Below are 55470 nucleotides of genomic sequence, written 5' to 3' on the forward strand. Positions count from 1 at the left end.
TCACGAGCACACCTGGGTTGAGATTCTCTGGACCGTCGTCCCCTTCCTGATCCTCGTGGCCATGGCCATCCCGGCCACCAAGACCCTGATCGAAATCTACGACGCCAGTGAGTCGGACATCGACATCCAGGTCACCGGCTACCAGTGGAAGTGGCACTACAAGTACCTGGGCCAGGACGTGGAGTTCTTCAGCAACCTGGCCACCCCCGCCGACCAGATCCACAACAAGGCGCCCAAGGACGAGCACTACCTGCTCGAAGTCGACCAGCCGCTGGTGCTGCCGGTGGGGGCCAAGGTGCGCTTCCTGGTCACCGCCGCCGATGTCATCCATTCCTGGTGGGTACCTGCCTTCGCGGTCAAGCGCGACGCCATCCCCGGCTTCGTCAACGAGGCTTGGACCCGCATCGAGAAACCCGGCATCTACCGTGGCCAGTGCACCGAGCTGTGCGGCAAGGACCACGGTTTCATGCCGGTGGTGGTGGAGGTGAAGTCCAAGGCTGACTACGAGACCTGGCTGGGCGAGCGCAAGGCCGAGGCGGCCAAGCTCAAGGAGCTGACCAGCAAGGACTGGACCCTGCAGGAGCTGGTCGAACGCGGCGACAAGGTCTACCACACCACTTGCGTGGCCTGTCACCAGGCCGAAGGCCAGGGCCTGCCGCCGATGTTCCCGGCGCTCAAGGGTTCGAAGATCGCCACCGGGCCGAAGGAAGGCCACCTGAGCATTGTCTTTCACGGTAAGCCCGGCACGGCCATGGCCGCATTCGGCAAGCAACTCTCGGAAGTCGACATCGCCGCCGTGGTCACCTACGAGCGCAACGCCTGGGGCAACAACAAGGGCGACATGGTCACGCCGAAGGACGTGCTGGCGCTCAAGCAGGCGGAAAGCAAATGAACCGGTGCCTTAGGGTTGCAGGAGACAGGACATGAGTGCAGTGATCGACGACCACGCCCACGGTCATGAACACGCCCACGGCCCGGCCAAGGGCCTGATGCGCTGGGTGCTGACCACCAACCACAAGGACATCGGCACGATGTACCTGTGGTTCGCCTTCACCATGTTCCTGCTCGGCGGCTCGTTCGCCATGGTGATCCGCGCCGAGCTGTTCCAGCCCGGGCTGCAGATCGTCGAGCCGGCGTTCTTCAACCAGATGACCACCATGCACGGGCTGATCATGGTGTTCGGCGCGGTGATGCCGGCGTTCGTCGGGCTGGCCAACTGGATGATCCCGCTGATGATCGGCGCCCCGGACATGGCCCTGCCGCGAATGAACAACTTCAGCTTCTGGCTGCTGCCGGCGGCGTTCCTGCTGCTGGTCTCGACCCTGTTCAGCCCTGGCGGCGGGCCCAACTTCGGCTGGACCTTCTACGCGCCGCTGTCGACCACCTACGCCCCGGCCAGCGTCACCTTCTTCATCTTTGCCATCCACCTGATGGGCATCAGCTCGATCATGGGCGCGATCAACGTGATCGCCACCATCCTCAACCTGCGCGCCCCGGGCATGACCCTGATGAAGATGCCGCTGTTCGTCTGGACCTGGCTGATCACCGCGTTCCTGCTGATCGCGGTGATGCCGGTGCTGGCCGGCGTGGTGACCATGATGCTGATGGACATCCACTTCGGCACCAGCTTCTTCAGTGCCGCCGGTGGTGGTGACCCGGTGCTGTTCCAGCATGTGTTCTGGTTCTTCGGCCACCCCGAGGTGTACATCATGATCCTGCCCGCCTTCGGCGCGGTCAGCTCGATCATCCCGGCGTTCTCGCGCAAGCCGCTGTTCGGCTACACCTCGATGGTCTACGCCACCGGCGCGATCGCCTTCCTGTCGTTCATCGTCTGGGCCCACCACATGTTCGTGGTCGGTATCCCGGTGGTGGGCGAGCTGTTCTTCATGTACGCCACCATGCTGATCGCCGTGCCCACCGGGGTGAAGGTGTTCAACTGGGTCAGCACCATGTGGGAGGGCTCGCTGACCTTCGAGACGCCGATGCTGTTCGCCATCGCCTTCGTCATCCTGTTCACCATCGGTGGCTTCTCCGGGTTGATGCTGGCCATCGCCCCGGCGGACTTCCAGTACCACGACACTTACTTCGTGGTCGCCCACTTCCACTACGTGCTGGTGCCCGGGGCGATCTTCGGTATCTTCGCCTCGGCCTACTACTGGCTGCCGAAATGGACCGGGCACATGTATGACGAAACCCTCGGCAAGCTGCACTTCTGGTTGTCGTTCATCGGCATGAACATGGCCTTCTTCCCCATGCACTTCGTCGGTCTGGCCGGCATGCCACGGCGGATCCCCGACTACAACCTGCAATTTGCCGACTTCAACATGGTCTCGTCGATCGGCGCCTTCATGTTCGGTGCCACGCAGATCTTCTTCCTGTTCATTGTCATCAAGTGCATCCGCGGCGGTGCGCCGGCAGCGGCCAAGCCCTGGGACGGTGCCGAGGGGCTGGAGTGGTCGATTCCGTCGCCGGCGCCTTATCACACCTTCCAGACCCCTCCGGAAGTGAAGTAGGAGCCTGCCCATGGACGGCCTGTCGCTCAAACGCCTGGTCACCCGCCTGCTGATGCTGACCGTGGTGATGTTCGCCTTCGGCTTTGCCCTGGTGCCGATCTACGACGTGATGTGCAAGGCCTTTGGCATCAACGGCAAGACCGGTGGGCAGTACGAGGGCAGCCAGGTGAGTGACCCGTCGCGCTCGGTGCGGGTGCAGTTCATGTCGACCAACGCCGGTGACATGAGCTGGGAGTTCCACTCCACCGCCGACCAGCTCGAGGTCAACCCGGGGGCGGTGAACCAGATGATCTTCATCGCCCGCAACCCGACCGACAAACCCATGAGCGCCCAGGCCATCCCCAGCATCACCCCGGCCGAGGCCGCGGCGTATTTCCACAAGACCGAGTGCTTCTGTTTCACCCAGCAGGTGCTGCAGCCGGGCGAGCGCATCGAGATGCCGGTGCGTTTCATCGTCGACCGCGACCTGCCGGAGGCGGTGAAGCACCTGACCCTGGCCTACACCCTGTTCGACATCACCGCTCGCCACCCCCCGGTCGCCCATGTCGCGACCGAGGCCGCCCGTTGAGGGAAGGAGATCAACCATGGCAAGCCACGAGCATTACTACGTCCCGGCGCAGAGCAAGTGGCCGATCATCGCCACGATCGGCATGTTCATTACCGTGTTCGGCCTGGGGACCTGGTTCAACGACCTCAAGGCCGGGCACCCGGAATCCCACGGGCCGCTGATCTTCTTCGTCGGCGGGCTGTTCCTGGCGTACATGTTGTTCGGCTGGTTCGGCGCGGTGGTCAAGGAGAGCCATGCGGGGCTGTACAGCTCGCAGATGGACCGCTCGTTCCGCTGGGGCATGAGCTGGTTCATCTTTTCCGAGGTGATGTTCTTCCTGGCGTTCTTCGGGGCGCTGTTCTATGTGCGGGTGCTGGCAGGGCCATGGCTGGGGGGCGAGGGGCACAAGGGCGTGGCGCACATGCTCTGGCCTAACTTCGAGTTTGTCTGGCCACTGCTGCACACGCCTGACCCGAAACTGTTCCCGCCGCCCAAGGAGGTGATCGATCCGTGGCACCTGCCGCTGATCAACACCATCCTGCTGGTGAGTTCCAGCGTGACCGTGACCATCGCCCACCACGCCTTGCGCAAGGGGCATCGCGGCCCGCTGAAACTGTGGCTGGGGCTGACGATTCTGCTGGGGCTGTCGTTCCTGGCGTTGCAGGCCTACGAGTACCACGAGGCCTACACCAAGCTGGGGCTGACGCTGGGGTCTGGGGTCTATGGCGCGACGTTCTTCATGCTCACGGGCTTCCACGGCGCGCATGTGACGTTGGGCACGATAATCCTGTTCGTGATGTTCTGCCGGGTGCTGCGGGGGCACTTCAACCCGGAGAAGCACTTCGGGTTCGAGGCGGCGAGTTGGTACTGGCACTTCGTCGATGTGGTGTGGGTGGGGTTGTTCATCTTTGTTTATGTGCTGTAGGCGCGGCTTCAGCCGCGAAGCAGGCACCTTGGCGTGTGGCACCCGCTTTGCGGGTGATCGCGGCTGAAGCCGCTCCTACAGGAGGGCGGCGGTGATTTTAGAAGGGGGCGTGCGACACCAGTTGGCCGCTGATGAAGCCCCAGGCGACCAGCCCGATGGTCAGGGCTGCCAGGGTGACACGCACGGTCAGGGCCTTGAGCAGGCGGGTCGAATGGTCGTCGTCCTTGACCAGGAATACCAGGCCACTGAACAGGCTGGCGACCGTGGCCAGCAGCATCAGGACTATCGCGGCCTTGAGCATGGCGCTACTCCGGGGGATGTGGTGATGCGGACAAGTATAGCGGTTGCCCCGACGAGGCCTCGATGAGGCCGTTCCGTCCGGGCTGGATCCCGACCCTGGTGGTGCTCGCGCTGCTGCCGGGGCTGATCGCGCTTGGCTGCTGGCAACTGCGCCGCGCCGACGAAAAGCGCGCCCTGCTCGATACCTACACCGAACGCCAGATCGAGGCGCCGGTGGCTGCCGCGCAGCTACGCCAGTTGCCGGATCCTGCCTTCTACCCGGTGCACCTCTACGGCAGTTTCGACGCCGAGCACAGCCTGCTGCTGGATAACCAGATGCGCGATGGCAAACCCGGCGTCGAGCTGTTGCAGCCGTTCCACGACCAGGCCAGCGGGCAGTGGCTGCTGGTCAATCGCGGCTGGCTGCCCTGGCCGGATCGCCGTGTGCCGGTGCGCTTCGACACCCCCGATCAGCCGCTGGCGCTGGAAGCCTTGGTGTATGTCGCGCCCGGCAAGACGTTCCAGCTCCACCCCGACTCGACCGAAGGCCGCTGGCCGCATCTGCTCACCGCCATCGACCCGACTGCGCTGTGGCAACAACTGGGACGGGAAGGTTTCGCCCATGAACTGCGCCTGCAACCGGGCCCAGCTAGTTATCGGCTGGACTGGCCGGTAGTCGCCATGGGCCCCGAGAAGCACCTGGGCTACGCCGTGCAGTGGTTCGCCCTGGCCACGGCATTGCTGCTGCTCTACCTCTATTTCGGCTGGCATCACAACGACAAGGAGAACCGCCATGGCCGCCGCCACGAGTCCATTGCACGCACCTGAAGGCCGCAAGGCCCGCGGGCGCCTGCAGTTGCTGCTGATCCTGTTCGTCGTGCTCGGGCCGATGATCCTCGCCACCAGCATGTACAAGCTGCAGTTCTGGGTACCGGACGGGCGCAGCTACCACGGCGTGATGATCGGCAACGGCCTGGGCCGCGCCGATATCGGCATCGACGCCCAGGACGAGCGCTGGCAACTGCTGGTCAGTGCCCCCGAGGCCTGCGCCGAAGACTGCCGGCAGTTGGTGTACCTGGCCCGGCAGATCCAGGTTGGCCTGGGGCGCGACGCCAGCCGCGCCAGCCATGCCCTGGCCTCGGCCCGGCCGTTGGAGGGCGATTACCAAGGCGTGCTCGACCGCGAGTACCCGCAGCTGCAGCGCTATCCGCTGGACGCCGAGCGTTACCGGCAAAAGGTGAGTGAACCGGGGCCGCAACTGTGGATCGTCGACCCCCACGGCAACCTGGTGCTGCGCTACGACGCCAAGGTCAACGGCAAGCAAGTGCTGGACGATCTGCGCCACCTGCTCAAGCTGTCCAACATCGGCTAGGAGGCCGCCATGGCCAGACCCGGATTCCGCCTCGCTGTGTTCGCCACCCTGTTGGCGTTGCTGGTCGTGCTGCTCGGTGCCTATACCCGCCTGACCCACGCTGGCCTCGGCTGCCCGGACTGGCCGGGCTGCTACGGCTTCATCAGCGTGCCCAAGACCGATGCGCAGCTGGCCCATGCCGAGCTGCACTTCCCCGAGCACCCGGTCGAGGAAGCCAAGGGTTGGGCGGAGATGGTCCATCGCTATTTCGCCGGGACCCTGGCGATGGTGATCGCCCTGCTCGCCTTCCACGCCGTGCGCCGGCATGCCCGCGATGGCCAGCCTTATCGCTTGCCGCTGCTATTGCTGGGGGTCGTGCTGGCCCAGGCGGCGTTCGGCATGTGGACGGTGACCTTGAAACTCTGGCCCCAGGTAGTCACGGCGCACTTGCTCGGGGGCTTCACCACGGTCAGCTTGCTTTTCCTGCTATCCCTGCGTCTATCCCGGGCCTTTGCGCCCTTGCCGAAACTGCCCCTGAGCCTACGCCGTATCGCTGCGTTGGCACTGCTGGTGGTGATCGGCCAGATCGCCTTGGGCGGCTGGGTCAGTTCCAACTATGCGGCGGTGGCCTGTATCGACTTGCCCACCTGCCACGGTCAATGGTGGCCGGCGGCGGACTTCAGCAACGGTTTCCACCTCACCCAGCACGTCGGCCCCAACTACCTGGGCGGGCAGCTGGATAGCGATGCGCGCACGGCAATCCATATCAGCCATCGTCTCGGTGCCTTGTTGGTCACGCTGGTGCTGCTGATGCTCAGCTGGAAGCTGCATCGCAATGGCCTGACCGGCTTGGCGCGCCTGGTACTGCTGGCGCTGGCGCTGCAAATCGGGCTGGGCGTGAGCAACGTGTTGCTGCACCTGCCGCTGGCCGTGGCCGTGGCCCACAACGCTGGCGGCATCCTGCTGCTGCTGAGCATGGTGCTGGTGAACTACCGCATCCGCGTGGCCGACAAAGTACGTGTCGGTCTTGGCTGGCGTCTCACCCCGGTGAGCAACGTCGGGCTCTCCCATCACATGAGGAATGATTCGTGGCGACGCTTCTGAGCACGGAACGCCCGCGCACCGGCTGGCGCGACTACATGGAGTTGACCAAGCCCAAGGTGGTGGTGCTGATGCTGATCACCTCGCTGGTGGGCATGTTTCTCGCCACCCGCGCCGGCGTCGCCTGGAGCGTGCTGCTGTTCGGCAACCTGGGGATCGGCCTGTGCGCCGGGGGCGCGGCGGTGGTCAACCACGTGGTGGACCGGCGCATCGACGCGCTGATGGCCCGCACCCACAAACGCCCGCTAGCCCAGGGCCGGGTCGCGCCGCTACCGGCCCTGGCCTTCGCCTTGCTGTTGGCAGTGATGGGCCTGGCATTGCTGCTGGCGTTCACCAATACCCTCACCGCCTGGCTGACCCTGGCTTCGCTATTGGGTTATGCGGTGCTCTACACCGGCTTTCTCAAGCGCGCGACGCCGCAGAACATCGTGATCGGCGGCCTGGCCGGCGCGGCCCCGCCGTTGCTGGGTTGGGTGGCGGTGAGCGGGCATGTGAGCGCCGAGCCGCTGTTGCTGGTGCTGATCATTTTCGCCTGGACCCCGCCGCACTTCTGGGCCCTGGCCATCCACCGCAAGGCCGAGTACGAAAAAGCCGATATTCCCATGCTGCCGGTGACCCATGGCGAGCATTACACCGCGCTGCATATCCTGCTCTACACCCTGATTCTGCTGGCTGTCAGCCTGTTGCCCTATGCCATCCACATGAGTGGCCCGCTTTACCTGGCCTGTGCCCTGGCCCTGGGCCTGCGCTTCCTGCATTGGGCCTGGGTGTTGTACCGTGGCACCCGGCCGCACGCGGCGATCAAGACGTTCAAGTACTCTATCGGCTATCTGTTCGCCCTGTTCATCGCGCTGCTCGTTGACCACTACCTGTTGCTGAACCTATGACCCGAACCCAGAAAACCGTCTTCATCCTCGTTGCCCTGGTCGCGCTGATCATGGGCCTGACCGTCAACAAGGTGCTCAGCGACCGCGGTCAGCTGAACCCCACCGAACTGATCGACGCCGGCATCATCCTGTTGCCACAAAGCCGCACGGTGCCAGACGTGAAGATGACCGACCAGAACGGTCAGCCCGTCGCGCTGGACCAGCTCAAGGGCAAATGGTCGTTACTGTTCTTCGGCTACACCTACTGCCCGGACATCTGCCCGACCACCCTCGCCCAGCTTCGCCAGGTGAAGAGCGAGCTGCCCAAGGAGGCCATCGAGCGCCTGCAGGTGGTGTTGGTGAGCGTGGACCCGCACCGTGACACGCCGAACCAGCTCAAGCAGTACCTGGGCTATTTCGACAAGGATTTCGTCGGGGTGGCGGGGTCGATCGAGGACACGCAGAAGCTGGCCAATGCCCTGAGCATTCCGTTCATTCCGGCTGATACCAGCAAGCCGGGGTATACCGTGGACCACAGCGGCAACCTGGCGGTGGTCGGGCCGGATGGGCGCCAGCGCGGGTTCATTCGTGCGCCGTTCAACAACCAGAAGCTGGTGGCGCAGTTGCCGGGGCTGGTCGAACGGGATTGACCAGGGATTGGTGTTCGATCATTGGGCCTGCTGCGCAGGCCATCGCGACGCAAGGCCGCTCCCACAGGTACAGCGCCAGGCTTGAGTTGGCACCGAACCTGTGGGAGCGGCCTTGTGTAGCGATGGGCCGCAAAGCGGCCCCGGGGACATCAGATTAGAACGCCGGAATCACCGCGCCCTTGTACTTCTCGGTGATGAACTGCTTCACCTCAGGCGAGTGCAGGGCCGCGGCCAGCTTCTTCATGGCATCCGCGTCCTTGTTGTCCGGGCGGGCAACCAGGATGTTCACGTAAGGCGAGTCGCTGCCTTCGATGACCAGCGCGTCCTTCTCCGGGTTCAGCTTGGCTTCCAGCGCATAGTTGGTGTTGATCAGCGCCAGGTCGACCTGGGTCAGCACACGCGGGATGGTGGCCGCTTCCAGCTCGCGGAACTTCAACTTCTTGTCGTTGCCGGTGATGTCCTTCACGGTCGACAGGATGTTCTTGTTGTCCTTGAGCTTGATCACGCCGGCCTTGTCCAGCAGCAGCAGGGCGCGGCCGCCGTTGGTGGCGTCGTTGGGGATGACCACGGTGGCGCCGTCAGCCAGCTCGTCGAGCTTCTTCAGCTTGGTGGAGTAGGCGCCCAGCGGCTCCAGGTGCACGCCGGTGACGCTGACCAGCTGGGTGCCCTTGGCCTTGTTGAACTCGTCCAGGTACGGCTGGTGCTGGAAGAAGTTGGCGTCCAGGCGTTTTTCCGCAACCTGCACGTTCGGCTGGATGTAGTCGGTGAATTCCTTGACCTTCAGTTCCACGCCCTCTTTGGCCAGCTGTGGCTGGACGAACTTGAGGATCTCGGCGTGCGGCACCGGGGTGGCGGCGACGGTCAGGGTTTCGGCGTGGGCCGAGAAGGCCGCGACGGCGGCGACAACAGCAAGCAGCTTCTTCATTGATCACTCCTTGTGAGGGCCGCGACGGCCCCCGAACGGGTCGGCCAGGCCGACCCCATTGGGGTTACTTACGGGAAAAGTGCACGACCAGCTTGTCGCCGACGCTCTGCAGCACCTGCACCAGCACTAGCAGCAATACCACGGTGACCACCATCACGTCGGTCTGGAAACGCTGGTAGCCAAAGCGGATGGCCAGGTCGCCCAGGCCGCCCGCGCCCACCACGCCGGCCATGGCGGTGTAGGAAACCAGGGTGATGGCGGTGACGGTGATCGCTGCAAAGATGCCCGGACGGGCCTCGGGCAGCAAGGCGTTGGTGATGATCTGGCGGGTGGTGGCGCCCATCGACTGGGTGGCTTCGATGATGCCGCGGTCCACTTCGCGCAGGGCGGTCTCCACCAGGCGGGCGAAGAACGGCGTGGCACCCACCACCAGCGGCGGGATGGCGCCGGCGACACCCAGCGAGGTGCCGGTGATCAGCACGGTGATCGGGATCATCACGATCAGCAGGATGATGAACGGCAGCGAGCGCAGGATGTTCACCACCAGCGACAGCAACGCGTAAACGCCCTTCTGCTCGAACATCTGCCGTGGCCCGCAGAGGAACAGCAGCACGCCCAGCGGCAGGCCCAGCAGCACGGTGAAGAACAGCGAGCCGAACAGCATGATCATGGTGTCGACGGTGGCCAGCCAGATTTCGGCCCAGTCGACGTTGGCGAAGAAATTCAGGGCGTCCATCAACGCAGTACCTCCATATGTACGTCAGCTGCCTTGAAGCGGGCGAACGCCGCTTCCATGTCACCGCCGATCAGGGCAAGGGTGAGCTGGCCATAGGGGACATCCTTGATGCGGTCGATACGCCCGGCGAGGATGCTGTAGTCCACGCCGGTTTCGCGGGCCACGGTGCCCAGCAGCGGCGCGTAGGTGGCGTCGCCCTGGAAAGTCAGGCGCACGATGCGGCCCGGCACGTGGGCGAAGTCGTCGCGTTGCTCGCCTTCGTCGACCTGTTCGTCTTCCTGGACAAAACGCTTGGTGGTCGGGTGCTCGGGGTGCAGGAACACCTCGGCGACCGGCCCCTGCTCGACGATCTTCCCGGCGTCCATTACCGCCACGCGGTCGCAGACCCGGCGGATCACGTCCATCTCATGGGTGATCAGCACGATGGTCAGCTTCAGCTCGCGGTTGATCTCGGCCAGCAGTTGCAGCACCGAGGCGGTGGTCTGCGGGTCGAGGGCACTGGTGGCTTCGTCGCACAGCAGGATCTTGGGATTGGTGGACAGCGCGCGGGCAATGCCGACGCGCTGCTTCTGCCCGCCCGACAGCTGTGCCGGGTACTTCCTGGCGTGGTCCTGCAGGCCGACGCGGGCCAGCAGTTCGGTGACACGCTTGTCGATTTCACCGCGCGACAGCTCGCCGGCCAGCACCAGCGGCAGGGCGACGTTGTCGGCGACGGTCTTCGAGGCCAGCAGATTGAAGTGCTGGAAGATCATCCCGACCTGCTGGCGGAAGCGGCGCAGCTGGTTGGCGTCGAAGGCGGTGACGTCTTCGCCATCGACGATGATCTTGCCGCCGCTCGGGGCCTCGAGGCGGTTGATCAGGCGCAGCATGGTGCTCTTGCCGGCACCGGAGTGGCCGATTAGGCCGAACACCTGGCCATCTTCGATGGTCAGGCTGGTCGGGTTCAGGGCCGGAATATCCCTACCGTCGACACGGTAGGTTTTATGGACATTTTGAAACTCGATCACTGAGCGAACCTTGTGGGGCGCATGGAATGTGGGCCAGCGGTTAGCCGGGGTCGCGCATTTTAGCCTTTTCCAATAGCCGTTCTTATCATTTATTTCTGATTCGTCCAATCAGTTGGGTATAACGCGACGATTGGTGCGCCTGATCGAACGCAATCGCGGGCTTGCCCCGCGATTGATCACTGCTGATGGGGGACCAGCACCACCTGAGCTGGCAGCGAGCGCTGGATCTCATGCTTTTGCTGCAGCGCGAAGCCGCTGTCGAGTTTGCGCACGCGCTTCTCCAGCAGCGTCTTGAGCCACGGGGCGTCTTGGGTACGGGGTACCTGGAACACCACCTCGCACTGGTAATTGACCACGTCCAAGGCGATGTCATCGAGCTGGCGACGCAGGGCGCGGCTGTCGGTGGTCTTTAGCGCTACCACGGTGTTCGGCGCGGTCGGGTCGATCAAGCGGGCTCGCGGTTGCTTCTCCGCGGCCTTGAGCGCGGCCTCGGCCTTTTCCAGTTCAGCCTTGCGGGCATTGGCCATGGCATCGCCACCGGTCAGCGCCGGGGCTTTTGGCATCAGCGCGCGGGCACGGGCCAGCGCGGTGGCGGCGGCATTGACGTCGCCCTTCTGCAGGACGATCTGGCTACGGCGTAGATACGCTTCAGCCAGTTGCCGCTGGTGGGGCTCCAGGCGCGCATCGTCAGGCGACTGCGCCTGCAACGCGGCGAGCTGGTCCTCGGCGGTGGCCAGCTCGTTGGCGGCGATGGTTTGCTCCAGCTGCTGCCAGGCATCCGGTTGGACAGGCGCCACCGGCTGTTCGGCAGGCTTGCTGGAGCAGGCGGCCAGGAACAGGGAAAACGCGGCAACAAGCAGATAACGTGAGGCGAACGGCTTCATTCCTGCGACTCTCTATTTGCGCAAAAAGCGAGCAAGTCTACACCCAGGTGCGCACGCTCGAAAACAGGCCATACAGACCTTGTGCCCACGGAAAGGTTGCGTGTGCCCCCTGAATTTTCAGCGTTTGGGCAACGCCAGGCTCAGCAAGAATAGCACCGCCGCGCAGACCACGATCGACGGCCCGGCTGGTGTGTCCTTGAACCACGACATGGCCAGGCCACCGCACACTGCGGTGACCCCCAGCAGGCTGGCGCCCAAGGCCATCTGCTCGGGCGAGCGGGCGTGGCGTTGTGCCGCGGCGGCCGGGATGATCAGCAGCGAGGTGATCAGCAGCACGCCGACGATCTTCATCGCCACCGCGATCACCACGGCGATCAGCAGCATCAGCGCCAGGCGCAGCCCGGCCACCGGCAGGCCTTCGACCATCGCCAGTTCCTCGTGCACCGTGACTGCCAGCAGGGGGCGCCAGAGTGCGGCCAGCAGCACCAGCACCAACGCGCTGCCGCCGAGGATCCAGGCAAGGTCGGTGGTGCTGATCGCCAGCAGGTCGCCGAACAGGTAGGCCATCAGGTCGATGCGTACATCGTGCATGAAGCTCAGCACCACCAGGCCCAGCGACAGGGTGCTGGGGGCGAGGATGCCGAGCAGCGTGTCGGAGGCCAGCGGCTGGCGCTGCTGCAAGGTCACCAGCAGGATCGCCAACAACAGGCAGCCGACGGTCACCGCCAGCGCCGGGCTGACGTCCAGGGCGAAGCCCAGGGCCACGCCGAGCAGTGCGGCATGCGAGAGGGTGTCGCCGAAATAGGCCATGCGCCGCCAGACCACGAACGAACCCAGCGGGCCGGCGACAAGGGCCAGCGACAGGCCGGCAAGCAGGGCGTAGAGAAGAAAATCAGCCATGCTTGCAGTGCTCTCCGTGGACATGGGCGCCGGGGGCGATCACCGAGCCGTGCAGGTCGTGGCTGTGATCGTGATGGTGGTGGTAGACGGCCAGGCTCTTGGCGTTCTGGCCGAACAGTTCGACGAAGGCCGGGTCGTTGCTGACCTGCTCCGGGTGGCCCGAGCAGCAGACGTGACGGTTGAGGCAGACCACCTGGTCGGTGGCGCTCATCACCAGGTGCAGGTCGTGGGAGACCATCAGCACGCCGCAACCATGGCGGTCGCGCAGGCGGGTGATGAGGTTGTACAGCTCGGTCTGGCCGACCACGTCGACCCCTTGCACCGGCTCGTCGAGCACCAACAGCTCCGGCTCGCGCAACAGCGCGCGGGCCAGCAGCACGCGCTGCATCTCGCCGCCGGAAATGGTCTGGATCGGGCTGTCGATCACCTGTTCGGCGCCGACCTCCTGCAATGCCGACAAGGCTGCCGCGCGGTCTACGCCGGGCACCAGGCGCAGGAAGCGCAGCACCGACAGCGGCAGCGTGGCGTCAACCTGGATCTTCTGCGGCATGTAGCCGATGCGCAGCTTCGGCTTGCGCCATACCTTGCCGCGATGCGGTTTTAGCAGGCCGAGCACGGCGCGTACCAGGGTGGTCTTGCCGGCGCCGTTGGGGCCGATCAGGGTGACGATCTGGCCGGGCGCGACGGCCAGGTCGATGCTGTCGAGCACCGCTTCACCGGCAAAGCTGACCCCGACCTGCTCGAGGCGGATCAGTGCGTCGCTCATGCCTTGCCCCGGCAGTTGCCGCACAGGCCGACCACTTCCACGGTCTGCGTTTCGACGGCGAAGCCGACAGCCTTGGCGCTGTCGACGATGGCATTGCTGATGCTGTCCTGCTCCAGTTCGATGGCCACGTGGCATTCACGGCAGATCAGGAACTGGCCCTGGTGCGCGTGTTCGGGGTGGCTGCAGCCGATGAAGGCGTTGAGCGAGGCGATGCGGTGCACCAGGCCGTTTTCCAGCAGGAAGTCCAGGGCGCGATAGACGGTGGGTGGCGCGGCGCGGCGGCCGTCCTGCTCGCTGAGCACGGCGAGGATGTCGTAGGCGCCCAACGGCTTGTGGCTCTGCCACACCAGCTCCAGCACACGGCGGCGCAGGGCGGTCAGGCGCAGGCCCTGACGGTTGCACAGCGCGTCGGCCTCGGCCAGCGCGCTGTGGACGCAATGGGAATGATCGTGGGGGCGGTGGGCCAGCGGCGTGATGGACATGGGCAGCGACGGTTCAGGATGGAGACGTTATTATGTTACCTGTTTCTGACGACCCGAGTATCCACCGTGTCCCGATTCCTTGTCCTCTTTGTCGCTTTCATCGCCTGCTCGGCCCAGGCCGACGTGCGCGTACTGACCAGCATCAAGCCCCTGCAACAGATTGCTGCGGCCGTCCAGGACGGTGCCGGCAGCCCTGACGTGCTGTTGCCGCCGGGCGCGTCCCCACACAACTACGCGTTGCGCCCGTCCGACGTGCGCAAGGTCGGCGATGCCGACCTGCTGTACTGGATCGGCCCGGACATGGAAGGTTTCCTGCCCCGCGTGCTGGCCAGCCGCGGCAAGCCCAGCGTGGCGGTGCAGTCGCTTCCAGGCCTGCAGTTGCGCCACTTTGGCGAGGACAGCCATTCCCACGAAGAAGACCACGACGACCATGACCATGACCACCGCCCGGGCAGCCTCGATGCGCACCTGTGGCTGTCGTCGGCCAATGCCCGGGTGATCGCGGCGAAGATGGCCGCCGACCTGGCGGCAGCCGACCCGGCCAATGCCGCGCGTTATCAAGGCAACCTGAAACTGTTCATCGAGCGGATGGACGCCCTGGATGGGCGGATCAAGCAGCGTGTGGCAGGGATCGCCGGCAAACCGTACTTCGTGTTCCATGAAGCCTTCGACTACTTCGAGGCCGCCTACGGCCTGAAGCACACCGGTGTATTCAGTGTGGCGTCGGAAGTGCAGCCGGGGGCGCAGCATGTGGCCGCGATGCGCAAGCGCCTGCAGGAAGTGGGCAAGACCTGTGTGTTCAGCGAGCCACCTCTGCGGCCACGCCTGGCCGAGACGCTGACGGCGGGGTTACCGGTGCGTCTGGCGGAGCTGGATGCGCTGGGTGGGACTGATACGGTGGATGCCCAGGGCTATGAACGGTTGCTGGAGAAGCTGGGCAGCGACCTGACGGGTTGCCTGGAACAACTGTAGGAGCGGCTTCAGCCGCGAAGCAGGCGCCACGGTGTATGGCACCCGCTTCGCGGGTGATCGCGGCTAAAGCCGCTCCTACAGGTTTTTGTAATCGCCCGTTAGAGCGCGAACGGCAGCTTCAACGCCACCTGCTGGCGCTGCACCAAGCGCACCTCGAACTCGCTCGGGTCGTGGATCATCACATCCATCCCGGCAAACGCCTGCGCCGCGATCAGCCGCGACAGCCAGAAGCGCACGCAAGCCACCCGCAGCATCACCGGCCACAGCTCGGCTTCGGCCGCGGTGAATGGCCGCAACGCCGCGTAAGCACCCAGCAGCGCCTGGGCCCGTGGCAGGTCGATGCCACCCTGTTCGTCCAGGCACCAGTCGTTCACGGTGATGGCCACGTCATACAGCATCGGCCCGGAACAGGCGTTGTAGAAATCGATCACGCCGGTCAGGTGGGTGCCTTCGAACATCACGTTGTCACGGAACAGGTCGGCGTGCAGGTTGGCCTTGGGCAGGGCCAGGATCTGCGCCTTGTGCGCGGTGATCTCATCCAGTGCCGGCTTCAACAGCTCGGCTTGCGCGCTGTTCAGGCCGGACAGCAACTCAATGCCAGATGCCAGCATCCAGTCCAGGCCGCGGTCGGTACGGCGCTCGATGATGCGCTCGCGGGTGGCCAGGTGGATGTGCGCCAGCAGCTCGCCAACCTGCGCGCAGTGCTGGTTGTTCGGTGCCTTTATGTGCTTGCCGGACAACCGTGGCTGCAACAGCGCCGGTTTGCCGCACAGCTCGCGCAGGCCGTTGCCGTCGCGGTCGCGCACGGCGTAGGGCACCGGCATGTCGGCCTCATGCAGTACATCGAGCAGCTCGATGAAGAACGGCATGTCTTCGGCCGGCCCGCGCTCGATCAGTGTGAGGACGAACTCCCCTTGCTCCAGGCTGACGAAGAAATTGCTGTTCTCGGTACCGGCGGCAATGCCCTGGAAGTCGAGCAGACGGCCCAGCTCGTACGGCGCCAGAAAGGTTTCCAGCTCAGGCCGGGACACAGGGGTGAAGACTGACATGTTGAGAAATTGCCCATGCGGGCACTTCCGCCGGGAAGTGCCTGGTTGATGTGAACGGTACCCGCTACTTCCACTCGAAGATTTTCCAGGAGGGGATCAGCATGTCTGGCTGGTCTGAGCGAATGAAGTTGGCGTCAGTGCCATCGGCGCGTACCAGGAAATAAGGTTTACCACCTTTAGGGGTGACCTTGATCGCATACAGGAAGCCATTCTGCCGGTATTCCTGGATGGTTTTGTCGCCTTCCGTGCGAATGGTCACATCGGGATCTGCCGATGGGGCGTCGTCCGCCGCCAGGGTGACGGCTGGCAGGGTGGCCAGCAGACCGAGCAGTAACAGGCGATTGGGTGTACGCATGATAACCTAGTCCTTTTGTCGTCATTGATCCGGCTATTCTAGCTCCGGACCCGCCGAAAAGGTTGATTCTCCTCATGAGCCAAGCGCCCCTCGTCCTGGTGGACGGTTCCTCCTACCTCTACCGCGCCTTCCACGCGCTGCCACCGCTGACTACTTCCAAAGGCCTGCCGACGGGCGCGGTCAAGGGTGTGCTGAACATGCTCAAGAGCCTGCGTAAGCAGTACCCGGACAGCCTGTTCGCGGTGGTCTTCGACGCCAAGGGCGGCACCTTCCGCGACGCCATGTTCGCCGAGTACAAGGCCAACCGCCCGAGCATGCCCGACGACCTGCGGGTGCAGGTCGAGCCGCTGCACGCCAGCGTGCGCGCGCTGGGTTACCCGCTGTTGTGCGTCGAGGGCGTGGAGGCGGACGATGTGATCGGCACCCTGGCCCGCAGCAGCGCGGCGGCGGGCCGCCCGGTGATCATCTCGACTGGCGACAAGGACATGGCCCAACTGGTGGACGGCCACGTCACGCTGGTCAACACCATGACCGGCAGTGTGCTGGACGTTGCCGGCGTGCACGAGAAGTTCGGCGTGGGTCCCGAGCACATCATCGATTTCCTCGCCCTGATGGGCGACAAAGTCGACAACATCCCCGGCGTGCCGGGCGTTGGCGAGAAGACCGCCGTGGGCCTGCTGACCGGAATCGGTGGCGGCCTGAGCGACCTGTACCAGAACCTCGACAAGGTCCCGGCCCTGGCCATTCGTGGCGCCAAGACCCTGCCGGCCAAGCTCGAGGAGCACCGCGACGCGGCCTTCCTCTCCTATGAGCTGGCCACCATCAAGTGTGATGTGGAACTGGATGTCGAGGTCGACGCGCTGGTCTGCGGCGAGCCGGATCGTGAAGCGCTGCTGGCCTTGTACACCGAGATGGAGTTCAAGAGCTGGGTCGCCGAAGTGCAACGAAGCGCGCCCCGCACGGGTGACAGCGACGCTGCTGTTGCAGCTCAAGAGGCACCTGAAGCCAAGGTCGAACCCAAGTACGAGACCATCCTCGACCAGGCGCGTTTCGATGCCTGGCTGGAAAAGCTGCGACAGGCGCCGCTGTTCGCCTTCGACACCGAAACCACTGGCCTTGATGCCCAACAGGCCAGCATCGTCGGCCTGTCGTTCGCCGTCGAGCCCAACGAAGCCGCCTATGTACCGCTGGCCCACGACTACGAAGGTGCCCCGGCCCAGCTGGACCGCGAAGCCGTGCTGCTGGCACTCAAACCCCTGCTGGAAGACCCGGCCAAGGGCAAGATCGGCCAGAACGCCAAGTACGACATCAATATCCTGGCCAACGGCAGCCCGGCGATCCTGATGCGCGGCGTGGCCTACGACACCATGCTCGAGTCCTACGTGCTCGACTCCACCGCCACCCGCCACGACATGGACAGCCTGGCGCAGAAGTACCTGGACCACACCACCATCGGGTTCGAGGACATCGCGGGCAAGGGCGCCAAGCAACTGACCTTCAACCAGATCCCGCTGGAGAAGGCCGGCCCCTACGCCGCCGAGGATGCCGACGTCACCCTGCGCCTGCACCACGCGTTGCAAGCGCGCCTGGCGAATACCCCCAGCGTGCTGCCGGTGCTGATGGACATCGAGATGCCGCTGGTGCCGGTGCTGGCCAAGATTGAACGCCAAGGAGCACTGGTTGATGCCGCGCTGCTCGGCGTGCAGAGCGGTGAGCTGGGCGCGAAGCTGGTCGAGCTGGAGCGCGAGGCGTATGCCTTGGCCGGCGAGGAGTTCAATCTGGGCTCGCCCAAGCAGCTGGGCGCGATCCTCTACGACAAACTGGGCATGCCGGTGCTGAGCAAGACGGCCAAGGGCCAGCCCTCAACCGCCGAGGCGGTGCTCGATGACCTGGCCGAGCAGGGCTACCCGCTGCCCAAGGTGCTGATGCAATACCGCAGCCTGAGCAAGCTCAAGAGCACCTACACCGACAAGCTGCCGGGGCAGATCAACCCTCGCACCGGGCGTATCCACACCTCCTACCAGCAAGCAGTCGCCGCCACCGGGCGGTTGTCGTCCAGCGACCCGAACCTGCAGAACATCCCGGTGCGTACCGCCGAAGGCCGGCGTATCCGCCAGGCCTTCGTCGCCAGTCCCGGCTACAAGCTGCTGGCGGCGGACTATTCGCAGATCGAGCTGCGCATCATGGCCCACCTGGCCAAGGACGAAGGCCTGCTGCATGCCTTCCGCAACGATCTGGACGTGCACCGCGCCACCGCCGCCGAAGTGTTCGGCGTGGCTCTGGCGGACGTCACCACCGACCAGCGCCGCAGCGCCAAGGCGATCAACTTCGGCCTGATCTACGGCATGAGCGCGTTCGGCCTGGCCAAGCAGATCGGCGTCGACCGCAAGCAGTCCCAGGATTACATCGACCGTTATTTCGCCCGCTATCCCGGCGTGTTGGCCTACATGGAGCGCACCCGCGCCCAGGCCGCCGAGCAAGGCTTCGTCGAGACCCTGTTCGGCCGCCGCCTGTACCTGCCGGACATCAACGCCAAGAACCCGGCCCTGCGCAAAGGCGCCGAGCGCACCGCGATCAACGCCCCGATGCAGGGCACCGCGGCGGACATCATCAAGCGCGCCATGGTGGCGGTGGACAACTGGCTGACCGACAGCAAACTGGATGCGCGGGTGATCCTGCAGGTGCACGACGAACTGGTGCTGGAAGTGCGTGAGGATCTGGTCGAGCAGGTGAAAGATGAAATTCGCGGTTACATGAGCGGTGCCGCGGAACTCGATGTGCCGCTGCTGGTGGAAGTGGGCGTTGGCTCGAATTGGGACGAAGCTCACTAAACGCGGTGTGAAAGCTGTGTAGGATCTGCGGCGTAGTGTCGCGGATCCTTACCGGCCTCAGGCCATTAGATCCGGGGTTTCATGAAACTATCGCAAATAGTTTCGAGGGGCTCGGAACTAAATCGGTGAAGCGCTACTCAGAGGTACTGAATGGCTGGTGAAGCCTTTCGATGCTCCTATGTTGTGTTAAGTGTTGGCAGATATCTGGACCCCGCCCTAGCGGTCCGGACTTGAACCCCGAACTTCCCCCTCCCCATATGAAGTCCGGGGTTTTTTTTGCCCGGAATTCAGGGGTGACATCGATCTTTGTAGGAGCGGCTTCAGCCGCGATCACCCGCAGCGCGGGTGCCACGTTCCGAGGTGCCTGTTTCGCGGCTGAAGCCGCTCCTACAGGTTCCATGACGATTCAAGCCACCGGTTTGTCTTCCAACTCCATCCAGTCCGCCAGCACGCGGTAGGCTTCTTCCAGCCCCAGACGCTTGGGCGCCGAGAACAGCTGGATGGTCGTGCTATCGCCCCAGCCCTTGCGAATCTCCGACTGCACCTTGAGCAGGGTGTTCTTGCCCGCGCCGTGGGTCAGCTTGTCGGCCTTGGTCAGCAGGATGTGCATGGGCATGCCGCTGGCCCGGGCCCAATCGAGCATCATCTTGTCGAAGTCGGTCATCGGGTGGCGCACATCCATCATCAGGATTACCCCGCGCAGGCACTCGCGGCTGCCGAGGTAGGCCTCCAGGTGCTTCTGCCAGTGTTGCTTGAGCGGGATCGGCACTTTTGCATAACCGTAACCCGGCAGGTCGACCAAACGCCGTTCATCGTCCAGACTGAAGAAATTCAGCAGCTGGGTGCGGCCGGGGGTCTTCGAGGTGCGTGCCAGGCTGGCGTGGGTCAGGGTGTTGAGGGCGCTGGACTTGCCGGCGTTGGAGCGGCCGGCGAAAGCCACCTCGTAACCCTGGTCTTCCGGGCATTGTTCGACCTTGGCGGCGCTGAGGGCGAATGTGGCTTTCTGGCAGAGGCCGAGGATGGGGTTCTTGACTTGCATGGGATATCCGATGTGGGTGTTGCCCAGCTCTGGAACGGTTGGCCCAGGCGCGGCAAGCGGTGTCGTTTCCGTTTGGATGGCGGAAGTATATAATGCCCCAGTTTTTGTGTGCTCATTCTCCCAGCGAAGGTGTATGAGCATGGGGTGTCGAACAATAGCTCGCGCAACAGAACGCAGCGCGGCCCCCAACCCTGTCAGGTCGTTCCGCATGGCGAAATGGCTACTAGCTGTCGGTTTGTTCCTACCGTTTTTCAGCGCACAGGCTACACAGGATCCCGAGGCGTTGTACAACCGCAGCTGTGCGGCCTGTCACGCCGGACAGTTGCCACAGGCACCCAGGCAGGGTGACCGGGCAGCCTGGGAGCCACGGCTGGCGCAAGGCATGGAGCAACTGGTGGTACATGTTACACAGGGTTTCAAGGCTATGCCGCCGCGTGGATTGTGCATGGACTGCAGTGCCGAGGACTACCGATTGGTCATCCTTTGGATGAGCGGCAGTCCCGATACATAACATTTCACCCTTAGCCGTGTTGGATTAGCTGATGAACAAACTATTCGTGAGTCTGCTGTTGACCATGGGGGTCGCAGGTGCGGCAAGTGCTGCGGAACCCATCAAAGGCGATGCTGCTGCCGGTCAGGCCAAAACCGCTGTCTGTGGGGCCTGCCACAACCCTGACGGCAACAGCCTGGCACCGAACTTCCCCAAACTCGCCGGCCAAGGCGAGCGGTATCTGGAAAAGCAGCTGCACGACATCAAGTCCGGCAAGCGCACCGTGCTGGAGATGACCGGCATGCTGGCGAACTTCAGTGACCAGGACCTGGCCGATATCGCCGCCTACTTCTCCAGCCAGAAAGGCAGCGTCGGCGCCGCCGACCCGAAACTGGTCGAACGTGGCCGCGCCCTGTTCAATGGCGGCGACCTCGAGAAGGGCATGCCGGCCTGTACCGGTTGCCATTCTCCCAACGGTGCGGGCATCGCCTTGGCCGGCTTCCCGCATCTGGGCGGCCAGCACGCGCAGTATGTCGGCAAGCAGCTGACCGACTTCCGTGAAGGCAACCGCACCAACGACGGCGATGCCATGACCATGCGCACCATCGCCGGCAAGCTGAGCAACAAGGATATCGAAGCCCTGTCCAGTTACATCCAGGGCCTGCACTGATCCTGTAGGTCCGGGCGTTAACATTCGGTTAATGCTTCAGCGCTAAAGATGAAAAGGGCAGCCTAGGCTGCCCTTTTTTCTATCCGTAGCCGTTACACTACAGAACTCGAGCCCTTCCCGGCCTGTCCTACACAGGTCGCGTCGAGGCGACCAAAGACTGCTCAGGAGTAAAGCATGCGTAAACTGATTCTCAGCGCTGCGCTGGTCGCCGCCAGCGTATTCGGTATGGCCGCCGTACAGGCCGCAGAGCCTGCAACCGCCGGCAAGGAATATATCGAGCTGAGCAACCCCGTCCCGGTATCCGTGCCAGGCAAGATCGAAGTCGTCGAGCTGTTCTGGTACGGCTGCCCACACTGCTACCACTTCGAACCGACCATCAACCCTTGGGCTGAGAAGCTGCCGAAGGACGTCAACTTCAAGCGCGTCCCTGCCATGTTCGGCGGCCCGTGGGATAAACACGGTCAGATGTTCCTGACGCTGGAAGCCATGGGTGTCGAGCACAACGTCCACAACGCCGTTTTCGACGCCATCCAGAACAAGCGCATGAAGCTGATGGAGCCTGAGGAAATGGCCGACTTCCTGGCCACCCAGGGCGTGGACAAGGACAAGTTCCTGGCCACCTACAACTCCTTCGCTATCCAGGGCCAGGTCAAGCAGGCCAAGGAGCTCGCCAAGAAGTACGAAATCACCGGTGTGCCAAGCCTGGTGGTCAACGGCAAGTACCGCTTCGACCTGGGTACCGCAGGTGGTCCGGAAGGCGTGCTGAACGTCGCCGACCAGCTGATCGCCAAGGAGCGCGCCGCTAAGTAAGCGGCGACCGCCATGGGCCGGATCCGCTCTACACGTGGTATCGGCCTGCACCAGCCGCAGGTCAACGAGCGTCACCTGCAGGCCCCTGGCCTGCCGGAGGACGGTCGCCTGCGGCTGCTGAGCTTCAATATCCAGGTCGGCATCAGCACCGAGCGTTACCGCCACTACCTGACACGCAGCTGGCAGCACCTGCTGCCGCACGCTGGCCGCTCCGGCAACTTGCAGAAAATTGGCGACCTGCTCAGCGATTTCGACCTGGTGGCCCTGCAGGAAGCCGACGGCGGCAGCCTGCGCTCGGGCTACGTCAATCAAGTCGAGCACCTGGCGCAACTGGGGGCCTTCCCCTACTGGTACCAGCAGCTCAACCGCAACCTCGGGCGTTTCGCCCAGCACAGCAACGGCGTGCTCAGCCGCCTCAAGCCCCAGCAACTGGAAGACCATCCCCTGCCCGGCCCGGCCGGTCGCGGGGCGATCCTGGTGCGTTTCGGCGAGGGCGAGGATGCGCTGATCGTGGTGATGATGCACCTGGCATTGGGCGCCAAGACCCGTGCCCGGCAGCTGGCCTACATTCGCGAGCTGATCGGCGGTTACCGGCACCAGGTTCTCATGGGTGACATGAACACCCACGCCACCGACCTGCTCGATCACTCGCCGCTGCGCGACCTGGGCTTGATCGCACCCCAGGTCGAAGCCACCTTCCCCAGCTGGCGCCCGCAACGCTGCCTGGACCATATCCTGCTCAGCCCGAGCCTGACGCTGGAGCGCGTCGAGGTGCTGGCGCAGCCAATTTCCGATCACCTGCCCGTCGCCGTCGAGATCCGATTGCCTGAAGCCTTGACTGTGGATACGCTGCCGGTCCTGAGCTAGCGCCTGCAGCACTCAAGTCTTCGGTCTGTTCGCCGAAATCGAGTCATTACAGGACTAGATGCGATCACCGGATGCGGATCCTGGCATGACCGAAGAAGCCGAGCGCTGGAAAGAAAAATACCTTAAAAGCATCGAACAGCAGGAAAAGCTCGAACGGCGCTGGGCCGCTCGTCTCGACTTGCTGCGTCGTGGCCTGGTGCGCAGCACCCTGGCGGCCGAAGGTAGCGACAAGATCGTTGACCAGTGCATGAAGGAAATGCGCGAGGTCATCCGCAGCGACAATATGGACGCCGGGCTTGCCGGGCTGATCCCACGCCTGGAAAAGGCCGTGCTCGACTCCGAGCAACGCCGTGAAACGCGCATGACCCAGGTCAGCGACGCGCTGACTGCGCTGGTGACTCAATTGCAGACGCTGCCCCTGCCTGGGGAAGTGGCGCGCCCGCTGAAGAAGCTGGCGAAGAAACTGGATGGCGGCGTCAGCCAGTCCCGTGAACTGCCTCCGCTGCTGGGCGAGCTCAGCGGCTTGCAGGGGCGCGCCCTCAACGCGGTGCAAAAGCCTGACGAGGAAGCCAGGCCGGGGTTTCTCCAGCGCCTGTTCGGCGGGCGTGACGAGCCTCAGGCCGAGATGGCCACGACGGCTGTCGCAGTGACGTCTCCGGCGCTCGCACCGGTCCCTGCCGAGGCTCCCGCGGTACAACCCACCCTGCCTCAGGATGCGGACGAACTGCATGCCCTGAACGTTGTGCCTGCGCCTGCGGTGGAGGAAGAGCCCGAACCTGAGCCGGACATCGAGCTACCAGGCCCCGCGCTGGTCGAAACCGTCGCGGTGATTCCTGTCGCGCCTGCGCCTGTGCCGGAGCCTGAGCCCGCCCCGGTAGTCGAGGAAGCACCAGCGCCCGAACTTGCCAGTGTCGAGCCCGAGGAGCAACCCGCCGAAGACGTCGAGCCGGCACAACTCCCTGCGCTCGCGGATATCATCGAGGGAGAAGACGGCCCCTACGCCCTCCCCGATGCGGTCGAGCCCCCGTACAGTCAGGTGGCGGCCCATATCGAGCAGACCCTGATCGGCCTGCTCGACGACCTCAGCCTGCCCGAGCGCCACAAGGCCCAGGCCCTGGAGATGCGCGAACGCGTTGCCCGCGGCCTTAACTGGTACGAGTTGATCCCGGTGCTGGACGACCTGGCCGTGCTCATGCTGGCCATTACCGACAGCGGCCAGCACGAGTTCGAAGCCTATCTGCAGCAACTCAACGAGCGCCTGGAAACCTTCCAGAGCCACCTGCACGAAGCCAGTGCCGGCCACGCCGACAACAGCTCCGCCGCCCGTGAGCTGGACAACCAGTTGCGCGAGCAGGTCGATGGCCTGCAGAGCAGTGTCCAGGGCGCCGCCGACGTGGACAGCCTCAAGCACATCCTGGAGAACCGTCTCGAGGGTTTGCTGGTGACCATGGATGAACACCAGCATGAGCGTGACCGTCGTGAACAGGAGCTGGCTGGCCGTCTGCAAGGGTTGGCCGAGCGGGTGGCGAGCATGGAGCAGGAAGCCCTCGGCTACCGCGAGCACCTCGAGGAGCAGCGGCAGAAGGCGATGATCGATCCCCTCACGGGCCTGCCCAACCGCGCCGCCTGGTCGGAGCGGGTCGAGCATGAAGTGCTCGACTGGCAGGAGAACGGCGGGCACCTGGCCATGGCCATTCTCGACCTCGACCACTTCAAGCGCATCAACGACGGTTATGGCCACCTGGCCGGCGACAAGGTGCTGAAGATCGTCGCCGACCAGTTGCGCAAGCGTCTGCGCGGCCGCGACTTCATCGCCCGTTTCGGCGGCGAGGAGTTCGTCCTGCTGTTGCCGCAGACTTCGCCTCCCGCGGCGGTGCAGGTCGCCGAGACGCTGCGCGCGGCGATCGAAGCCTGCCCGTTCCACTTCAAGGGCGAGCGCGTGGTGATTACCGCGTCCATTGGTATCAGCGCCTTCCGCTCCGGTGAGCGTGGCGACCAAGTGCTCAAGCGCGCGGATGATGCACTGTATCGGGCCAAGGACAAAGGACGAAACCGCATCGAACAGGGGTAGCCGGACTGCGGGGGTGCGTAACAAGGCGTTGCGCATTCACAGCGATATCCCTCCCTTAGCACGTTATACTGTAGCGCTGTTGTCGCTTACCCTGACGTGCGTCCTGCAATGAAAAAACTCATCACCGCCCTGCTTCTACTCACCCTTGCTGGTTGCTCCAGTGGCCTGCGCATCGATCGCAGTCACCCTTCGGCCAACCAGGACAGCCGTATCCAGTTCGTCGTCCTGCATTACACCAATGCGTCGCTGGAGCGCTCCCTCGCCCTGCTTACCCATGGCGAAGTCAGCAGCCACTACCTGATCGGCGACGGGCCGGCCACGGTTTATCAACTGGTGGATGAAAACCGCCGGGCCTGGCACGCCGGCGACAGCCAGTGGCAGGGGCGTACCTGGCTCAATTCCAGCTCCATTGGCATCGAAATCGTCAACCAGGGCTACACCGACACGCCGAACGGTCGGGTCTGGCACCCCTACAGCGAGGCGCAGGTCCAGTCGTTGATTGCCTTGCTCAAGGACATCGTCAAGCGCAACAACATCGACCCCCGGCACATCATCGGGCACAGCGACATCGCGCCGCTGCGCAAGCTTGACCCAGGCCCACTGTTCCCTTGGAAGCGCCTGGCCGACGCCGGCCTTGGGGTCTGGCCGGAGGCTGGCGCGGTGGCGCGGCAGCAGGCGTATTTCGAGGTCAACCCACCCAGCATCGGCTGGTACCAGCAGCAGCTGGTGCGCTTCGGCTATGCCATCGAGCAGACCGGCACCCTGGATGTGTCGACCCGCCATGTGATCGCGGCGTTCCAGATGCGCTTCCGCCCGCAGCGCTTCGACGGCATGCCGGACGCCCAGACCGCCGCGATGCTGCAGGTGCTCAACCGCAAGCGGTGACCCCGCCTCGAGGGGCTGCCCCCTCGAGTGGCGCGCCAAACGGCCAGGCCGATCGTCCATTCCGTTGCTATACCTTTGGTAATCAACCGGATGCCGCGCATGTCTGCCCTGATCGCTTCGATGCGCCAATTTTTTTACCATCCGTGGCTGCTTGCCGTGATCGCGGCACTGGCCAGCGCCGCCCTGTTGCTGGCCGCCAGCGTCGGCCTGACCCTGCAACAGATGAAGCAAAGCGAAATCGAACAGATGAACGCGCGGGGTGAGCGTTTCCTGGATCGCCTGGAACAAGTGTTCGGCCAGTTGCGTGAGGGGGTCGACCAGCTCGAGGGGCAGAACCTGCGCGGCTGCGGCCCGGCGATGCTCGAGCAATTGCAGCAGGTGGCACTGAAGTCGCGCTTCATCTATGAGGCGGCTTATGTGGATGGCCGGGACAGCTGTTCCAGCCGGGGGGTGGATCGACAGGTCGATTCGCTGCGCAGGCCGGATATCCGCGGGCCCACCTACAGCTATTGGCTGAACACCACCACCGAACCCAATGACAACCTTGCCGCGCTCATGCTTGGGCGCGGCAGGTTCCTGGTGTCCACTTCCCGGGGCCACCTTTCCGATGTGGTCGACCTGCCTCCCGGTGGCAGCCTGCTGGTGGTACTCGACCGTGGCAACCGCGCGATCCCGGTGCTGGGCCCGGAACAGCGCTGGCCGCCGACCGCTGACTGGCCACCGTCCTTGCACAAATCGTTGCTCGAATTGCCCGACCGCCTGGTCTACCTCATGTCGACCAAGTCGCCGGACTACCAACTGGTGCTGATCGCCCCTCGGGCCAGCATGCCGCTCAGGCTCAACGGTCTGCTCTGGCTGCTGTTTCCGGGCAGCGTGGTGCTGGCCGGGTGTATCGGCTGGTTGGTGTTGCAGTTGATCCAGCAGCGCCGCTCGATGAGTTCGGAGCTGCAACAGGCCCTGCGCCGGGGCGAGTTGCAGGTGCTCTATCAGCCGATCTTCGAATTGGACAGCCGCCGCTGCGTCGGTGCCGAGGCGCTGGTGCGCTGGCGGCGCCCGGACGGTAGCCTGACCAGCCCCGAGCTGTTCATCCCATTGGCGGAGAACACCGGGCAGATCCGCGAGATCACCGATTTCGTGCTGCAGCGGGTGTTGGAGCAGCTCGGCCAGTTGCTACGCGCCAATTCCTGGCTGTATATCTCGGTCAACCTGGCGGCCTGCGATGTCATGGAGCCGCGCATCGGTCGCGTGGCCCAGCGACTGCTGGCCCAGCACCGGGTGGCCGCCAGCCAGATCGCTTTCGAGGTCACCGAGCGCGGCCTTATCGATGTGGTTGTCGCACGGGACAACCTGCAGACCTTGCGCGCCGTGGGGCATCAGGTGCTGATCGATGATTTTGGCACGGGTTACTGCAGCCTGGCCTACCTGCAGACCCTGCCGGTGGATTGCCTGAAGATCGACAAGGCCTTCATCGACGCCCTGGGGCACGATGCTGCCAGCAGCGGCGTGGCGCCGCACATCATCCGCATGGCCCACGACCTGCACCTGCGGGTGATCGCCGAAGGGATCGAGTCGGAGGACCAGGCGGAATTGCTCAACAGTGAAGGGGTCAACTACGGGCAGGGATGGTTGTTCGCCCACCCGCTCAACGCCCGCCAGTTTGTCGAGCTGATCACCCGGGGGCGCCGGGTGGCGGGGCGGCGGATCGATGATGAGCCTTGAATAGAGGCATCTGCGGCGCTCGCCCGTAGGAGCGGCTTCAGCCGCGATCACCCGCGAAGCGGGTGCCATACAGGGTGATGCCTGCATCGCGGGTTCAGACAGGCAGCGCCATGTAGAACTGCGTCCCCTGCCCCGGCCGTGAGAACACGCCCATGCGGCCACCATGCAGCTGCACGATCTCCTTGCACAGCGCCAGCCCCAATCCAGCCCCGCCCTTCTTGCGGCCGACCTGCACGAACGGCTCGAAGATCCGCCCCTGCTGCCCATAGGCGATGCCCTCGCCGTTATCCTCGACGCTGATGATCACCCGCTCGGCATGGCGCCGCGCATGCAGGCGGATGCGTCCGCCGCTGGCGGTATGGCGGATGGCGTTGTGCAGCAGGTTGTCCAGCACCCGGTCGAGCTGCGCCGCGTCGGCCTGGATGCGTGGCAGGGGCGGCTCCAGTTCGCGGAGCAGCTCGATCTGCTTGTTCGCCGCCTGTTCGGCGAAGCGTGCCTGGGCCCGCTCGAACAGCTCGTCGAGGGCGCAGGGGGCCAGTTCCAGCTTTTGCAGGCCGCTCTGGTAGCGGGAGAAGTTCAGCAGGTCGTTGATCAGTTGGGTGAGGCGCTGCATTTCCTCGGCAATGGTGTCGAGCAGGTCGTTCTCTCGGGCGCCGGCCGGGAAACTGATGCGTTCGCGCAGCAGGCCGAAGGCCATGTGCATCCCCGTGACCGGTGTGCGCAGCTCATGGGATGCACGCAGGACGAACTCGCTACGCACGCGCTCGAAGGCTCTCTGCTCGGTGACATCGTGCAGCACCATCACGGCACCGAGGATCGGCCCCTGGGGGTGGCTGACCGGGGTCAGGCTGTAGGTCAGCAGGCGGCTTTCCTCGTCCACTTCCAGATTCAGGTCGTCCGGTGGCCGGTCCAGGCTGCCGCCGCGCAGCACCTGGCGCAGCTGCTGTTCCAGTTCCGGGCGCTGCAGGGCTTCGGCCAGGCTCATGCCCAGGCGGCCGGGGTCCCAGCCGAGCTGGCGCTGGGCCACGGGGTTGAGGTGTTCCAGGCGGCCCTGGCGGTCGATGATCAGCAGGCCGTCGTCGATGCTGTCGAGTACCGCCTGCAAGCGCTGCTGGCCGGCGAGCAGTTCGTCGATGTTGGTGGCCTGGTGCTTGCGCAAGGCGTCGGCCATCAGGCCGAAGCGGCGGGTCAGCTGGTTCAGCTCGGTGGCTTGCGTCACCGGCAGGGTGACGTCGAAATTGCCCTGGCCAACCTGGTCGGCGGCCTTGGCCAGTGCCTCGATCGGCTGGCCGAAGCGGCGCGCGATGTTGTGCGCGGTGATGAAGCCCAGCACCAGCACTGTCAGGCCCATCAGGCCCAGCAGGCCACTGACCAGCAGGGCGTGGTCGCGGGATTTCTCTTCGCTGCGGATGATGTGTTCCAGTGCCTGCCGATGGGAGTCGAGCAAGTCGGCGCGGACCTGGTTGAAGGCGGCTCCCAGTGGTTGCTCGACGCCCATGCTGCGCGCGGGGGCCGGGCTTTCACGGTAAGCCTGGACGAATGCCTGGTAGTTGCTGGCAGCCTTGCTGAAGCCGGTACGCTCACCGCCCTGCTCCAGGCCCTGGTTGAGCAACGTCTGGAACTGGTCCTGCAGGGTGACCAGGTTGTTCGGGTTGGTGTCCTCGTCGAGCATCAGGTTCAACTGCTCGCCCAGGTTCTGCCGCAGCCTCAGGCCCAGGTCCAGCGAGTGGGTGGTGTCCTGGACCAGGCGCTGTTGCTGGGTGGCCATCTGCATCACGCTGACCAGGCCCAGCAGCAGCCCGAGCAGCGCCACCGTGATCAGCGCCGAGATGCTGAGGAACAGGCGCGTGCGCAGCTTCATCGGCCATTTCATAAGTTGTACTGCTTGCGCTTGCGGTACAGCGTGGAGGCGTCGATACCCAGGGTCTTGGCGGCCTGGTCGAGGGTGTCACTGGTGGCCAGCACCGCGCCGATGTGAGCGCGCTCCAGTTCTTCCAGGCTCAGGGCGGCGCCGACTCGTGGCGTGTTGCCGGCGGGTTGCTCGCCCATGCCCAGGTGGCTGATCTCCACCCGCTCCTGGGGGCAGATGATGCTGGCGCGCTCGACCACGTTGCGCAGCTCGCGGATGTTGCCCGGCCAGCGGTAGTTGAGCAATGCCGCGCGGGCCTCGTCGCTGAAGGCTTTGGCTGGCCGCGAGTATTCCTTGACGAAGCGGGCCAGGAAGCGGTCGGCCAGGGTCAGGATGTCCTCGCTGCGTTCGCGCAGGGGCGGCAAGTGCAAGGTGATGACATTCAGGCGGTATAGCAGGTCTTCGCGGAAGCGGTTTTCACGGACCATCTCCTCAAGGTTGAGGTTGGTCGCCGCCAGGATGCGCACATCGGCGCGGCGGGTGACCGGGTCGCCGACCCGTTCATATTCTTTGTCCTGGATGAAGCGCAGCAACTTAGGCTGCAAGGTGAGGGGAAAATCGCCAATCTCGTCGAGAAACAGCGTTCCGCCATCGGCCTGGCTGACGCGTCCCAAGGTGCTTTCGCTGGCACCGGTGAACGCCCCGCGGGTGTGGCCGAACAGCTCGCTTTCCATCAGCTCGGCGTTGAGCGATGGGCAGTTGATGGTCACGCAGGCCTTGCGTGCACGCTTGCTCCAGCCATGGATGGCACGGGCCAGCTCCCCCTTGCCGGTGCCGGACTCGCCGAGGATGAGGATGTTGGCGTCGGTGGTCGCCACCTGCCGGGCGGTTTCCAGCACGGCCATCATGGCCGGGCTGTGGGAATCCAAGCCATCCTTGGGTTTGCGCACTTCGCCTTCGAGGGCTTCCAGGCGCGCCGACAGCTGCCGCACTTCCAGCTGCTTGGCCGTGGCCAAGCGCAGCTGGTCGGGACTGCAGGGCTTGACCAGGTAGTCGGCGGCACCGGCCTGGATGGCGTCGACTGCGGTGTCGATGGCGGAGTGCGCGGTGACGATCACCACCCGCATCCAGGGGGCCTGGATGCGCATCTGTGCCAGGACATCGAGGCCGTTGTCCTCGCCCAGACGAAGGTCGAGGAAGCACAGGTCGAACACCTGGCGCTGCAGCAGGGTCTCGGCCTGGGCAGCGCTGTTGGCGGTGGCCACGCTGTAGCCTTCGTCTTCGAGGCAGTAACGGAAGGTGCGCAGGATCGCGGACTCGTCGTCCACCAGCAGAATGCGGCCTTGGTTGTCCTGGGCTGATTCCATTTGCTGCGCTCCTTTGGGGTTGGTCTCAATTAGTGTCGGAAAAATCGGGCAAGTTGCATGGTTGATTCTGATTGATTCGTCTGACTGCATGCTAGCCGCTTGCCGGAATGATGACCAAGTGCCTGAAAATCATGGGTTTGTGCGCTTGTGTGGGCTGTGGTGTTTTTGAGAATCGGCGCTGCTGCGCAGCGCATCGCGGATGAATCCGCTCCTACAGGCAAGTGCGCCAACCGATAAACATCAGGTGTGGCAGGTTGCAATAGATGTAGGAGCGGATTCATCCGCGATGCGCCGCGCGGGCGGCGCTCGATTTCACAAGCGCTGCATCACTTTCGCCGATCCTCCCCTGATGACACGGTGGTGAATCGTGCAAAGTGCACGGCGCATAAATGCGCATCGTGCAGGATACGTCCCCAGTGATTGCTTAAAAAACAACTAAATATCTGATTTAAAAGCAATTTTATGCGAATGAAAGGCTGGCATGCAGGCTGCAACTCTCTGCTCAAGACAGACAACAGGTCCAGCAGGAGGAGCCGGCATGAATCGCCAACCCATCAACAGCACGCAGAGTGCCACCCAACCCCTGCGTCAGCTGCTGTTCCTCGCCATGGCCGTGCTGCTCACCCTGGCGGCCGGGCAGTTCTACTACAGCCTGCAGACCGCCCGCCTGGCCGAACAGGTGGCGATGCAGACCGCGCTGTTGACCCAGTTGAAGGCCAATCATGCCAGCACCCTGGTGAAGGCGGCCGAACCACTGCCCGCCCCCGACGCCACGCCTGCCGCCGTCGAGAACATCGTGCCCCAGGACCGCTGGGTGTTCTGAACCCCAGACAACGATTGATTTCGCACAAGAAAGGAGAGACATCATGCTGAGTTGGGCCATCACCTTCCTGATCATCGCCATTGTCGCCGCGGTACTGGGCTTCGGTGGTATCGCGGGCGCCGCGACCGGTATCGCGAAGATCCTGTTCATTATCTTCCTGGTGCTGTTCGTGGCTTCCTTCTTCTTCGGACGCGGCAGGGGTTGAACCATGAGCCGGATGCTTTGCACTGCCCTGGCCGGCGCCCTGCTGCTGGGCGCCGGTACGGCGGCGATGGCGGCCAATGACGGCCAGGTCCGTGCCGACCAGTTGTTGGGCACGGACCCCGAATACCGGGAAACCTGGCAGGACACGATCAAAGGCGAGGAGCGCCTGCCCGAGTGGGTGATCAACCTCAGTGGCAGCGCCCCGCTGCAGATGTCCGCAGCGACCGAGGACGGTGACAAGTACCTGGTCGGCCCGCTCTGCGAGTCCGAGGGCAACTGCACCTACAAACGGTTGATCGTGGCCTTCAGCTGGGACAAGGAGCACGCCTACGGAATGCTCGTGGAAGTACCCGAAGGCCTGCCCGCCGACAAGTCACCGACCCGTCATGCCGAGTACCGCTGGCTCGGCAAGCCGGACGACGGCATGCAAGCGTTGCTGCGCGAACAGCTCAAGCGCGACCCGAACTGGTACTGACCAACGGTCGCGCACTGTCACGCAATGGAAGCTGAACCTTTTTATCGTTCTGGCTTCTATGATGCGCGGCCCCGAGGACGGGCTGCGCATGACCAGGGGGCCGGGCCGTTCTGACTGTTGCAGGGTCGGAGTGGCCTAGGGGTACAAGGAGTACCTCCGCGATGGGCCGGGTCAGGAGAGGGTGGCATCGGAAGCTGCAGATCGGCCGTGTCGAGCACGATGCGCTGACCGGTCTGGCTTCCGAAGCGCCTGATGTAGGGATTCTTCCTTATATATGTACGACTTCTTACCAAGACACATTTTGTCTCGACCGTATATCGAAATTTTTTGGGCTGTCCGATAGGTCAGGTCAGATGGCATTTCAGCCATTCGGATTGTCGAACACGCCATTCGAACCCCCGCATGCATACCTCTAAATCTGCCGAAAAATGGCGCTTTGGTCTTGTTCGGAAATCCGAACGTTGAAAATCAAGGCGTTGGCGATGCCCGATTTGCAGGTTGAGTCTCATGCCGATTCGGCATAGGGTAGTCGTTTCCGGCATTAGACTGCCCCCCTTCCCATCGCAATAGTTGCCGCCTTTTTCCCTGGCCCGAGCGCCTGAAACATTCGCTCGCGGTGTCCTTACATGGGGTCACCGGACGGCAAGCTCTGCAACCAAAATGCTGTTAACAGCTCTGGGACGCGGCTTTCCGCTTGGTGCCCGTGACCACTACAACAAAGGGTAATGACATGAAGAAGGCAAAACTGAGCCTCGCCTGGCAGATCGTGATAGGTCTGTTGCTGGGCGTTGCAGTCGGCGCGCTACTGAATCATTTCAGTGCGGAAAAGGCATGGTGGATCAGCAACGTCCTCCAGCCCGCTGGCGACATCTTCATTCGCCTGATCAAGATGATCGTCGTCCCGATCGTGATTTCGTCGCTGATCGTGGGCATCGCCGGGGTTGGCGACGCGAAGAAACTGGGCAGCATTGGCCTGAAGACCATCATCTACTTCGAGGTGGTGACCACCATCGCCATCGTTGTCGGCCTGGTTCTCGCCAACGTGTTCCACCCGGGTGCCGGCATCGACATGAGCACCCTGGGCACCGTCGACATCTCCAAGTACCAGGCCACCGCGGCCGAGGTGCAGCATGAGCACGCGTTCATCGAAACCCTGCTCAACCTGATCCCGTCGAACATCTTCGCGGCGCTGATGCGTGGCGAGATGCTGCCGATCATCTTCTTCTCGGTCATGTTCGGCATGGGCTTGTCGAGCCTCAACGCCGACCTGCGCGAGCCGCTGGTGCGTACCTTCCAGGGCGTGTCGGAGACCATGTTCAAGGTCACCCACATGATCATGAACTACGCCCCTATCGGCGTGTTCGCCCTGATCGCCGCCACCGTCGCCAACTTCGGCTTCGCCTCGCTGCTGCCGCTGGCCAAGCTGGTGCTGCTGGTGTACTTCGCCATCGCTTTCTTCGCCTTCATGGTGCTGGGCCTGGTGGCGCGCGTGTTCGGCTTCTCGGTCATCAAGATCATGCGCATCATGAAGGACGAGCTGATCCTCGCCTACTCCACCTCCAGCTCCGAGACCGTGCTGCCGCGCGTGATCGAGAAGATGGAGAAGTACGGCGCGCCGAAGTCGATCTGCTCGTTCGTGGTACCGACCGGCTACTCGTTCAACCTCGACGGTTCGACCCTGTACCAGAGCATCGCGGCGATCTTCATCGCCCAGCTGTACGGCATCGACCTGTCCTGGAGCCAGCAGCTGCTGCTGGTGCTGACCCTGATGGTCACCTCCAAGGGTATCGCCGGCGTGCCGGGCGTGTCCTTCGTGGTACTGCTGGCCACCTTGGGCAGCGTGGGCATCCCGCTGGAAGGCCTGGCCTTCATCGCCGGTGTCGACCGCATCATGGACATGGCCCGTACCGCGCTGAACGTGGTGGGTAATGCCCTGGCCGCCGTGGTCATCGCCAAGTGGCAGGGTATGTACGACGCCGAGAAAGGCGAGGCGTACTACAAGTCGCTGGTGCTGGACAAAGGCAAGAGCGAGGCCGTGGTGGCGGGCAAGACCGTCAACCAGTAAGCCTTTGCGCTGAACGAAAAGCCCCGACCTGTCGGGGCTTTTTGCATTCCGCTGCCCCGTAGGAGCCGGCTTGCCGGCGAACACCAGCATAGCCGGTGCCAGGCACCGTGTCGGCCCTTTCGCCGGCAAGCCGGCTCCTACAGGGGGGTGAGCGTTTGCGCTATCATTCGGGCATTTTTCACGGGGGAACACACGGATGCTCAACGGCCTGTGGCTCGGCTTTTTCCTGGTGGCGGCCATCTCCGCCCTGGCCCAGTGGCTGGTGGGTGGCAACGCCGGCATTTTCGCCGCCATGGTCGAGAGCATTTTCGCCATGGCCAAGCTGTCGGTGGAGGTCATGGTCTTGCTGTTCGGCACCCTGACCCTGTGGCTGGGCTTCCTCAAGATCGCCGAGAAGGCCGGCATCGTCGAATGGCTGGCCAAGGTGCTTGGCCCGCTGTTCGCCCGGTTGATGCCGGAAGTCCCGCCCGGCCACCCTGCCCTGGGCCTGATCACCATGAACTTCGCCGCCAACGGCCTGGGCCTGGACAACGCCGCCACCCCCATCGGGCTGAAGGCCATGCGTTCGCTGCAGGAGCTCAACCCCAGCAGCACCACGGCGAGCAACGCGCAGATCCTGTTCCTGGTGCTCAACGCCTCGTCGCTGACCCTGCTGCCGGTGACCATCTTCATGTACCGCGCCCAGCAAGGCGCGGCCGACCCGACCATGGTGTTCCTGCCGATCCTGCTGGCCACCAGCTGCTCGACGCTGGTCGGGCTGCTGTCGGTGGCGGTGATGCAGCGCTTGCGCTTGTGGGACCCGGTGGTGCTCGCCTACCTGATCCCCGGCGCTCTGCTGCTGGGCGGATTCATGGCCTTCCTCGGCACCCTGTCGGCGGCCGCGCTGGCCAGCCTGTCGTCGATCCTCGGCAACCTGACGCTGTTCGGCGTGATCATCCTGTTCCTGGTGATCGGCGCGTTGCGCCGGGTGCAGGTGTACGAGGCGTTCGTCGAGGGTGCCAAGGAAGGCTTCGACGTGGCCAAGAGCCTGCTGCCATACCTGGTGGCGATGCTGGTGGCGGTCGGTGTACTGCGCGCCTCGGGTGCCCTCGAACTGGCCCTGGACGGTATCCGCCATGCGGTGAACTGGATGGGCCTGGACACCCGCTTCGTCGAGGGCCTGCCCACCGCGCTGGTCAAGCCGTTCTCCGGCAGCGCGGCGCGGGCCATGCTGATCGAGACCATGCAGACCCAGGGCGTGGACAGCTTCCCGGCACTGGTGGCGGCGACTATCCAGGGCAGTACCGAGACCACCTTCTACGTGCTGGCGGTGTATTTCGGCGCGGTGGGCATCCAGCGAGTACGCCACGCGGTGGGCTGCGCCCTGTTGGCCGAACTGTCCGGGGTGATCGCGGCGATCTTCGTCTGCTATTGGTTCTTCGGCTGAACCTGGCTGACGGTCCAGTCGATCACCTGGCGCGCCAGCTGGTCGCTGGCCGTGCCGAAGCCGGCGACCACTGCTGGCACTTGCAACTGGCCTAGCGGCTGGCGCACCTCGAAGCGCTTGCTGGCGAGGATGCGCTGGCTGCGCCCCTGCACCAGCCGCGCGTCATAGCGGATCACCACTTCCACGCTTCCTCCAGGCCGGTATTCGGCCTGGAAGGCCTGCAATTCGCCCCCCAGCTCATAGTCGGCCTGCAGGTTGCTGTCGTCGGCGCTCAGGCGTTGTACCCGGCCATCGCGCTGGAAGCCATCGAGCAGGCGGTTGCGTACCAGCATGGGCACCGGGTCGCTCCAGCGCGCACCCTTGTAGCTGCTGATCACGTCACCCTGGGGGATCACCGCGATGCGCGGCCCGGCCAGGGCTTCGCTGGCCAGGGGCTTGTTCAGGCGCAGCGACCAGTCCAGCGGCGAGGCGCCGCGGGCCGTCTGCCCGACCGGCAGGCGATAGATATCCACAGGCTCGCCCTGAGGCAGGATCGAGCAGGCTGACGCCAGGCTCAGGGTGGCGGCCAGCGCGGCCAGGCGCAGGGACGGGTTCATGGCTGGAACTCCTTGTTGTTGTCGCGCCCCAGCAGGTAGCCGCTGGGGTCGGCCTCCAGGCGCCGGGAGATACCCTTGAGCGCGTTGAGGGTTTCACGCAGTTCGCGGATCGCCGGGGACAACTGGTTCAGGCCCTGGGCGCCGTCGTCGATGGACTGACGGTTGTCCTGGAGCAGGCTGTTGAGGGTGGCGGCGCTTTCGGCCAGCGCCTGCATGGCCTGCTCGGCGCTGCCGATCGCCTGCTTGCCCTGGTTGCCCAGCAGGCCGTTGGCGTTGCGCATCAATGCCTGGGTTTCGGCGAGCGTGGCGTTGGCCTGCTTGCCGACCTGGGCCAGCTGTTCGATGGCCGCGGAAATTCCGCCCTTCTGGTTGGCGAAGGCGCCGGTGGTCTGTTCCAGGTTCGCCAGGGTGTTGCTCAGCCGCTCGATGTTGCCCTCGGAGAACATCTGGTTGGCGTTGTGCAGCAGCAGGTTGATGTTGGTCACCAGGTCGCTGCTGTCGTTGAGCAGGCGCGAAATTGGCGAGGGCGAAGCGACGATCACCGGCAGCTTGCCGTCCTTGCCCTTGAGCTCGGGGCTGTGCGGGGTGCCGCCGCTGAGCTGGATGAACGCGTTGCCGGTGACCCCGGCCAGCGTGAGCTTGGCCTGGGTGTCTTCCTTGACCGGCGTATCACCGCTCAGGCGCACGCGGGCCAGGACCCGGCGCGGGTCCTTCGGGTCCAGGCGCAGGCTGCTGACATCGCCGACCTTGATGCCGTTGTACTGCACCGGGCTGCCACGGGACAGGCCCGACACTGCCTCGTTGAACACCACTTCGTAGTCCTTGAACGCTGTGTCAACGCTGGACTTGGTCAGCCACAGGCCGAACAGCATGGCGCCGGCCACCACCAGCACGGTGACCAGGCCGATCAGGACATGATGAGCTCGGGTTTCCATTGTTCAGCGCTCCTGGCGGGCGCGCAGGGCGGCGTCTTCGGCCGCCCGGCCACGCGGGCCGTGAAAGTATTCGTGAATCCACGGGTCGTCGGTCTGCTCGACTTCGCTGAGTGGCCCGGCCACCAGCACCTTCTTCTGCGCCAGCACCGCCACCCGGTCGGTGATGGTGTAAAGGGTGTCCAGGTCGTGGGTGATCAGGAACACCGACAGGCCCAGGGCATCGCGCAGGGTGAGGATCAGTTGGTCGAAGGCGGCGGCGCCGATCGGGTCGAGGCCGGCGGTGGGCTCGTCGAGGAACAGGATGTCCGGGTCCAGGGCCAGGGCGCGGGCCAGGGCGGCGCGCTTGATCATGCCGCCGGACAGCGACGCGGGGTATTTGTCGGCGGCGCTGATCGGCAGGCCGGCCAGGGCCAGTTTCACCCCGGCCAGGTGCTCGGCGTCGGCGCGCGACAGCCCGGCGTGCTCGATCAACGGCAGGGCGACGTTCTCGGTGACGGTCAGCGAAGAGAACAGCGCGCCCTTCTGGAACAGCACGCCAAAGCGCCGCTCCACCAGGGAACGCTGGGTTTCATCCAGTGTGGCCAGGTCCTGGCCGAACACCTTGACCTGGCCGTCATTGGGCCGCCGCAAGCCGATGATGCTGCGCAGCAGCACCGACTTGCCGCTGCCCGAACCGCCGACCACGGCAAGAATTTCGCCGCGGTACAGGTCCAGGTCGAGGTTTTCGTGCACGCTCTGGCTACCGAAGCGGTTGCAGATGCCCCGCGCCTCGATCACCGCTTCCCGGCCCGTCACCAGCCCATCTCCATGAAGAACAGCGCGGCTACTGCGTCGAGCACGATGACCACGAAGATCGACTGCACCACGGCGGAAGTGGTGTGGGCCCCCACCGACTCGGCGCTGCCGCTGACCTTGAAGCCCTCAAGGCAGCCGATGGCGGCGATCAGGAAGGCGAAGAACGGCGCCTTGGCCAGGCCCACCAGGAAGTGCTGCACGCCGATGTCGCTCTGCAGCAGCGAGAGGAACATGGCTGGCGAGATATCCAGGGTCAGGGCGCAGACCACCGCGCCGCCGACCAGGCCACAGAGCATGGCAAGGAAGGTCAGCAGCGGCAGCGCGATCAGCAGTGCCAGCACCCGTGGCACCACCAGCAGTTCGATGGGGTTCAGGCCCAGGGTGCGGATGGCGTCGATCTCTTCGTTGGCCTTCATCGAGCCGATCTGCGCGGTGAAGGCGCTGGCAGTGCGCCCGGCCATGAGGATGGCGGTCAGCAGCACGGCGAATTCGCGCAGGAAGGAGAACGCCACCAGGTCGACGGTGAAGATCGTCGCGCCGAACGCGGCCAGCACGGTGGCGCCGAGGAAGGCCACCACGGCGCCGACCAGGAAGGTCAGCAGGGCCACGATTGGCGCGGCGTCCAGGCCGGTCTGCTCAAGATGCGCCACCACCGGCGTGACCCGCCAGCGGTGGGGCTGGAACAAGCGCAGCAGCAAGGTTTCGAGGATCAGGCCGATGAAGCCCAGCACCTGCCGGGTGTCCTGCCACAGTTGGTCGACCGCCCGGCCGATGCGTGCCAGCAGCAAGAGCAGCACCGGCTGCTCGGGCTGTTTGACCGGGATGCAGTAGTCCTGCACCGAGCAGTAGACATTCTTGAGCAAGGCGCGGCTGGCGTCGGGGAGGTCGTCAGTGCAGTGTGACAGGCGTTCGGAGCCCAGCAATTCAGCTAGCAGCGAGGCGCCTGCGGTGTCGAGTCGGCCCAGCTGGCTGAGGTCGACCTGGGTGTCATCGCCGTACTGGCTGCCCAGGCGCTCGCATTCGCGCTTGAGGCTGGCGTAGTGGGCCAGGGTCCAGTCGCCGGCAATGTGCAGGCGGGTGGGCTGCTGCTGGGTGTCCAGGATTGCGCTCGGGGCGGTCATAGGCTCCATGCATCTGACTGGGGGCATAGAGGCTGATCATAGCGCAGCAGGGTGGGCGGGCTGTTGAATATGTGATCGGTTCGCCGGCTTGCCGGCGAACAGGGCCCTATTTGGGTGCTGTGTCGTCGACCACCTTGAACCGCAACACCCCGATCACCTGCCCATCCTCGGTCAGCACCCTCACCTGCCACTTGCCCACCGGGTTGGGCGGGAAGTTCTGCTTGTGGGTCCAGGCGCGGTAGCCCTCCTTGCGCCCGCCATGGATATCCAGGGCGATGCGGTCGACCTCTTTACCGTTGAGCTGCCACACATGGTAGATGCGTTCATTAAGCCCGCGCGGCGCATTGATCGCGGTATAGGCGTACAGCCCGCCGCTGCGAATGCGGCTGGCGGCGACTTCGTCCAGCGACGCGCCTGGTTGGCGGTTGAGCACCTCGGTGCTGATCGCCACGTCGGTCATCCACAGGGTGGCCGGCGGTACCCAGGAGCGCAGCAGCCAGCCACCGCCTCCCACTGCCAGGGTGACCAGCACCAGTCCCACGCCACGGCGCCAGTTGTTGATCGGGAAGCTGCTGGCCAGGCTCGGGAACGACAGCACCATGGCCGCGACCAGTGCCAGCTTGAAGCTCTGCGCGGTGGTCAGGTTGAGGATGATCGGCAACGCCGTGAGCATCGCGGCGAACAGCGTCAGCGTGTGCAACGCCAGGAACAGCCAGCGCCGTGGCGCCAGCCACTTGTGGTACAGCGGGTCGATGATCGAGATCAGCCCGGCGGCGCCGAGCAGGCCGGTGAACACCAGCTGGCCGCTGTTCCAGGTGGTGGTGATGAAGAAGAACGGCAGGACGAAGAACAGGCTTTCCTGGTGGATCATCTGCGTCGCGAAGCGCAGCAGCGGCTGCGGGATCTCGCGCTTGAAGGTGCGGGCGAACAGCTCGGTGAGGGTGTTCTCCAGCATCAGCCAGACCCAGCTGACCAGCATCACGATGGCGATCCAGCTGGCCAGGCCGGCCTGGCGGTCGACCAGGATGAAGCTGCAGATACCGGAGATGAAACCGTAGAGCGCGATGACACCGGGGTAGCGCTTGAGCAGTTCGATCACGCGCAGGACGAAGTTGGGTAGTGGAGGCATGGGTCTACAACAGGATGAATGGGTAACAGCGCCGGCCTCTTCGCGGATAAATCCGCTCCTACAGGATTCGTGGTGAAGGACCCTGTAGGAGCGGATTTATCCGCGAAGAGGTCGACACAGGATACCGCCGAATCACTACTTCCGAGTAGCACCGCTGGGGCGATTCGCCATTACGCGGCGCCGGCGGATCAACCCGATGGCGAGTACCAGCCCCAGTATCAATGCCACCAGCCCATACAGCTCGTCATACCCCAGCAGTGGTTTCTCGATCCGCAGGTACCCCGGCTCCTTCAACAGCTCGCGCAACGCTGCATCGGCCTCTTTCAGGGTGACCTGGCGCAGCTTGCGCATCGGGTCGCTGAAGCGTCCGTTCTCGTAATCGTTGAGCGCCCCCCAGTAATAATCGGCCAGCGCCGTGTTGCCCTGGGTGCTCCAGCTTTCACGGGCGATCGCCGCCTCCTTGATCCGGGCGAAGGTGTCCGGGTCCAGGCCATGCTTGCGCAGGTGGTCGAACAACTGCGTGAGCACCTTCACCGCGGCGTCGATGTCCTGGCGCTCGAGGTCGGCATTGAGGCTGAGCATGCCGCTGTCACCGAAGCTCTCGCGTTGCGCCGATGGGCCGTAGGACAGCCCGTGGCGCAGGCGCAGCTGGTCGTACAGGGCCCAGTCCAGGTAGCGCGAAAGCAGCTCCAGCGTCTGGTCGTGGCCGTTGTCCAAGGTGGGCTCGATGAACAGCCAGTGCAGTTTGACGCTGTCGCCCAGCCAGCCGCGGGTCAGGTCGCGGCGCTGTTCGGCCTGCTGGCTGATGCTCTCGAGCGTGCGACGTTCTTCTGGTTCGGTAGCCGGCAGCTCGCCGAAGGTTCGCTCCAGGTAGGCCGGCAGCAGGCGGTCGAGGCCGCCGACGACGATCAGGGTCATGTTGTTGGCGACGTACCAGTGTTCGCGCAGGTGCTGGACCTGTTCGAGGGTCATGTCGTCGACATCGGAGCGCTCCTTGCACTTGAGGCCCAGCTCCGTCGCCAGCTGTTCGCTGGCCGGGTGGCCAACCTCCTGGCGATCCAGCCAGCGTTGCAGGTGGCCATAGTGGCCACCGTCCTCGCGTTCGATGATCTTCTTCGCCGTGGCCAGGGCCTTGGCGTCGATGCGCGTGTCACGCAGCAATGAGAGCAACAGGTCGAGCACCTTGCGTTGGTTGCGTGCGGGGGCTTCGATGACGAACGTGGTGTCGGCGCTGCTGGTGAAGGCGTTCCACTCCCCGCCCAGTTCCTGGATGCGCTCTTCCAGGCCGCCCTCCCCGGTCTCGTCGATGCCGCTGAACAGCAAGTGTTCGAGCAAGTGCGGCAGCTCCCGCTGGTCGCACTCGAAATCGTCAAGGCCGACGCCCACCACCAGGCGGATCGAGACATGGTCGCGCTCGTAGCCGGACTTGAGGATCACCTGCAGGCCGTTGGGCAACAGGTAGCCTTCGACCCGCGAGCGATCGAGGGCAAGGCTGGGCAGGCTGCAGATCAGCAGGCAAACGAACATCAGGCAACGCATGGGCGAGCTTCGGTCTCCGGGGTGCGTGAATTCAGGGTTGGCGGGCTTCGTCCGGCACGCTGTCGAGCATCAGCCCGCCGGTATCGGTGCCGCCCAGTACCACATAGGCACTGCTGCAGAACAAAGAGTTCAACCGTTTCATGTCGGCGATGAGCTCCAAGTGTAGCGAACTGGTCTCGATACTCTGCACCACTTTACGTTGCAGGCGGCTGACATGGGCGTGGGCCAGGCGCCGCTCCTGGGCGCGGAAGCGGCGTTTTTCCCGCAGCAGCTGGTGCGCGCTTTGCGGGTCGGCCGTGAGAAACACCGACAGGCCCAGGCGCAGGTTGGCCAGCAGTTGCTCCTGCAGGCCGGTCAACTCTTCCAGACCGACTTGCGAGAACTCGCGGCGCTGCGAGGTCTTCTGTTGCTGCACCTTGCGCAGCATGCGCTCGATCAGGTCGCTGGCCAGCTTGAGGTTGATCGCCAGCTCGATGATCTCGGCCCAACGCCGGTTGTCCTGTTCACCAAGGTCTTCGCGCGGCATCTGCGCCAAGTACAGCTTGATGGCGTTGTACAGGGCCTCGGCGTCCTCACTCATGGCCCGCACTTGCTGGGGCATGGCGGCTTGGGTGCCACGCAGGGCGCCGAGCATGGCGCTCAGCAGGTTGTCGACGATATCGCCCAGGCGCAGGGTTTCGCGTACGGCGTTGGCCAGGGCCAGCGTTGGGGTGGTCAGGGCGGTCGGGTCGAGATGACGAGGTTGGTAGTGGCCGTTGCCGCTCTCCCGTTCAGGCAGCAGGCTGTCGCACACACGGCCCATGAGCTTGGTCGTGGGCAGCATGAGCAGGCAGCGCAGGGTGTTGTAGAGCAGGTGGAAGCCGATCACCAGCTCCTGCGGGCTGAAGCTCAGGCTGTCCATCCACTCCACCAGCGGGTGCAGTACCGGGATGATCAGCACCAGGCCGATCATCTTGTACAGCAGGCTGCCCAGCGCCACCCGCCGACCGGCGCTGTTCTGCAGGCTGGTGGTGAGGAAGGCGAGCAGGCCGCTGCCGATGTTGGCGCCGATCACCAGGCCGATGGCCACCGGCAGGCTGATCACCTCGGCGCCGGCCAGGGTGGCGGTGAGCAGCACGGCGGCCAGGCTTGAGTAGGAGATCATCGCGAACAGTGCGCCGACCAGGGCGTCGAGGAGAATATCGCCGGTCAGCGAGGCGAACAGCACCTTCACCCCTTGGGCGTGGGTGATGGGGGCCGCAGCATGCACGATCAGCTGCAGCGCCAGGATGATCAGGCCCAGGCCGATGCCTACCCGACCCAGCTGGCCGGCACGGGTCTGCTTGCGCGAAAGAAAGAAGATGACCCCGAGGAAGATCAGCAGCGGTGACAGCCAGGACAGGTCGAAGGTCAGCACCCGTGCCATCAGCGCGGTACCGACGTCGGCCCCAAGCATGATCGCCAGGGCCGGGGTCATGGCCATCAGCCCCTGGCCGACGAACGAGGTGACCAGCATGGCGGTAGCGTTGCTGCTCTGCACCATGGCGGTCACGAGAATGCCGGCGATGAAGGCCAGCGGGCGCTTGTTCATGTTCTGGCTCAGCACCCGGCGCAGGTTCGCGCCGAATACCCGCAGGATGCCGGTACGCACGATGTGCGTGCCCCAGACCAGCAGGGCGACGGCGGAAAGCAGGTTGAGCAGGGTCAGCATGTTCGGGGCCCCCTTCTGTCTTGTGCCCCAGCGCGGGGCCAATGGGTGAAGCGGCGAGCCTGGCCCGGGGGTGGGCGGTTTTATCAGTGCTCACTGAAGCTTTAGTTGTTTTGCCTGGTTGGCGCCAGCTTGGCATGGGTGAAACATATTTGAAACCTGTAGGAGCCAGCCTTGCTGGCGAACGATCTTGGGAGGGGCCGTTCGCCAGCAAGGCTGGCTCCTACAGATGGCGGCGCGAATGACAGAGGGCCCCGAAGGGCCCTCTGTCGTGCAGCGCTACCTGGTCTTACTGCCCGGGAATATCCTTGCGCAGTTTCACCGGCTCATGCTCCTTGCCCTTTTTACGCGCCATCGCCGTGCGCATACGGATGTTGATGGCCTCCACCGCCAGCGAGAAGGCCATGGCGAAGTACACATAGCCTTTTGGTACATGCACATCGAACGATTCGGCGATCAGCACGGTACCGACGACGATCAGGAACGAAAGCGCAAGCATCTTCAGCGAAGGGTGCTTGTCGATGAAGTCGCTGATGGTGCCGGCGCAGAGCATCATCACCAGCACCGCGACGATGATCGCGGCGATCATCACCGGTACGTGGGAGACCATGCCCACGGCGGTGATCACCGAGTCCAGGGAGAACACGATGTCGATGATGGCGATCTGGATGATGGTGTAGAAGAACTTGCCGCCCGCGCCTTTCGGCTCGTCCGGGCTCTCGTCCTCGCCTTCCAGGCCGTGGTAGATCTCCTGGGAGCTCTTCCACAGCAGGAACAGGCCACCGAAGAACAGGATCAGGTCGCGCCCGGAGATGCCCTGGCCCAGCACGTGGAACAGGTCGTCGGTCAGGCGCATGACCCAGGTGATCGACAGCAGCAGCATGATCCGCGTGACCATGGCCAGGGCCAGGCCGAAGATCCGCGTGCGCGGTTGCATGTGCTTGGGCATGCGGCTGACCAGGATCGAGATCATGATGATGTTGTCGATCCCGAGCACGATCTCAAGGGCCGTGAGGGTGAAAAAGGCAACCCAGATTTCCGGGCTGGTCAGCCATTCCATGTGTATTCCTTCGAACAGTAAAGGCAAAGCGCCCTGATGGCGGGCGCTTTGCGGTTGGATGATGCGCTTGTATTACAGACTGCTGAACAGCGGGAAAGTCCCCAGGGCCAGCGCGCCGAACATTATGCACAGGCACACCAGCACTGCCCACTTGAGGGTGAAGCGCTGGTGATCGCCGAACTCGATGCCAGCCAGGGCCACCAGCAGGTAGGTGGAGGGTACCAGCGGGCTGAGCAGGTGTACCGGCTGCCCGACGATCGACGCACGGGCCATTTCCACCGGGGTGACGCCATAGTGGCTGGCGAACTCCGACAGCACCGGCAGCACGCCGTAGTAGAAGGCGTCGTTGGACATGAAGAAGGTGAACGGCATGCTGACGATGGCGGTGATCACCGCCATGTAAGGGCCGAACGCTTCCGGAATCACCGCCAGCAGGCTCTTGGACATGGCGTCGACCATGCCGGTGCCCGACAGGATTCCGGTGAAGATGCCAGCGGCGAAGATCAGCCCGCTGACGGCCAGCACGCTGGAGGCGTGGGCGGCGATTCGGTCCTTCTGCTGTTGCAGGCACGGGTAGTTGACGATCATGGCGATACTGAAGGCGATCATGAACAGCACCGGTAGCGGCAACAGGCTGGCGATCAGCGCGACCATCAGCGCGGCGGTCAGGGCGCCGTTGAACCAGATAAGTTTCGGCCGGCGGGCCTCCGGGAACTGCGACACGCTGATCTCGCTATGGTCGATGTCGTCGGTCGGCAGGTGCAGTTCGCCCAGGCGGGCACGCTCGCGCTTGCCGTACCAGTAGGCGATGGCCAGGATCGCCGCCACGCCAAAGGCCATGGCCGGGATCATCGGCACGAAGATGTCCGACGGGTCCACGTGCAGGGCGCTGGCGGCGCGGGCGGTGGGGCCACCCCATGGGGTCATGTTCATCACCCCGCCGGCGAGGATGATCAGGCCGGCCATGATCCGCGGGCTCATCCCCAGGCGGCTGTACAGCGGCAGCATGGCGGCGCAGCAGATCATGTAGGTGGTGGCGCCGTCACCGTCGAGGGACACCACCAAGGCCAGCACGGCGGTGCCGACCGAGACTTTCAGCGGGTCGCCCTTGACCAGCTTGAGGATCTTGCGCACGGCCGGGTCGAACAGGCCGGAATCGATCATGAGGGCGAAATAGAGAATGGCGAACATCAGCATCACGCCGGTGGGCGCGAGCTTGCTGATGCCTTCGAGCATCATCGGGCCGATCTTGGCGGAAAAACCACCGAACAGGGCGAACAGGATCGGTACCAGGATCAGCGCGATCAAGGCCGACAGGCGCTTGGTCATGATCAGGTACATGAAGGTGATGACCATGGCGAAGCCGAGGAAGGTCAGCATGGCGGTACTCCAGGCGTGGCGCGGCGAAAGGAAGGACGATTCGGGCGGATCAGCGCGTCAGGCGCTGCGCGGGGAGCAGGCGGAGGGGTACGGCGAAAAGGCGGGCACAGGAAAACATCAGAATCACCATTGTTGTTGTTGATTGGGCCGGGCGCGGAAGTTTCCGGGTGCCCTGGCTGACCGGTCTGCTGCCGGTGGTGGCGCTATCCTATGTGGGCAAGCTTTCAGCCAGCTTTCGCCCGGTACGAGGCGACGGGAGGTCGATTCGATGTCGAATGTCGAGGAAGGCGGCTGCCATTGCGGCGCGCTGCGGTACCGTTTGGAGGGTGAGCTGGGCGATGTCGCCCATTGCCATTGTTCGATTTGCCGGCGGGTCAGTGGCGGCACCCTGGTGACCTGGGTCAGCGTGCCCCTTGCGGGTTTCCAGTGGTTGTCGGGGTCGCCGCAGCGCTACGTGGCGCCCGCCAGTTGCAGCCGGTATTTCTGTGGGCTTTGTGGCGCGCATGTGGCATTGGTGACCACGCTCAGCCCGCAGACCATCGATGTGACGGTGGCGACGCTGGATCATCCGCAGCGGGTGCGGCCGAACCGGCATATCTGGGTGGGGAGCCGATTGCCGTGGTTGAAGGTGGATGACGGGTTGCCTTCGGAAGACGAAGAGCACCTGTGATGTTGCTATCTGTGTCACGCATTTCCCTGTTGGAGCGGCTTCAGCCGCGATCACCAGCGAAGCTGGTGCTGGTACTGCGGTGTCCAATTCGCGGCTGAAGCCGCTCCTACAGGGGCCCGGTGCGATTCGACATCACGGCAGTTGCAGGCCCCCGGCGGCCTTGTGCAAGGCCCGCAGGTGCTCACCCACTTGCTTGATATTGGCTTCCACCGCCTTGATCGCCCGGCCCCGCTCCGGCCCCAGCAGCGCCCTCACCTGCTGGTCCAGGTCGGTGCTCAGGCGCAGCAGCTGTGCCTGGCGTTCGCTGCTCACCTGCTCCAGCTGCTTGCGCTCTTCAGGTTGTGGCAAACCATAGCCACCGGCCCCCAGCAACTCAGCCGGGCGGCTGAGGAAGCCACTGTTGGCCAGCATCGCCTGCAGGGTCTCATTGGCCTTGTCGAAGCTGCCGTCCTTGAGCGCGCGGCCATTCAGGTAGCGTTGCTTGACCTCGTCCTGGGCCAGCAACAGCTGGCGCCGCAGGCTGGCCTGCTCGAGCAGCAGCAAGGCGGCGCTGGTGCGCAGGTCGGCGCGGTCGAACCACTGGCGGCGCTGTTCGGCGTCCAGGGCCAGCCAGTCCTCCACGGCGGTCTGCTTGATCGGCAGATGCTTGCGCAGCACGTCGAACATGGCCTGGTAGCGGTCGCGGTAGGAGTCGAAGCGATAACCCAGGCGCAATGCTTCCCTTGGGTCGTCCAGCACGCGGGTATCGGCCAGCCCCCTGCCCTTCATGACCTCGAGCAGGCCATTGGGCATGATGCTGTCCAGGTCGTTGAAACCAGGATTACCGGTGCCGCTGCGTAGCAGCTTAAGCGACTCCACCGCGCAGTTGTTGGACAGGAAGTAGTAGTTGCCGTCATAGCTCCAGTGCATTTCAGCGGCCTGGCGCACCAGGTTCTCGATTTCAGCGCGGCTGAGCTTGATCGGTACCGAGGCCAGGCTGCGCAGTTCGGTCTTGGTGTACTCGTCGATCACCTGCCCCAGTGGCAGCACGAACAGGCGCGAGGGGTAGGCGCCGACCAGGCCGTCCCAGCTGGACAGCTGCACATCGTTGACGAAGGCACGGTACGACAGCACCAGGTGCTGGTCGAGGTCGAGCCGGCATGCCGGCCCACGTGGCCGGCCAGGGGCGCAGATTACCAGGCGCAACATGCTGTGGCCCCAGCGGCTGACCCAGTTCTGGTTGGCTTCGGCCAGCAGGTAGTCGACCTCATAGACCCGTTCGGGATCGATCTCGCCGAGTGGCTGACGGGCGAAGTCGTTGCCGGCGTTGAGGAACGGCAGCCCCTTGGCGCAGGCGTCCTGTTGCGGCGCCCAACCGAAGTGGTCGCGCAGGTACTGGTTCAGTGCCGGGCGGCGGCAGCCATAGCTGGGGTCGAGGAGGAAGTACTCCATGTTGACCGCGATGAACTCTTTCGGGCTGCTCAGCTCGTAGCTGTCCGGGCTGCGCACGAGTTGACCGTTGTGCTGCTCGCGCTCGCCACGGCGGCCGACGTATTGCGGCCAGCCGGCCAGGTCGAGCAGGCGTGGGTCGTCACTCAAGGTGAAACGTCGTTCGGCCTGGCCTCGGCAGTCTTCCGGCAGTCCGACCTTGCCGAGCGTGCCCTGCTGGCGCTTGCAGCGCGAGATCACCTGGCGCTCGGCGGCCGGCCACAGGCGGGCGCGGTCGTAGATGTGGGTCAGCTCATGCAGGACCGTGGCCAACAGTTCTTCGCGGACCGTGCCATGGGGGCGGTTGGTCTTCTCGCGGGCAGCGCTGCCATCGGCGAGGCTGGGCAGCAGGCGCCGGTTGAGGTCCAGCGTGGCGACTGGCGACGCCTGGCCATAGGCGTCCTCGGGCATGCGCTCGCTCCAGCTGACCAGGATGCGCCGGTCCAACTGTTGCTTGAAGCGCGGTGGCAGCTTGGCCATGGCTTCGTCGAGCAGGGCCTGGCTGGCTTGATGTTGTTGCGGATCTAGGCCTTCAGCCTGCAGCACGAGCTGCAGGTCAGCCAGGGCGGGCGTGCCGAGCAGCGTCAGGACGCAGCCGAGCAGCCAGGCACGCGCGCGCTTCACAGGGCGAGGATGGCTTCGGCCAGGACCTGGTCGCTGGCATCGCGCGCTTCAGGCACGCGGGCACGCAGGGTGTCGAACGCCGCTTCGAGCTGGGCGCCGCGGATGTCGCCGTTGCTGGCGACGAAGCTGGCGGCGTCGTCATGGGCTTCGCGCACGACCTTCGAATCGCGGATCGAGGTAGTGGTATCAGAGGTGAAGTCGATCGAACGGCCGAAGGCACGGACGATGATATTGCTGGTGGCCACCAGGGTGTGGGCCTGGGCAAGGTCGGCCAGTAGCAGCATGCCGAGGGTGGCGGCGATCAGCGGTTTACGCATGGAGCATCTCCGGGAATACGAGGAGTGGTGTGGTTATTGGACGAGAATCGCTTCGGCCAGTTCAAGGTCGCCGACGGAGTGCCGGGCGCAGCCCTGGCGCAGTGTGTTGAGCGCTGCCTGCAGGCGCGCGCCACGAATCAGGCCATCACTGGCAACAAAGGCGGCCGCATCATCCCGGGCACCCAGGATCAACTTGCGGTCGAACGGTGCGCTGGTCACCTGGCTGGTAACGAAGCCGGTCAGGAAGGGTGCCTGGGTGGTGGCGTCCATGGCATGGGCGCTTCCCACGCCGGCGAGGGCGAACAGCAATGGCAACAGATAACGCATGGGCTTTCTGGGGGCGATGATCTCAGGCGGCGAAGGCTACTCCGGATTCCCTGGGCAGGGCCAGTGAATCCGGTTTTTGCAGCCGGGTTTTCAGAGCGCGAGGATGGCGCGTGCCAGTTGGGCGTCGCTGGCTTGCAGCTCAGGCAGTTGCTGGCGGATGTGCACAAATGCGCTTTCCAGCTTGGCGCCGCGAATCGCGCCTTCGCTGCCAACGAAGCTGGCGGCATCGTCGCGGGCGGCCTGGACGATCTTGTCGTCACGGAACGACGAGGAAATGTCGGAGGTGGCATCGGTGGTGGCGGCGACGGCGCCCACCACGGCATCGGTGGTGACGACGAAGCTGGTGGCATTGGCTGCGCCGGTGAAGACCAGCAACAGGGCGGCGCCAAACAGATGATTACGGGACATGGTCGAGGGACTCCTGCACAGGGGCTGGGTGAATCTGTTTATCGGACGCTCGCTGGGTTCGTCACGGTACGTTTTCTACCCGGCGTGTAGGACAAGCGTAACACGCCGCGGTTCGTCCGCCTGGGGCGGAGAAACATCACAATTCGTAACTGTACCTATCGATATTAGATAATACAAAACTGTTATGGTTTTGTGTTGAACCGTCTAATTCGGGCCATACAAACAGAAAACCCGCCGCAGTCACCTGCGACGGGTTCTTCTGAATTCGCGGTACCGACGCGGGTCGGCGACCGAAGCTTAGCGCCAGAACGGCTTGCTCAGCTCTTCGTAGCGCTGCGACTCGCTAATACCGGCGTCGGCCAGCAGGCGGGAGTCCAGGCGCGCCAGTTGGCGGCGGCTGGCCATGCGGCGCTGCCACAGTACCAGGGTGGACAGGACGCGCAGCGGCAGGGCGGCGTTGGAAGCTTGGGCGTTTTCGAAAACCAGGTCGGAACTGAGGGTACGTTCCATGATGTGTCATCCTTCCGCTTGTGGCGGCATTAGGGAGTGATTTAACTGGTGCCCATCTTCCTCTTCTGTTGTCCATAACAGTAGATACAGTTCTGCTGTAATACGATGGCTCAGTTAACTGTGTAACCCTACTGTTGCACTCGAAAGTGACTGAACTGTACTGGTCTGCACGATAATGGTGCGTTTTTTGGTGAGGCGAGGAAATTGCGCGGCGAGAAGTGTGACTTTTACCGGTACAGTAGAACAGTTTTAGCTGTTGTTGGCGGCGGCCTGTAGGAGCGGCTTCAGCCGCAATTCAGGCAACGCGGTGCCTGGCACCCGTTTCGCGGGTGATCGCGGCTGAAGCCGCTCCTACAGAAGCAGTGCCATGTCGGTAAATAGATGAGAGCCGGCCCGGCTATGCCGGGCATCGCCAGCAAGGCTGGCGCCTACGGGGAGCGTGGCGAGGGGCTGGGATCGCGGGGCAAGGCGGCTTGCTCCGCGATCGGTACAGTTGGGGCATCAGCCGACGAGCATGCGCCCGGTCTCTTCCAGATTCTCGTGCCAGCTCAAGGCCTCGCGCAGGATGTGCGGCGTATGGCCACCGCGCTGGCAGGCGCGCTCGAAGTAGTCGTTCAGCGCGGCGCGGTAGTCCGGGTGCACGCAGTTGTCGATGATCACCCGGGCGCGCTCGCGGGGCGCCAGGCCACGCAGGTCGGCCAGGCCCACCTCGGTCACCAGGATGTCCACGTCATGCTCGGTGTGGTCGACGTGGCTGACCATCGGCACCACGCTGGAAATCGCGCCGCCCTTGGCGATCGACTTGGTGACGAAGATCGCCAGGTGGGCGTTGCGGGCGAAGTCACCCGAGCCACCGATGCCGTTCATCATCTTGGTGCCACAGACGTGGGTGGAGTTGACGTTGCCGTAGATGTCGAACTCCAGCGCCGTGTTGATGCCGATGATCCCCAGGCGACGCACCACTTCAGGGTGGTTGGAGATCTCCTGCGGGCGCAGCACCAGCTTGTCCTTGTAGCGCTCCAGGTTGCCGAACACATCGGCGTTGCGGCGGCTCGACAGGGTGATCGAGCTGCCCGAGGCGAAGCTCAGCTTGCCAGCGTCGATCAAGTCGAAGGTCGAGTCCTGCAGCACTTCGGAGTACATGGTCAGGTTTTCGAACGGCGACTCGATCAGGCCGCACATCACCGCGTTGGCGATGCTGCCGATGCCGGCCTGCAGCGGGCCGAGGTTGTTGCTCATGCGGCCGGCGTCCACTTCGCCTTTGAGGAAGGCGATCAGGTGGTCGGCGATGCCCTGGGTCTCGTGGTCAGGCGGCAGCACGGTGGACGGCGAGTCCGGCTGGTCGCTGATGACGATACCGACGATCTTGGCCGGGTCGATCGGGATGGCGGTGCTGCCGATGCGGTCGTCGACTTTCACCAGCGGGATCGGGGTGCGGGTCGGGCGGTAGGTCGGGATATAGATGTCGTGCAGGCCTTCGAGGTTGGCATTGTGCGACAGGTTGATCTCGACGATGACTTGCTTGGCGAAGATCGCGAAGCTGGCCGAGTTGCCGACGGAAGTGGTCGGCACGATGTGGCCCTGTTCGGTGATCGCCACCGCTTCGATGACCGCGATATCCGGCAGGGTGAGCTGTTTGTTGCGCAGCTGCTCGACGGTTTCCGACAGGTGCTGGTCAATGAACATCACCTTGCCGTCATTAATGGCCTTGCGCAGGGTGCTGTCGACCTGGAACGGCATGCGCCGCGCCAGCACGCCGGCTTCGGTCAGTTGCTTGTCCAGGTCATTGCCCAGGCTGGCGCCGGTCATCAGGCTGATCTTCAGCGGCGACTGTTTCGCGCGCTCGGCCAGTGCGTGGGGCACGGCCTTGGCTTCGCCGGCGCGGGTGAAACCGCTCATGCCGACGGTCATGCCGTCCTGGATCAGGCCAGCGGCATCAGCCGCACTCATTACCTTGCTGTGCAGGGAGGACAAGCGGATACGATCACGGTACATGGATTGTTATCTCGGGCTACTGAGGCTACTGGAAGCGCAGTCTAGAGATTTCGCCTGGTGCCGTCCCGCGACCATGGTCGTAGGCGAAGGCCGGAAATAGAGCCGTTGATCTGGATCAAGCAAACGAAAAGGCCCCCGGGAATATCGCCCGGGGGCCTTATGCGCTTCTATATATAGAAGGCTTGGTCAGTCCACTGCCTTGACCATGTCCTCGATGACCTTCTTCGCGTCACCGAACACCATCATGGTCTTGTCCAGGTAGAACAGTTCGTTGTCCAGGCCGGCGTAGCCGCTGGCCATGGAGCGCTTGTTGACGATGATGGTCTTGGCCTTGAAGGCTTCGAGGATCGGCATGCCGGCGATCGGCGACTTCGGATCGTTCTTCGCCGCCGGGTTGACCACGTCGTTGGCGCCCAGCACCAGTACCACGTCGGCCTGGCCGAACTCGGCGTTGATGTCTTCCATCTCGAACACCTGGTCGTACGGCACCTCGGCCTCGGCCAGCAGCACGTTCATGTGCCCGGGCATGCGCCCTGCCACCGGGTGGATCGCGTACTTCACGGTCACACCGTTGTGGGTCAGCTTCTCGGTCAGTTCCTTGAGCGCGTGCTGGGCGCGGGCCACCGCCAGGCCATAGCCGGGGACAATGATCACGCTGTCGGCGTTGCTCAGCAGGAAGGTGGCGTCGTCGGCCGAGCCGGACTTCACCGGGCGCTGCTCCTTCGAGCCCTGCGTCGCGCCGGTATCGGTATCGCCGCCGAAGCCACCGAGGATGACGTTGAAGAACGAGCGGTTCATCGCCTTGCACATGATGTACGAGAGGATCGCACCGCTGGAGCCCACCAGGGAACCTGCGATGATCAGCATCGAGTTGTTCAGCGAGAAGCCGATCCCGGCCGCCGCCCAGCCCGAATAGCTGTTGAGCATCGACACCACCACCGGCATGTCGGCGCCGCCGATCGGGATGATGATCAGCACGCCCATGACGAAGGCCAGGGCCAGCATCAGGGTGAAGGCGCTGTAGTGGCCGGTGAAGGTGAACAGCAGCCCAAGGGCGATGGTCGCCAGGCCCAGGATCAGGTTCAGCTTGTGCTGGCCGGCGAACTGTACCGGTGCGCCTTGGAACAGGCGGAACTTGTACTTGCCCGACAGCTTGCCGAAGGCGATCACAGAACCCGAGAAGGTGATAGCACCGATGGCCGCGCCCAGGAACAGTTCCAGGCGGTTGCCGGTGGGGATCGGGTCGCTGATGCTGGCGACGATGCCCAGCGATTGCGGTTCGAGCACGGCGGCGATGGCGATGAACACCGCGGCCAGGCCGATCATGCTGTGCATGAAGGCGACCAGCTCGGGCATCTTGGTCATCTCGACGCGCTTGGCCATGATCGAGCCGGCGGTGCCGCCGATCAGCAGGCCGACGATCACATAGCCGATGCCGGCGGTAGCCAGTTCGGCGCCCAGCTTGTAGATGAGCCCGACCGTGGTGAGGATCGCGATCCCCATGCCGATCATGCCGAACAGGTTGCCGCGGCGTGAGGTGGTCGGGTGCGAGAGGCCCTTGAGCGCCTGGATGAAGCAGATCGAGGCGACCAGGTACAGAAGCGTTACCAGATTCATGCTCATGCTTACTTCTGCGCCTCGTTCTTGGTTTTCTTCTTGAACATTTCCAGCATGCGGCGGGTGACCAGGAAGCCACCGAACACGTTGACCGCGGCCAGCGCCACGGCCAGGGTGCCCATCACCTTGCCGGCCGGGGTGACGGTCAGCGCGGCGGCCAGCATGGCGCCGACGATGACGATCGCGGAAATGGCGTTGGTGACCGCCATCAACGGCGTGTGCAGGGCCGGGGTGACGTTCCACACCACGTGGTAGCCCACGTAGATGGCCAGCACGAAGATGATCAGGTTGTAGATGCCGTGGGAAATCAGCATGTCTTCCATTGTCGTGCTCCTCAGCCGTTCTTGCGCACGACCTGGCCGTCGCGGCACATCAGGCACGCGGCGACGATGTCGTCTTCGAGGTTGATGACCAGGTTGCCGTCCTTATCGAACAGCAGCTTCATGAAGTCCAGCAGGTTGCGGGCATACAGCGCCGAAGCGTCGGCGCCGACCTGGGCCGGCAGGTTGGTCGGGCCGACGATGATCACGCCGTTCGCTTGCACCACCTGGTCAGCGACGGTCAGCGGGCAGTTGCCGCCCTGGGCCGCCGCGAGGTCGATGACCACCGAGCCGGGTTTCATTTGCGCCACGGTCTCTGCGCTGAGCAGGGTCGGCGCCTTGCGCCCGGGAATCAGCGCGGTGGTGATGACGATATCGGCCTGCTTGGCGCGCTCGTGCACGGCCTGGGCCTGGCGTTGCATCCAGCTGGCGGGCATGGGTCGGGCATAACCGCCGACACCTTCGGCGCATTCGCGCTCTTCATCGGTCTCGTAGGGCACGTCGATGAACTTGGCCCCCAGCGATTCGATCTGCTCCTTCACCGCCGGGCGCACATCCGACGCTTCGATCACCGCACCCAGGCGCTTGGCCGTGGCGATGGCCTGCAGGCCGGCGACGCCGGCGCCGAGGATCAGCACGCGGGCGGCCTTCACGGTGCCAGCGGCAGTCATCAGCATGGGCATGAAGCGCGGGTAGTGATGGGCGGCCAGCAGCACGGCCTTGTAGCCGGCGATGTTGGCCTGGGACGACAGCACGTCAAGGCTCTGGGCCCGTGAAGTGCGTGGCGCGGCTTCCAGGGCGAAGGCGGTGACGCCGCGTTCGGCCATCTTGCCGATCAGTTCGCTGTTGAAGGGGTTGAGCATGCCCACCAGCAGGCTGCCGCTGTTGATCAGCGCCAGTTCCTGGTCGTTGGGCGCGACCACCTTGAGCACCAGCTGCGCGCCGAATGCGTCGGTGGCTTCGCCTAGCTTGGCGCCCACGGCCTCATAGGCACTGTCCGGAATGCTGGCGTTGAGCCCTGCCCCCCGTTGCACGGTGACCTGATGGCCCTGGCCTACCAGTTTCTTGATGGTT

The 55470-nt window shown here is 64.3% G+C and carries 55 protein-coding genes (2 of these 55 only partly in view); 24 read left to right on the top strand and 31 right to left on the bottom strand.

Features of this window, described 5'->3' with window-relative positions:
• The 4 genes in view from coxB to PSEEN_RS00280 are tightly spaced (at most 31 nt apart) and all read left to right on the top strand, a layout consistent with a single transcriptional unit that may run on beyond the window.
• Positions 1 to 892 carry the 3' portion of a cytochrome c oxidase subunit II gene (gene coxB / locus PSEEN_RS00265; protein ID WP_011531511.1) on the top strand. The gene continues 236 nt to the left of window position 1, outside the view, so only the last 892 of its 1128 coding nucleotides appear in the window; the start codon falls outside the window, past its left edge; it ends in the stop codon at positions 890 to 892.
• Positions 893 to 923: 31 nt separating this feature from the next.
• A complete protein-coding gene (ctaD, locus tag PSEEN_RS00270) occupies positions 924 to 2513 on the top strand; it encodes a cytochrome c oxidase subunit I (RefSeq protein WP_011531512.1) in 1590 nt (529 codons plus the stop codon).
• A gap of 10 nt (positions 2514 to 2523) precedes the next feature.
• Positions 2524 to 3081: a cytochrome c oxidase assembly protein gene (locus PSEEN_RS00275; RefSeq protein WP_011531513.1), complete on the top strand. Its 558-nt coding sequence runs from the start codon at positions 2524 to 2526 to the stop codon at positions 3079 to 3081.
• A gap of 16 nt (positions 3082 to 3097) precedes the next feature.
• Positions 3098 to 3985 (top strand): cytochrome c oxidase subunit 3, encoded by an 888-nt coding sequence (locus tag PSEEN_RS00280; protein WP_011531514.1) that lies wholly within the window; start codon positions 3098 to 3100, stop codon positions 3983 to 3985.
• 97 nt (positions 3986 to 4082) lie between these two features.
• On the opposite strand, the gene PSEEN_RS00285 is transcribed toward PSEEN_RS00280, so the two are convergent.
• Positions 4083 to 4286 carry a twin transmembrane helix small protein gene (locus PSEEN_RS00285; RefSeq protein WP_011531515.1) on the bottom strand — a complete coding sequence of 68 codons (204 nt, stop codon included), beginning with the start codon at positions 4284 to 4286 and terminating at the stop codon, positions 4083 to 4085.
• 62 nt (positions 4287 to 4348) lie between these two features.
• On the opposite strand from PSEEN_RS00285, the gene PSEEN_RS00290 reads away from it, so the two are divergent.
• Genes PSEEN_RS00290 through PSEEN_RS00310 form a run of 5 tightly spaced genes read left to right on the top strand, consistent with a single transcriptional unit; the run spans position 4349 to position 8232 of the window.
• Positions 4349 to 5092: an SURF1 family protein gene (locus PSEEN_RS00290; RefSeq protein ID WP_011531516.1), complete on the top strand. Its 744-nt coding sequence runs from the start codon at positions 4349 to 4351 to the stop codon at positions 5090 to 5092.
• Positions 5058 to 5636, top strand: coding sequence for a hypothetical protein (locus tag PSEEN_RS00295; RefSeq protein WP_011531517.1), 579 nt, complete (start codon positions 5058 to 5060; stop codon positions 5634 to 5636). Before PSEEN_RS00290 ends, PSEEN_RS00295 begins: the two co-directional genes overlap by 35 nt.
• Positions 5637 to 5645: 9 nt before the next feature.
• Positions 5646 to 6719 (top strand): COX15/CtaA family protein, encoded by a 1074-nt coding sequence (locus PSEEN_RS00300; RefSeq protein WP_011531518.1) that lies wholly within the window; start codon positions 5646 to 5648, stop codon positions 6717 to 6719.
• Positions 6704 to 7603, top strand: a complete 900-nt coding sequence (cyoE, locus tag PSEEN_RS00305) for a heme o synthase (RefSeq protein WP_011531519.1) — start codon at positions 6704 to 6706, stop codon at positions 7601 to 7603. The genes PSEEN_RS00300 and cyoE overlap by 16 nt, the downstream gene beginning before the upstream one ends.
• Positions 7600 to 8232, top strand: a complete 633-nt coding sequence (locus tag PSEEN_RS00310) for an SCO family protein (protein WP_011531520.1) — start codon at positions 7600 to 7602, stop codon at positions 8230 to 8232. Before cyoE ends, PSEEN_RS00310 begins: the two co-directional genes overlap by 4 nt.
• Before the next feature lie 154 nt (positions 8233 to 8386).
• On the opposite strand, the gene PSEEN_RS00315 is transcribed toward PSEEN_RS00310, so the two are convergent.
• The 7 genes from PSEEN_RS00315 to zur form a co-directional block, all read right to left on the bottom strand.
• Positions 8387 to 9157 (bottom strand): MetQ/NlpA family ABC transporter substrate-binding protein, encoded by a 771-nt coding sequence (locus PSEEN_RS00315; RefSeq protein ID WP_011531521.1) that lies wholly within the window; start codon positions 9155 to 9157, stop codon positions 8387 to 8389.
• A gap of 64 nt (positions 9158 to 9221) precedes the next feature.
• Positions 9222 to 9893, bottom strand: coding sequence for a methionine ABC transporter permease (locus PSEEN_RS00320; RefSeq protein WP_011531522.1), 672 nt, complete (start codon positions 9891 to 9893; stop codon positions 9222 to 9224).
• Complete coding sequence (locus tag PSEEN_RS00325; RefSeq protein ID WP_011531523.1) at positions 9893 to 10900, bottom strand: methionine ABC transporter ATP-binding protein; 1008 nt, start codon at positions 10898 to 10900, stop codon at positions 9893 to 9895. The genes PSEEN_RS00320 and PSEEN_RS00325 overlap by 1 nt, the downstream gene beginning before the upstream one ends.
• A gap of 176 nt (positions 10901 to 11076) precedes the next feature.
• Positions 11077 to 11784 (bottom strand): PA5502 family lipoprotein, encoded by a 708-nt coding sequence (locus tag PSEEN_RS00330; protein ID WP_011531524.1) that lies wholly within the window; start codon positions 11782 to 11784, stop codon positions 11077 to 11079.
• Positions 11785 to 11901: 117 nt separating this feature from the next.
• Positions 11902 to 12684, bottom strand: a complete 783-nt coding sequence (gene znuB, locus PSEEN_RS00335; protein ID WP_011531525.1) for a zinc ABC transporter permease subunit ZnuB — start codon at positions 12682 to 12684, stop codon at positions 11902 to 11904.
• Positions 12677 to 13450: a zinc ABC transporter ATP-binding protein ZnuC gene (gene znuC, locus PSEEN_RS00340; protein ID WP_011531526.1), complete on the bottom strand. Its 774-nt coding sequence runs from the start codon at positions 13448 to 13450 to the stop codon at positions 12677 to 12679. The genes znuB and znuC overlap by 8 nt, the downstream gene beginning before the upstream one ends.
• Positions 13447 to 13932, bottom strand: a complete 486-nt coding sequence (gene zur, locus PSEEN_RS00345; RefSeq protein WP_011531527.1) for a zinc uptake transcriptional repressor Zur — start codon at positions 13930 to 13932, stop codon at positions 13447 to 13449. The genes znuC and zur overlap by 4 nt, the downstream gene beginning before the upstream one ends.
• A gap of 18 nt (positions 13933 to 13950) precedes the next feature.
• Here zur and PSEEN_RS00350 point away from each other — a divergent pair, with 18 nt between their 5' ends.
• A complete protein-coding gene (locus tag PSEEN_RS00350; protein WP_373694284.1) occupies positions 13951 to 14904 on the top strand; it encodes a zinc ABC transporter substrate-binding protein in 954 nt (317 codons plus the stop codon).
• A 98-nt stretch (positions 14905 to 15002) separates the two neighbouring features.
• Here PSEEN_RS00350 and PSEEN_RS00355 read toward each other — a convergent pair whose 3' ends face one another.
• Positions 15003 to 15953 carry a homoserine kinase gene (locus tag PSEEN_RS00355; RefSeq protein WP_011531529.1) on the bottom strand — a complete coding sequence of 317 codons (951 nt, stop codon included), beginning with the start codon at positions 15951 to 15953 and terminating at the stop codon, positions 15003 to 15005.
• Between the two features lie 64 nt (positions 15954 to 16017).
• On the bottom strand, positions 16018 to 16308 hold the full coding sequence (locus PSEEN_RS00360; RefSeq protein ID WP_011531530.1) for a DUF2782 domain-containing protein: 291 nt from the start codon (positions 16306 to 16308) through the stop codon (positions 16018 to 16020).
• A gap of 74 nt (positions 16309 to 16382) precedes the next feature.
• On the opposite strand from PSEEN_RS00360, the gene polA reads away from it, so the two are divergent.
• Positions 16383 to 19139, top strand: coding sequence for a DNA polymerase I (gene polA / locus PSEEN_RS00365; RefSeq protein WP_044487549.1), 2757 nt, complete (start codon positions 16383 to 16385; stop codon positions 19137 to 19139).
• Between the two features lie 406 nt (positions 19140 to 19545).
• Here polA and yihA read toward each other — a convergent pair whose 3' ends face one another.
• Positions 19546 to 20178 (bottom strand): ribosome biogenesis GTP-binding protein YihA/YsxC, encoded by a 633-nt coding sequence (gene yihA / locus PSEEN_RS00370; protein WP_011531532.1) that lies wholly within the window; start codon positions 20176 to 20178, stop codon positions 19546 to 19548.
• Between the two features lie 208 nt (positions 20179 to 20386).
• Between yihA and PSEEN_RS00375 the strand changes: the two genes are divergently transcribed.
• From PSEEN_RS00375 to PSEEN_RS00405, 7 genes are all read left to right on the top strand, one after another.
• Entirely contained in the window at positions 20387 to 20689 is a 303-nt protein-coding gene (locus PSEEN_RS00375; RefSeq protein WP_011531533.1) for a c-type cytochrome, read from the top strand.
• 31 nt (positions 20690 to 20720) lie between these two features.
• Complete coding sequence (locus tag PSEEN_RS00380; RefSeq protein WP_011531534.1) at positions 20721 to 21338, top strand: c-type cytochrome; 618 nt, start codon at positions 20721 to 20723, stop codon at positions 21336 to 21338.
• Between the two features lie 174 nt (positions 21339 to 21512).
• On the top strand, positions 21513 to 22148 hold the full coding sequence (gene dsbA / locus PSEEN_RS00385; protein ID WP_011531535.1) for a thiol:disulfide interchange protein DsbA: 636 nt from the start codon (positions 21513 to 21515) through the stop codon (positions 22146 to 22148).
• A 12-nt stretch (positions 22149 to 22160) separates the two neighbouring features.
• The gene (locus PSEEN_RS00390; RefSeq protein ID WP_011531536.1) at positions 22161 to 23015 is read left to right on the top strand and encodes an endonuclease/exonuclease/phosphatase family protein; all 855 of its coding nucleotides are present in this window, start codon (positions 22161 to 22163) and stop codon (positions 23013 to 23015) included.
• 85 nt (positions 23016 to 23100) lie between these two features.
• Positions 23101 to 25086: a GGDEF domain-containing protein gene (locus PSEEN_RS00395; protein ID WP_011531537.1), complete on the top strand. Its 1986-nt coding sequence runs from the start codon at positions 23101 to 23103 to the stop codon at positions 25084 to 25086.
• Between the two features lie 108 nt (positions 25087 to 25194).
• Positions 25195 to 25971, top strand: coding sequence for an N-acetylmuramoyl-L-alanine amidase (locus PSEEN_RS00400; RefSeq protein ID WP_011531538.1), 777 nt, complete (start codon positions 25195 to 25197; stop codon positions 25969 to 25971).
• 99 nt (positions 25972 to 26070) lie between these two features.
• Complete coding sequence (locus PSEEN_RS00405) at positions 26071 to 27690, top strand: EAL domain-containing protein (RefSeq protein WP_044487550.1); 1620 nt, start codon at positions 26071 to 26073, stop codon at positions 27688 to 27690.
• A gap of 94 nt (positions 27691 to 27784) precedes the next feature.
• Here the strand turns inward: PSEEN_RS00405 and PSEEN_RS00410 are convergent, their stop codons facing one another.
• Complete coding sequence (locus PSEEN_RS00410; RefSeq protein WP_011531540.1) at positions 27785 to 29563, bottom strand: KinB sensor domain-containing domain; 1779 nt, start codon at positions 29561 to 29563, stop codon at positions 27785 to 27787.
• Positions 29560 to 30906 (bottom strand): sigma-54-dependent response regulator transcription factor AlgB, encoded by a 1347-nt coding sequence (gene algB, locus PSEEN_RS00415; protein ID WP_011531541.1) that lies wholly within the window; start codon positions 30904 to 30906, stop codon positions 29560 to 29562. Before algB ends, PSEEN_RS00410 begins: the two co-directional genes overlap by 4 nt.
• Before the next feature lie 538 nt (positions 30907 to 31444).
• Here algB and PSEEN_RS00420 point away from each other — a divergent pair.
• From PSEEN_RS00420 to PSEEN_RS00440, 5 genes are all read left to right on the top strand, one after another.
• Positions 31445 to 31729 carry a hypothetical protein gene (locus tag PSEEN_RS00420; protein WP_011531542.1) on the top strand — a complete coding sequence of 95 codons (285 nt, stop codon included), beginning with the start codon at positions 31445 to 31447 and terminating at the stop codon, positions 31727 to 31729.
• A gap of 43 nt (positions 31730 to 31772) precedes the next feature.
• On the top strand, positions 31773 to 31934 hold the full coding sequence (locus PSEEN_RS25890) for a DUF1328 domain-containing protein (protein ID WP_011531543.1): 162 nt from the start codon (positions 31773 to 31775) through the stop codon (positions 31932 to 31934).
• Between the two features lie 3 nt (positions 31935 to 31937).
• Positions 31938 to 32408, top strand: a complete 471-nt coding sequence (locus PSEEN_RS00430) for an inhibitor of vertebrate lysozyme family protein (protein WP_011531544.1) — start codon at positions 31938 to 31940, stop codon at positions 32406 to 32408.
• 730 nt (positions 32409 to 33138) lie between these two features.
• Positions 33139 to 34473 (top strand): glutamate/aspartate:proton symporter GltP, encoded by a 1335-nt coding sequence (gltP, locus tag PSEEN_RS00435; protein WP_011531545.1) that lies wholly within the window; start codon positions 33139 to 33141, stop codon positions 34471 to 34473.
• Positions 34474 to 34669: 196 nt separating this feature from the next.
• Positions 34670 to 35899 carry a nucleoside recognition domain-containing protein gene (locus PSEEN_RS00440; protein ID WP_011531546.1) on the top strand — a complete coding sequence of 410 codons (1230 nt, stop codon included), beginning with the start codon at positions 34670 to 34672 and terminating at the stop codon, positions 35897 to 35899.
• Here PSEEN_RS00440 and PSEEN_RS00445 read toward each other — a convergent pair.
• The 9 genes from PSEEN_RS00445 to PSEEN_RS00485 form a co-directional block, all read right to left on the bottom strand.
• Entirely contained in the window at positions 35881 to 36495 is a 615-nt protein-coding gene (locus tag PSEEN_RS00445; protein ID WP_011531547.1) for an ABC-type transport auxiliary lipoprotein family protein, read from the bottom strand. The two genes, PSEEN_RS00440 and PSEEN_RS00445, sit on opposite strands and share 19 nt — an antisense overlap.
• On the bottom strand, positions 36492 to 37430 hold the full coding sequence (locus PSEEN_RS00450) for an MlaD family protein (RefSeq protein ID WP_011531548.1): 939 nt from the start codon (positions 37428 to 37430) through the stop codon (positions 36492 to 36494). The genes PSEEN_RS00445 and PSEEN_RS00450 overlap by 4 nt, the downstream gene beginning before the upstream one ends.
• 3 nt (positions 37431 to 37433) lie before the next feature.
• Positions 37434 to 38225 carry an ABC transporter ATP-binding protein gene (locus PSEEN_RS00455; protein WP_011531549.1) on the bottom strand — a complete coding sequence of 264 codons (792 nt, stop codon included), beginning with the start codon at positions 38223 to 38225 and terminating at the stop codon, positions 37434 to 37436.
• Positions 38222 to 39355 carry an ABC transporter permease gene (locus tag PSEEN_RS00460; protein WP_044487551.1) on the bottom strand — a complete coding sequence of 378 codons (1134 nt, stop codon included), beginning with the start codon at positions 39353 to 39355 and terminating at the stop codon, positions 38222 to 38224. The genes PSEEN_RS00455 and PSEEN_RS00460 overlap by 4 nt, the downstream gene beginning before the upstream one ends.
• Positions 39356 to 39452: 97 nt before the next feature.
• Entirely contained in the window at positions 39453 to 40475 is a 1023-nt protein-coding gene (locus PSEEN_RS00465; RefSeq protein WP_011531551.1) for a DUF5924 family protein, read from the bottom strand.
• A 135-nt stretch (positions 40476 to 40610) separates the two neighbouring features.
• Positions 40611 to 42014 carry a M16 family metallopeptidase gene (locus PSEEN_RS00470; protein ID WP_011531552.1) on the bottom strand — a complete coding sequence of 468 codons (1404 nt, stop codon included), beginning with the start codon at positions 42012 to 42014 and terminating at the stop codon, positions 40611 to 40613.
• A gap of 31 nt (positions 42015 to 42045) precedes the next feature.
• Positions 42046 to 43704: a Na/Pi cotransporter family protein gene (locus tag PSEEN_RS00475; RefSeq protein WP_011531553.1), complete on the bottom strand. Its 1659-nt coding sequence runs from the start codon at positions 43702 to 43704 to the stop codon at positions 42046 to 42048.
• Between the two features lie 286 nt (positions 43705 to 43990).
• Complete coding sequence (locus PSEEN_RS00480) at positions 43991 to 44761, bottom strand: TerC family protein (RefSeq protein ID WP_011531554.1); 771 nt, start codon at positions 44759 to 44761, stop codon at positions 43991 to 43993.
• A gap of 72 nt (positions 44762 to 44833) precedes the next feature.
• Positions 44834 to 46141, bottom strand: coding sequence for a CitMHS family transporter (locus PSEEN_RS00485; RefSeq protein ID WP_011531555.1), 1308 nt, complete (start codon positions 46139 to 46141; stop codon positions 44834 to 44836).
• A 268-nt stretch (positions 46142 to 46409) separates the two neighbouring features.
• Here PSEEN_RS00485 and PSEEN_RS00490 point away from each other — a divergent pair, with 268 nt between their 5' ends.
• Positions 46410 to 46811: a GFA family protein gene (locus PSEEN_RS00490; protein ID WP_011531556.1), complete on the top strand. Its 402-nt coding sequence runs from the start codon at positions 46410 to 46412 to the stop codon at positions 46809 to 46811.
• 132 nt (positions 46812 to 46943) lie between these two features.
• On the opposite strand, the gene PSEEN_RS00495 is transcribed toward PSEEN_RS00490, so the two are convergent.
• The 9 genes from PSEEN_RS00495 to PSEEN_RS00535 form a co-directional block, all read right to left on the bottom strand.
• Entirely contained in the window at positions 46944 to 48902 is a 1959-nt protein-coding gene (locus tag PSEEN_RS00495; protein WP_011531557.1) for a DUF7844 domain-containing protein, read from the bottom strand.
• A complete protein-coding gene (locus PSEEN_RS00500) occupies positions 48899 to 49219 on the bottom strand; it encodes a DUF2388 domain-containing protein (protein ID WP_011531558.1) in 321 nt (106 codons plus the stop codon). Before PSEEN_RS00500 ends, PSEEN_RS00495 begins: the two co-directional genes overlap by 4 nt.
• A gap of 33 nt (positions 49220 to 49252) precedes the next feature.
• Positions 49253 to 49546, bottom strand: coding sequence for a DUF2388 domain-containing protein (locus PSEEN_RS00505; protein WP_011531559.1), 294 nt, complete (start codon positions 49544 to 49546; stop codon positions 49253 to 49255).
• 90 nt (positions 49547 to 49636) lie between these two features.
• Positions 49637 to 49954: a DUF2388 domain-containing protein gene (locus PSEEN_RS00510; RefSeq protein ID WP_011531560.1), complete on the bottom strand. Its 318-nt coding sequence runs from the start codon at positions 49952 to 49954 to the stop codon at positions 49637 to 49639.
• A gap of 297 nt (positions 49955 to 50251) precedes the next feature.
• Positions 50252 to 50464 carry a DUF1127 domain-containing protein gene (locus tag PSEEN_RS00515; protein WP_011531561.1) on the bottom strand — a complete coding sequence of 71 codons (213 nt, stop codon included), beginning with the start codon at positions 50462 to 50464 and terminating at the stop codon, positions 50252 to 50254.
• Between the two features lie 501 nt (positions 50465 to 50965).
• Positions 50966 to 52459 carry an acetyl-CoA hydrolase/transferase family protein gene (locus tag PSEEN_RS00520; RefSeq protein WP_011531562.1) on the bottom strand — a complete coding sequence of 498 codons (1494 nt, stop codon included), beginning with the start codon at positions 52457 to 52459 and terminating at the stop codon, positions 50966 to 50968.
• A 186-nt stretch (positions 52460 to 52645) separates the two neighbouring features.
• Positions 52646 to 54082, bottom strand: a complete 1437-nt coding sequence (locus PSEEN_RS00525) for an NAD(P)(+) transhydrogenase (Re/Si-specific) subunit beta (RefSeq protein ID WP_011531563.1) — start codon at positions 54080 to 54082, stop codon at positions 52646 to 52648.
• A 2-nt stretch (positions 54083 to 54084) separates the two neighbouring features.
• Positions 54085 to 54399, bottom strand: a complete 315-nt coding sequence (locus PSEEN_RS00530) for an NAD(P) transhydrogenase subunit alpha part 2 (protein WP_008097413.1) — start codon at positions 54397 to 54399, stop codon at positions 54085 to 54087.
• Between the two features lie 11 nt (positions 54400 to 54410).
• On the bottom strand, positions 54411 to 55470 hold the 3' portion of the coding sequence (locus tag PSEEN_RS00535) for a Re/Si-specific NAD(P)(+) transhydrogenase subunit alpha (protein ID WP_011531565.1). Its footprint extends 62 nt past the window's final position; 1060 of the gene's 1122 nt are visible here — the last part of the coding sequence; the start codon falls outside the window, past its right edge — the gene reads right to left on this strand; its stop codon occupies positions 54411 to 54413.

This window comes from Pseudomonas entomophila L48 (genome assembly GCF_000026105.1).
Taxonomy (GTDB): Bacteria; Pseudomonadota; Gammaproteobacteria; order Pseudomonadales; family Pseudomonadaceae; genus Aquipseudomonas; species Aquipseudomonas entomophila.

Excerpts from the sequence above, each read along its gene's own strand:
- ctaD (WP_011531512.1), top strand. The coding sequence starts at position 924 with ATGAGTGCAGTGATCGACGACCACGCCCACGGTCATGAACACGCCCAC.
- PSEEN_RS00275 (WP_011531513.1), top strand. The coding sequence starts at position 2,524 with ATGGACGGCCTGTCGCTCAAACGCCTGGTCACCCGCCTGCTGATGCTG.
- PSEEN_RS00280 (WP_011531514.1), top strand. The coding sequence starts at position 3,098 with ATGGCAAGCCACGAGCATTACTACGTCCCGGCGCAGAGCAAGTGGCCG.
- PSEEN_RS00285 (WP_011531515.1), bottom strand. The coding sequence starts at position 4,286 with ATGCTCAAGGCCGCGATAGTCCTGATGCTGCTGGCCACGGTCGCCAGC.
- PSEEN_RS00290 (WP_011531516.1), top strand. The coding sequence starts at position 4,349 with ATGAGGCCGTTCCGTCCGGGCTGGATCCCGACCCTGGTGGTGCTCGCG.
- PSEEN_RS00295 (WP_011531517.1), top strand. The coding sequence starts at position 5,058 with ATGGCCGCCGCCACGAGTCCATTGCACGCACCTGAAGGCCGCAAGGCC.
- PSEEN_RS00300 (WP_011531518.1), top strand. The coding sequence starts at position 5,646 with ATGGCCAGACCCGGATTCCGCCTCGCTGTGTTCGCCACCCTGTTGGCG.
- PSEEN_RS00310 (WP_011531520.1), top strand. The coding sequence starts at position 7,600 with ATGACCCGAACCCAGAAAACCGTCTTCATCCTCGTTGCCCTGGTCGCG.
- PSEEN_RS00315 (WP_011531521.1), bottom strand. The coding sequence starts at position 9,157 with ATGAAGAAGCTGCTTGCTGTTGTCGCCGCCGTCGCGGCCTTCTCGGCC.
- PSEEN_RS00320 (WP_011531522.1), bottom strand. The coding sequence starts at position 9,893 with ATGGACGCCCTGAATTTCTTCGCCAACGTCGACTGGGCCGAAATCTGG.
- PSEEN_RS00330 (WP_011531524.1), bottom strand. The coding sequence starts at position 11,784 with ATGAAGCCGTTCGCCTCACGTTATCTGCTTGTTGCCGCGTTTTCCCTG.
- znuB (WP_011531525.1), bottom strand. The coding sequence starts at position 12,684 with ATGGCTGATTTTCTTCTCTACGCCCTGCTTGCCGGCCTGTCGCTGGCC.
- znuC (WP_011531526.1), bottom strand. The coding sequence starts at position 13,450 with ATGAGCGACGCACTGATCCGCCTCGAGCAGGTCGGGGTCAGCTTTGCC.
- zur (WP_011531527.1), bottom strand. The coding sequence starts at position 13,932 with ATGTCCATCACGCCGCTGGCCCACCGCCCCCACGATCATTCCCATTGC.
- PSEEN_RS00350 (WP_373694284.1), top strand. The coding sequence starts at position 13,951 with ATGGAGACGTTATTATGTTACCTGTTTCTGACGACCCGAGTATCCACC.
- PSEEN_RS00355 (WP_011531529.1), bottom strand. The coding sequence starts at position 15,953 with ATGTCAGTCTTCACCCCTGTGTCCCGGCCTGAGCTGGAAACCTTTCTG.
- PSEEN_RS00360 (WP_011531530.1), bottom strand. The coding sequence starts at position 16,308 with ATGCGTACACCCAATCGCCTGTTACTGCTCGGTCTGCTGGCCACCCTG.
- polA (WP_044487549.1), top strand. The coding sequence starts at position 16,383 with ATGAGCCAAGCGCCCCTCGTCCTGGTGGACGGTTCCTCCTACCTCTAC.
- yihA (WP_011531532.1), bottom strand. The coding sequence starts at position 20,178 with ATGCAAGTCAAGAACCCCATCCTCGGCCTCTGCCAGAAAGCCACATTC.
- PSEEN_RS00375 (WP_011531533.1), top strand. The coding sequence starts at position 20,387 with ATGGCGAAATGGCTACTAGCTGTCGGTTTGTTCCTACCGTTTTTCAGC.
- PSEEN_RS00380 (WP_011531534.1), top strand. The coding sequence starts at position 20,721 with ATGAACAAACTATTCGTGAGTCTGCTGTTGACCATGGGGGTCGCAGGT.
- dsbA (WP_011531535.1), top strand. The coding sequence starts at position 21,513 with ATGCGTAAACTGATTCTCAGCGCTGCGCTGGTCGCCGCCAGCGTATTC.
- PSEEN_RS00390 (WP_011531536.1), top strand. The coding sequence starts at position 22,161 with ATGGGCCGGATCCGCTCTACACGTGGTATCGGCCTGCACCAGCCGCAG.
- PSEEN_RS00395 (WP_011531537.1), top strand. The coding sequence starts at position 23,101 with ATGACCGAAGAAGCCGAGCGCTGGAAAGAAAAATACCTTAAAAGCATC.
- PSEEN_RS00400 (WP_011531538.1), top strand. The coding sequence starts at position 25,195 with ATGAAAAAACTCATCACCGCCCTGCTTCTACTCACCCTTGCTGGTTGC.
- PSEEN_RS00405 (WP_044487550.1), top strand. The coding sequence starts at position 26,071 with ATGTCTGCCCTGATCGCTTCGATGCGCCAATTTTTTTACCATCCGTGG.
- PSEEN_RS00410 (WP_011531540.1), bottom strand. The coding sequence starts at position 29,563 with ATGAAATGGCCGATGAAGCTGCGCACGCGCCTGTTCCTCAGCATCTCG.
- algB (WP_011531541.1), bottom strand. The coding sequence starts at position 30,906 with ATGGAATCAGCCCAGGACAACCAAGGCCGCATTCTGCTGGTGGACGAC.
- PSEEN_RS00420 (WP_011531542.1), top strand. The coding sequence starts at position 31,445 with ATGAATCGCCAACCCATCAACAGCACGCAGAGTGCCACCCAACCCCTG.
- PSEEN_RS25890 (WP_011531543.1), top strand. The coding sequence starts at position 31,773 with ATGCTGAGTTGGGCCATCACCTTCCTGATCATCGCCATTGTCGCCGCG.
- PSEEN_RS00430 (WP_011531544.1), top strand. The coding sequence starts at position 31,938 with ATGAGCCGGATGCTTTGCACTGCCCTGGCCGGCGCCCTGCTGCTGGGC.
- gltP (WP_011531545.1), top strand. The coding sequence starts at position 33,139 with ATGAAGAAGGCAAAACTGAGCCTCGCCTGGCAGATCGTGATAGGTCTG.
- PSEEN_RS00440 (WP_011531546.1), top strand. The coding sequence starts at position 34,670 with ATGCTCAACGGCCTGTGGCTCGGCTTTTTCCTGGTGGCGGCCATCTCC.
- PSEEN_RS00445 (WP_011531547.1), bottom strand. The coding sequence starts at position 36,495 with ATGAACCCGTCCCTGCGCCTGGCCGCGCTGGCCGCCACCCTGAGCCTG.
- PSEEN_RS00450 (WP_011531548.1), bottom strand. The coding sequence starts at position 37,430 with ATGGAAACCCGAGCTCATCATGTCCTGATCGGCCTGGTCACCGTGCTG.
- PSEEN_RS00460 (WP_044487551.1), bottom strand. The coding sequence starts at position 39,355 with ATGGAGCCTATGACCGCCCCGAGCGCAATCCTGGACACCCAGCAGCAG.
- PSEEN_RS00465 (WP_011531551.1), bottom strand. The coding sequence starts at position 40,475 with ATGCCTCCACTACCCAACTTCGTCCTGCGCGTGATCGAACTGCTCAAG.
- PSEEN_RS00470 (WP_011531552.1), bottom strand. The coding sequence starts at position 42,014 with ATGCGTTGCCTGATGTTCGTTTGCCTGCTGATCTGCAGCCTGCCCAGC.
- PSEEN_RS00475 (WP_011531553.1), bottom strand. The coding sequence starts at position 43,704 with ATGCTGACCCTGCTCAACCTGCTTTCCGCCGTCGCCCTGCTGGTCTGG.
- PSEEN_RS00480 (WP_011531554.1), bottom strand. The coding sequence starts at position 44,761 with ATGGAATGGCTGACCAGCCCGGAAATCTGGGTTGCCTTTTTCACCCTC.
- PSEEN_RS00485 (WP_011531555.1), bottom strand. The coding sequence starts at position 46,141 with ATGCTGACCTTCCTCGGCTTCGCCATGGTCATCACCTTCATGTACCTG.
- PSEEN_RS00490 (WP_011531556.1), top strand. The coding sequence starts at position 46,410 with ATGTCGAATGTCGAGGAAGGCGGCTGCCATTGCGGCGCGCTGCGGTAC.
- PSEEN_RS00500 (WP_011531558.1), bottom strand. The coding sequence starts at position 49,219 with ATGCGTAAACCGCTGATCGCCGCCACCCTCGGCATGCTGCTACTGGCC.
- PSEEN_RS00505 (WP_011531559.1), bottom strand. The coding sequence starts at position 49,546 with ATGCGTTATCTGTTGCCATTGCTGTTCGCCCTCGCCGGCGTGGGAAGC.
- PSEEN_RS00510 (WP_011531560.1), bottom strand. The coding sequence starts at position 49,954 with ATGTCCCGTAATCATCTGTTTGGCGCCGCCCTGTTGCTGGTCTTCACC.
- PSEEN_RS00515 (WP_011531561.1), bottom strand. The coding sequence starts at position 50,464 with ATGGAACGTACCCTCAGTTCCGACCTGGTTTTCGAAAACGCCCAAGCT.
- PSEEN_RS00520 (WP_011531562.1), bottom strand. The coding sequence starts at position 52,459 with ATGTACCGTGATCGTATCCGCTTGTCCTCCCTGCACAGCAAGGTAATG.
- PSEEN_RS00525 (WP_011531563.1), bottom strand. The coding sequence starts at position 54,082 with ATGAGCATGAATCTGGTAACGCTTCTGTACCTGGTCGCCTCGATCTGC.
- PSEEN_RS00530 (WP_008097413.1), bottom strand. The coding sequence starts at position 54,399 with ATGGAAGACATGCTGATTTCCCACGGCATCTACAACCTGATCATCTTC.